Source organism: Pseudoxanthomonas sp. (assembly GCF_051953815.1).
Taxonomy (GTDB): Bacteria; Pseudomonadota; Gammaproteobacteria; order Xanthomonadales; family Xanthomonadaceae; genus Pseudoxanthomonas_A.
This window is the reverse complement of record NZ_JBQCIJ010000044.1, coordinates 55,171-103,007: the sequence shown is the minus strand read 5'-3', so window position 1 is coordinate 103,007 and position 47,837 is coordinate 55,171. Positions and strand designations below refer to the sequence as shown.

At 67.7% G+C, this 47,837-nt stretch carries 53 protein-coding genes and 1 pseudogene (1 of these 54 running past the window's edge); 27 read left to right on the top strand and 27 right to left on the bottom strand.

The window, feature by feature from the left end; translation table 11 throughout:
• The 10 genes from ccmD to ACTHN1_RS13805 form a co-directional block, all read right to left on the bottom strand.
• A partial coding sequence (ccmD, locus tag ACTHN1_RS13850) for a heme exporter protein CcmD (protein ID WP_440471521.1) occupies window positions 1–148 on the bottom strand: 148 nt, incomplete at its 3' end.
• Window positions 145–894: a heme ABC transporter permease CcmC gene (ccmC, locus tag ACTHN1_RS13845; RefSeq protein WP_440471516.1), complete on the bottom strand. Its 750-nt coding sequence runs from the start codon at window positions 892–894 to the stop codon at window positions 145–147. The genes ccmD and ccmC, both read right to left, overlap by 4 nt.
• Window positions 895–1,033: 139 nt before the next feature.
• Window positions 1,034–1,483, bottom strand: a complete 450-nt coding sequence (gene azu, locus ACTHN1_RS13840; RefSeq protein ID WP_440471515.1) for an azurin — start codon at window positions 1,481–1,483, stop codon at window positions 1,034–1,036.
• Between the two features lie 65 nt (window positions 1,484–1,548).
• A complete protein-coding gene (locus ACTHN1_RS13835; protein WP_440471514.1) occupies window positions 1,549–2,334 on the bottom strand; it encodes a c-type cytochrome in 786 nt (261 codons plus the stop codon).
• Window positions 2,331–4,865 (bottom strand): MtrB/PioB family outer membrane beta-barrel protein, encoded by a 2,535-nt coding sequence (locus ACTHN1_RS13830; RefSeq protein WP_440471513.1) that lies wholly within the window; start codon window positions 4,863–4,865, stop codon window positions 2,331–2,333. Before ACTHN1_RS13830 ends, ACTHN1_RS13835 begins: the two co-directional genes overlap by 4 nt.
• A 10-nt stretch (window positions 4,866–4,875) precedes the next feature.
• Window positions 4,876–5,934 (bottom strand): DmsE family decaheme c-type cytochrome, encoded by a 1,059-nt coding sequence (locus ACTHN1_RS13825; protein ID WP_440471512.1) that lies wholly within the window; start codon window positions 5,932–5,934, stop codon window positions 4,876–4,878.
• Window positions 5,935–6,133: 199 nt separating this feature from the next.
• Window positions 6,134–6,805, bottom strand: coding sequence for a TetR/AcrR family transcriptional regulator (locus ACTHN1_RS13820; protein ID WP_440471511.1), 672 nt, complete (start codon window positions 6,803–6,805; stop codon window positions 6,134–6,136).
• 11 nt (window positions 6,806–6,816) lie between these two features.
• Window positions 6,817–7,500, bottom strand: coding sequence for a heme exporter protein CcmB (gene ccmB, locus ACTHN1_RS13815; protein ID WP_440471510.1), 684 nt, complete (start codon window positions 7,498–7,500; stop codon window positions 6,817–6,819).
• Window positions 7,497–8,141 carry a heme ABC exporter ATP-binding protein CcmA gene (ccmA, locus tag ACTHN1_RS13810; protein WP_440471509.1) on the bottom strand — a complete coding sequence of 215 codons (645 nt, stop codon included), beginning with the start codon at window positions 8,139–8,141 and terminating at the stop codon, window positions 7,497–7,499. The genes ccmB and ccmA overlap by 4 nt, the downstream gene beginning before the upstream one ends.
• An 83-nt stretch (window positions 8,142–8,224) precedes the next feature.
• Window positions 8,225–8,710: a DUF3293 domain-containing protein gene (locus ACTHN1_RS13805; protein WP_440471508.1), complete on the bottom strand. Its 486-nt coding sequence runs from the start codon at window positions 8,708–8,710 to the stop codon at window positions 8,225–8,227.
• Window positions 8,711–8,778: 68 nt separating this feature from the next.
• Between ACTHN1_RS13805 and ACTHN1_RS13800 the strand changes: the two genes are divergently transcribed.
• From ACTHN1_RS13800 to ACTHN1_RS13790, 3 genes are read left to right on the top strand one after another with little or no spacing between them, the layout of a single operon-like run.
• Window positions 8,779–9,927, top strand: a complete 1,149-nt coding sequence (locus ACTHN1_RS13800) for a pyridoxal phosphate-dependent aminotransferase (protein WP_440471507.1) — start codon at window positions 8,779–8,781, stop codon at window positions 9,925–9,927.
• 30 nt (window positions 9,928–9,957) lie between these two features.
• Complete coding sequence (locus tag ACTHN1_RS13795; RefSeq protein ID WP_440471506.1) at window positions 9,958–10,755, top strand: amidohydrolase; 798 nt, start codon at window positions 9,958–9,960, stop codon at window positions 10,753–10,755.
• Window positions 10,748–11,302, top strand: coding sequence for a DUF488 domain-containing protein (locus ACTHN1_RS13790; RefSeq protein ID WP_440471505.1), 555 nt, complete (start codon window positions 10,748–10,750; stop codon window positions 11,300–11,302). Before ACTHN1_RS13795 ends, ACTHN1_RS13790 begins: the two co-directional genes overlap by 8 nt.
• 24 nt (window positions 11,303–11,326) lie before the next feature.
• On the opposite strand, the gene ACTHN1_RS13785 is transcribed toward ACTHN1_RS13790, so the two are convergent.
• From ACTHN1_RS13785 to ACTHN1_RS13760, 6 genes are all read right to left on the bottom strand, one after another.
• Window positions 11,327–11,773, bottom strand: a complete 447-nt coding sequence (locus ACTHN1_RS13785; protein ID WP_440471504.1) for a PaaI family thioesterase — start codon at window positions 11,771–11,773, stop codon at window positions 11,327–11,329.
• The gene (locus ACTHN1_RS13780) at window positions 11,770–12,150 is read right to left on the bottom strand and encodes a hypothetical protein (protein ID WP_440471503.1); all 381 of its coding nucleotides are present in this window, start codon (window positions 12,148–12,150) and stop codon (window positions 11,770–11,772) included. Before ACTHN1_RS13780 ends, ACTHN1_RS13785 begins: the two co-directional genes overlap by 4 nt.
• A complete protein-coding gene (locus tag ACTHN1_RS13775) occupies window positions 12,147–13,346 on the bottom strand; it encodes a PQQ-dependent sugar dehydrogenase (protein WP_440471502.1) in 1,200 nt (399 codons plus the stop codon). Before ACTHN1_RS13775 ends, ACTHN1_RS13780 begins: the two co-directional genes overlap by 4 nt.
• Before the next feature lie 21 nt (window positions 13,347–13,367).
• Window positions 13,368–15,170, bottom strand: a complete 1,803-nt coding sequence (locus tag ACTHN1_RS13770; RefSeq protein ID WP_440471520.1) for an ABC transporter ATP-binding protein — start codon at window positions 15,168–15,170, stop codon at window positions 13,368–13,370.
• A gap of 184 nt (window positions 15,171–15,354) precedes the next feature.
• On the bottom strand, window positions 15,355–15,801 hold the full coding sequence (locus ACTHN1_RS13765) for a carboxymuconolactone decarboxylase family protein (RefSeq protein WP_440471501.1): 447 nt from the start codon (window positions 15,799–15,801) through the stop codon (window positions 15,355–15,357).
• Window positions 15,802–15,839: 38 nt separating this feature from the next.
• A complete protein-coding gene (locus ACTHN1_RS13760) occupies window positions 15,840–16,736 on the bottom strand; it encodes an RNA polymerase sigma-70 factor (RefSeq protein WP_440471500.1) in 897 nt (298 codons plus the stop codon).
• Window positions 16,737–16,848: 112 nt separating this feature from the next.
• Between ACTHN1_RS13760 and ACTHN1_RS13755 the strand changes: the two genes are divergently transcribed.
• Together ACTHN1_RS13755 and ACTHN1_RS13750 are read left to right on the top strand one after the other, a co-directional pair.
• Window positions 16,849–18,366, top strand: a complete 1,518-nt coding sequence (locus tag ACTHN1_RS13755; protein ID WP_440471499.1) for a fumarate hydratase — start codon at window positions 16,849–16,851, stop codon at window positions 18,364–18,366.
• A 102-nt stretch (window positions 18,367–18,468) separates the two neighbouring features.
• Window positions 18,469–19,107 (top strand): glutathione S-transferase family protein, encoded by a 639-nt coding sequence (locus tag ACTHN1_RS13750; protein ID WP_440471498.1) that lies wholly within the window; start codon window positions 18,469–18,471, stop codon window positions 19,105–19,107.
• Window positions 19,108–19,205: 98 nt separating this feature from the next.
• Here the strand turns inward: ACTHN1_RS13750 and arsC are convergent, their stop codons facing one another.
• From arsC to ACTHN1_RS13735, 3 genes are all read right to left on the bottom strand, one after another.
• Window positions 19,206–19,631, bottom strand: coding sequence for an arsenate reductase (glutaredoxin) (arsC, locus tag ACTHN1_RS13745; RefSeq protein ID WP_440471497.1), 426 nt, complete (start codon window positions 19,629–19,631; stop codon window positions 19,206–19,208).
• Complete coding sequence (locus tag ACTHN1_RS13740; protein ID WP_440471496.1) at window positions 19,631–20,800, bottom strand: phospholipase A; 1,170 nt, start codon at window positions 20,798–20,800, stop codon at window positions 19,631–19,633. The genes arsC and ACTHN1_RS13740 overlap by 1 nt, the downstream gene beginning before the upstream one ends.
• A gap of 70 nt (window positions 20,801–20,870) precedes the next feature.
• Window positions 20,871–21,356 carry a DUF456 domain-containing protein gene (locus tag ACTHN1_RS13735; protein WP_440471495.1) on the bottom strand — a complete coding sequence of 162 codons (486 nt, stop codon included), beginning with the start codon at window positions 21,354–21,356 and terminating at the stop codon, window positions 20,871–20,873.
• A gap of 234 nt (window positions 21,357–21,590) precedes the next feature.
• Here ACTHN1_RS13735 and ACTHN1_RS13730 point away from each other — a divergent pair, with 234 nt between their 5' ends.
• Window positions 21,591–21,800 (top strand): cold-shock protein, encoded by a 210-nt coding sequence (locus ACTHN1_RS13730; RefSeq protein ID WP_141453200.1) that lies wholly within the window; start codon window positions 21,591–21,593, stop codon window positions 21,798–21,800.
• A gap of 113 nt (window positions 21,801–21,913) precedes the next feature.
• On the opposite strand, the gene ACTHN1_RS13725 is transcribed toward ACTHN1_RS13730, so the two are convergent.
• Window positions 21,914–22,393, bottom strand: coding sequence for a glycine zipper 2TM domain-containing protein (locus ACTHN1_RS13725; RefSeq protein ID WP_440471494.1), 480 nt, complete (start codon window positions 22,391–22,393; stop codon window positions 21,914–21,916).
• Between the two features lie 137 nt (window positions 22,394–22,530).
• Complete coding sequence (locus tag ACTHN1_RS13720) at window positions 22,531–22,968, bottom strand: hypothetical protein (RefSeq protein ID WP_440471493.1); 438 nt, start codon at window positions 22,966–22,968, stop codon at window positions 22,531–22,533.
• Window positions 22,969–23,044: 76 nt separating this feature from the next.
• On the opposite strand from ACTHN1_RS13720, the gene ACTHN1_RS13715 reads away from it, so the two are divergent.
• Window positions 23,045–23,845 carry a tRNA threonylcarbamoyladenosine dehydratase gene (locus tag ACTHN1_RS13715; protein WP_440471492.1) on the top strand — a complete coding sequence of 267 codons (801 nt, stop codon included), beginning with the start codon at window positions 23,045–23,047 and terminating at the stop codon, window positions 23,843–23,845.
• 5 nt (window positions 23,846–23,850) lie between these two features.
• On the opposite strand, the gene ACTHN1_RS13710 is transcribed toward ACTHN1_RS13715, so the two are convergent.
• Complete coding sequence (locus ACTHN1_RS13710; RefSeq protein ID WP_440471491.1) at window positions 23,851–24,618, bottom strand: TatD family hydrolase; 768 nt, start codon at window positions 24,616–24,618, stop codon at window positions 23,851–23,853.
• 1 nt (window position 24,619) lies between these two features.
• Entirely contained in the window at window positions 24,620–24,853 is a 234-nt protein-coding gene (locus tag ACTHN1_RS13705; protein WP_440471490.1) for a DUF6116 family protein, read from the bottom strand.
• A gap of 171 nt (window positions 24,854–25,024) precedes the next feature.
• On the opposite strand from ACTHN1_RS13705, the gene ACTHN1_RS13700 reads away from it, so the two are divergent.
• From ACTHN1_RS13700 to ACTHN1_RS13660, 9 genes are all read left to right on the top strand, one after another.
• Window positions 25,025–25,849 (top strand): glycine zipper 2TM domain-containing protein, encoded by an 825-nt coding sequence (locus tag ACTHN1_RS13700; RefSeq protein WP_440471489.1) that lies wholly within the window; start codon window positions 25,025–25,027, stop codon window positions 25,847–25,849.
• A 139-nt stretch (window positions 25,850–25,988) separates the two neighbouring features.
• Window positions 25,989–27,152 (top strand): acyl-CoA dehydrogenase family protein, encoded by a 1,164-nt coding sequence (locus ACTHN1_RS13695; protein ID WP_440471488.1) that lies wholly within the window; start codon window positions 25,989–25,991, stop codon window positions 27,150–27,152.
• Between the two features lie 22 nt (window positions 27,153–27,174).
• Entirely contained in the window at window positions 27,175–29,802 is a 2,628-nt protein-coding gene (locus ACTHN1_RS13690) for a DUF3857 domain-containing transglutaminase family protein (protein ID WP_440471487.1), read from the top strand.
• A gap of 3 nt (window positions 29,803–29,805) precedes the next feature.
• Entirely contained in the window at window positions 29,806–30,357 is a 552-nt protein-coding gene (locus tag ACTHN1_RS13685; protein WP_440471486.1) for a GNAT family N-acetyltransferase, read from the top strand.
• Window positions 30,354–30,905, top strand: a complete 552-nt coding sequence (locus ACTHN1_RS13680) for a GNAT family N-acetyltransferase (protein WP_440471485.1) — start codon at window positions 30,354–30,356, stop codon at window positions 30,903–30,905. Before ACTHN1_RS13685 ends, ACTHN1_RS13680 begins: the two co-directional genes overlap by 4 nt.
• Window positions 30,902–31,408 carry a hypothetical protein gene (locus ACTHN1_RS13675; RefSeq protein ID WP_440471484.1) on the top strand — a complete coding sequence of 169 codons (507 nt, stop codon included), beginning with the start codon at window positions 30,902–30,904 and terminating at the stop codon, window positions 31,406–31,408. The genes ACTHN1_RS13680 and ACTHN1_RS13675 overlap by 4 nt, the downstream gene beginning before the upstream one ends.
• Entirely contained in the window at window positions 31,398–32,048 is a 651-nt protein-coding gene (locus ACTHN1_RS13670; RefSeq protein ID WP_440471483.1) for a glutathione S-transferase family protein, read from the top strand. Before ACTHN1_RS13675 ends, ACTHN1_RS13670 begins: the two co-directional genes overlap by 11 nt.
• Before the next feature lie 17 nt (window positions 32,049–32,065).
• A complete protein-coding gene (locus ACTHN1_RS13665; RefSeq protein ID WP_440471482.1) occupies window positions 32,066–34,321 on the top strand; it encodes a thiamine pyrophosphate-dependent enzyme in 2,256 nt (751 codons plus the stop codon).
• A gap of 83 nt (window positions 34,322–34,404) precedes the next feature.
• Entirely contained in the window at window positions 34,405–34,947 is a 543-nt protein-coding gene (locus ACTHN1_RS13660; RefSeq protein WP_440471481.1) for an NADPH-dependent FMN reductase, read from the top strand.
• A 4-nt stretch (window positions 34,948–34,951) separates the two neighbouring features.
• Here the strand turns inward: ACTHN1_RS13660 and ubiM are convergent, their stop codons facing one another.
• Window positions 34,952–36,190 (bottom strand): 5-demethoxyubiquinol-8 5-hydroxylase UbiM, encoded by a 1,239-nt coding sequence (gene ubiM, locus ACTHN1_RS13655; RefSeq protein ID WP_440471480.1) that lies wholly within the window; start codon window positions 36,188–36,190, stop codon window positions 34,952–34,954.
• 87 nt (window positions 36,191–36,277) lie between these two features.
• Window positions 36,278–37,126 (bottom strand): CAF17-like 4Fe-4S cluster assembly/insertion protein YgfZ, encoded by an 849-nt coding sequence (ygfZ, locus tag ACTHN1_RS13650; protein WP_440471479.1) that lies wholly within the window; start codon window positions 37,124–37,126, stop codon window positions 36,278–36,280.
• A gap of 39 nt (window positions 37,127–37,165) precedes the next feature.
• On the opposite strand from ygfZ, the gene ACTHN1_RS13645 reads away from it, so the two are divergent.
• Genes ACTHN1_RS13645 through lolD form a run of 10 tightly spaced genes read left to right on the top strand, consistent with a single transcriptional unit; the run spans window position 37,166 to window position 43,834 of the window.
• Complete coding sequence (locus ACTHN1_RS13645; RefSeq protein ID WP_440471478.1) at window positions 37,166–37,354, top strand: DUF1674 domain-containing protein; 189 nt, start codon at window positions 37,166–37,168, stop codon at window positions 37,352–37,354.
• A 57-nt stretch (window positions 37,355–37,411) separates the two neighbouring features.
• A complete protein-coding gene (sdhC, locus tag ACTHN1_RS13640) occupies window positions 37,412–37,804 on the top strand; it encodes a succinate dehydrogenase, cytochrome b556 subunit (RefSeq protein ID WP_440471477.1) in 393 nt (130 codons plus the stop codon).
• On the top strand, window positions 37,801–38,184 hold the full coding sequence (sdhD, locus tag ACTHN1_RS13635) for a succinate dehydrogenase, hydrophobic membrane anchor protein (RefSeq protein WP_440471476.1): 384 nt from the start codon (window positions 37,801–37,803) through the stop codon (window positions 38,182–38,184). Before sdhC ends, sdhD begins: the two co-directional genes overlap by 4 nt.
• 4 nt (window positions 38,185–38,188) lie before the next feature.
• Window positions 38,189–39,979 carry a succinate dehydrogenase flavoprotein subunit gene (gene sdhA / locus ACTHN1_RS13630; RefSeq protein WP_440471475.1) on the top strand — a complete coding sequence of 597 codons (1,791 nt, stop codon included), beginning with the start codon at window positions 38,189–38,191 and terminating at the stop codon, window positions 39,977–39,979.
• Between the two features lie 18 nt (window positions 39,980–39,997).
• A complete protein-coding gene (locus ACTHN1_RS13625; protein WP_440471474.1) occupies window positions 39,998–40,780 on the top strand; it encodes a succinate dehydrogenase iron-sulfur subunit in 783 nt (260 codons plus the stop codon).
• A gap of 4 nt (window positions 40,781–40,784) precedes the next feature.
• Window positions 40,785–41,216 carry an MAPEG family protein gene (locus ACTHN1_RS13620; protein WP_440471473.1) on the top strand — a complete coding sequence of 144 codons (432 nt, stop codon included), beginning with the start codon at window positions 40,785–40,787 and terminating at the stop codon, window positions 41,214–41,216.
• Window positions 41,213–41,464 carry a succinate dehydrogenase assembly factor 2 gene (locus ACTHN1_RS13615; RefSeq protein WP_440471472.1) on the top strand — a complete coding sequence of 84 codons (252 nt, stop codon included), beginning with the start codon at window positions 41,213–41,215 and terminating at the stop codon, window positions 41,462–41,464. The genes ACTHN1_RS13620 and ACTHN1_RS13615 overlap by 4 nt, the downstream gene beginning before the upstream one ends.
• Window positions 41,415–41,864 (top strand): protein YgfX, encoded by a 450-nt coding sequence (locus ACTHN1_RS13610; RefSeq protein WP_440471471.1) that lies wholly within the window; start codon window positions 41,415–41,417, stop codon window positions 41,862–41,864. The genes ACTHN1_RS13615 and ACTHN1_RS13610 overlap by 50 nt, the downstream gene beginning before the upstream one ends.
• Window positions 41,865–41,868: 4 nt before the next feature.
• A complete protein-coding gene (locus ACTHN1_RS13605) occupies window positions 41,869–43,116 on the top strand; it encodes a lipoprotein-releasing ABC transporter permease subunit (RefSeq protein ID WP_440471470.1) in 1,248 nt (415 codons plus the stop codon).
• Window positions 43,109–43,834: a lipoprotein-releasing ABC transporter ATP-binding protein LolD gene (lolD, locus tag ACTHN1_RS13600; RefSeq protein WP_440471469.1), complete on the top strand. Its 726-nt coding sequence runs from the start codon at window positions 43,109–43,111 to the stop codon at window positions 43,832–43,834. The genes ACTHN1_RS13605 and lolD overlap by 8 nt, the downstream gene beginning before the upstream one ends.
• A gap of 116 nt (window positions 43,835–43,950) precedes the next feature.
• Here the strand turns inward: lolD and ACTHN1_RS13595 are convergent, their stop codons facing one another.
• Window positions 43,951–44,544 carry an HD domain-containing protein gene (locus ACTHN1_RS13595; protein WP_440471468.1) on the bottom strand — a complete coding sequence of 198 codons (594 nt, stop codon included), beginning with the start codon at window positions 44,542–44,544 and terminating at the stop codon, window positions 43,951–43,953.
• 43 nt (window positions 44,545–44,587) lie between these two features.
• Complete coding sequence (locus ACTHN1_RS13590; protein ID WP_440471467.1) at window positions 44,588–46,708, bottom strand: phosphocholine-specific phospholipase C; 2,121 nt, start codon at window positions 46,706–46,708, stop codon at window positions 44,588–44,590.
• Window positions 46,709–47,058: 350 nt separating this feature from the next.
• On the opposite strand from ACTHN1_RS13590, the pseudogene ACTHN1_RS13585 reads away from it, so the two are divergent.
• Window positions 47,059–47,837, top strand: a pseudogene (locus ACTHN1_RS13585) (DNA internalization-related competence protein ComEC/Rec2) (its annotated part continues 1,786 nt past the right edge of the window); the annotation flags it as partial.

Sequence of the window (47,837 nt, the reverse complement as noted above, 5' to 3'; positions counted from 1 at the left end):
CTTGTGCGGTTTGCGATGGGCGGCGGGCGGCGCGCAGCCGGGCAGCGCGCAGTTGCTGGCGTACCTGCAGTCGCGGCGCGACGTAGTCCCAGGCCAGGACCATGCCGAACACGGCGTACGCGGCGATCACGTAGGGCAGGTAGTTCATCGCGCCGCCCCCGCCATCTTCGCGACCCAGTCCTTGCCGGCCTCGCGGCGCAGGTTGTCGGCGCGCGCGCGCGCCAGCAGCGAGCCGACGAACCAGACGTGGGTGCCGGCGACCATCCCCCACAGCGGCGGCAGCATGCTGGCGTCCATGCTCGACTTGCCGAACAGCTTGATGGTCTGCCCCTGGTGCAGCGAGTTCCACCATTCCACCGACCAGTGGATCACCGGCAGCAGGGCGACCCCGACGATCGCCAGCAGGCCGGCCGCGCGCGCGGCGGCGCGGCGGTCGTCGATCGCGTTGTAGAGGCCGATCACGCCCAGGTACAGGAACAGCAGGATCAGCTCGGTGGTCAGGCGCGGATCCCAGTCCCACCAGGTGCCCCACAACGGCTTGCCCCAGATGGAGCCGGTCGCCAGGGTGATGACGGTGAAGCCCGCGCCGATCGGCGCACAGGCCATGGCCAGGATTTCGCACAGCTTGATCCGCCAGATCAGCGCGATGGCGGCATAGAACGCCATCAGGCCGAACACGAACAGGCTCATCCAGGCCGCCGGCACGTGGATATAGAGGATGCGGAAGCTGTCGCTCTGCTGGTAGTCGGCCGGCACCACGAACAGCGCCTGCCACAGGCCGAAGCCGAACAGCACCATCGCCGCCAGGTAGCACCAGGGCGTCCAGCGGGCGGCGAAGCGATCGAAATAGGGCGGCGAACCGAGTTGGTGGAACCAGCGGACGAGGGGATTCATGGAAGGTGTTTCATCGCTCGCGGTCGATGGAGCGCGCCACCCTGGCCCGCTCCGCAGCTCTGTTCTGTGAAATCACCCCATTTTCCCAGACTTGGGGCCGTCGCGCCAACCGCGCGGGCCCCGTCTGTCTTGACCCCGGTCAAGGCTTGAGGGTCAGGGTTCCCTTCATCAGCGCCGAATGGCCGGGAAAGCTGCAGAAGAACGAGAACGGGCCGCCGGCCAGCTTGGCGACCGGAATCTGGACCGAGGTGCTTTCGCCGCCGCCGACCACCTTGCTGTGGGCGATGACGCGGGTGTCGCCGGCCTTGATGTAGTCGGCCGCCAGGCCCGCCTTGATGCCGTCGGTGTCGATGCCGGCGATGTCGGCGGTCTTGGCGATGACCACGTTGTGGCCCATCACGTTCCTGGCCAGCTTGCCGGTGTGCTTGAGGTTGATGGTGAAGGTCTTGCAGCTCTTGCTGACGTCGATGTTGGCCAGGTTGTATTTCATGGCGTCGTTGCCTTCCAGGTCCACCGAACAGGTGGCGGCGCGGGCGGCCAGCGGCGAGGCGGACAGGGTGAGCACGGCAAGCAGGGCGAGACGGTTCATGCGGATTCTCCGGAACGTGGGGGATGAATGATGCGGGCTTGGATTGAACGGGAAGGCCGGCCGGGTCAGGGACCCTGCGCGGCCAGCCAGGCCGACAGGGCGGAGATGGCGTCGTCGTCCAGCCGCTGGCCGACGCCCGCCATCACGAAATCGTTGGTGGAATGATGAAGCTGGCCGGTGCGGAAGGCGTTAAGACGGAGTTGGAGGTAGATCGCATTCTGACCGCGCAGCGCCGGATACGCCGCCCACGGGGCATGGCCCTCCCGGTCCACCCGCGACGCCAGCGGATGGCCGCCGGCATCGGCGCCATGGCAGCCCTGGCAGGGAGGCAGTCCCTTGCCGGGTTCGCCGTCCATGAACAGTTGCCGGCCCTGCGCCAGCAAGGCGGCGTCCGGCGCCGGGGCTTCTTCCGACGCGGGGGCGCGGCCGGCGGGCAGGCTGGCGTAGTAGCGCGCCAGATCGCGCATGTCCTGATCGCTCAGGCTGGCGGCGAGCGGCGTCATCGCCGACTCGGGCATGGCGCCGCTCTGGTACTCCACCAGTTCCCAGTACAGGTATTCCGCGCGCTGTCCGGCCAGGTTGGGGAAGTTCGGCGCGATCGAGATCCCGGCGGCGCCATGGCAGGCGGCGCACAGTTCGGACTTGGCCTTGCCGGCGGCGGCGTCGCCCTGCAGGAGCGTGATCCGGCGCAGGTCCCGGTAGCCCGTCGCGGCGGGCGGCGGGGACGCGGCTTCGCCGGCGGGCTCGGGCGCGGGAGCGGCCTCCTGCGTCGGCGCGGGGTCCTGTGCGCCGGCCAGGCTCGCGCCCAGCGCCATCGCGACGGCCAATGCGAGCATGCCGAAGGTCTTCACAGCAGCACCTCCAGGCTCACGCCAATCAGGTTGACCCGGTAATCGCCGGGGCCGCCGTCGGTGTAGACGCGGTGATCGAACACGCGGGTCTCGTCGAAACCCAGGTAGTGCCAGTCGGAGAGCCGGCCACGTTCATAGGTGTCGAACACGCGCATGCGGGTGCGCGCGTTGAGCGGAAAACTCAGCCCCACCGACAGCGAATTGACCCGGTAGATCATCGGCGGATAGCGGCCGTCGGCCGACGCCGCCAGCGCCGGATTGGCAAGCGCGCCGGGCGAGGCGAACCGGTAGCGGGTGGTGCCGCGCGAGTCGGTCCAGTTCCACGCCACGTCCAGGGTCGCGCGGCCGATGGCCTGGTTGAGGTTCGCGCCGGCGTAGCGGTTGCGCTGGGTATCGTCCAGCCACCAGCGGTTGGCCTGCGGGTAGGTCGCGCCGCCGAGGGTGGGATCCGGGGTGAGGGCCGCGTCATTGACGTTGGCGATGCCCAGATCCGAGCGGTCGTAGCCGAGCCAGGCGCTGGCGACGGTGGTCGTGGCGGGTTGCCACTCCCATTGCAGGCTGGCGCCGCGGGTGTCGTAGTTCTGTCGCCCCAGTTCGGCGTCGTAATCGTTGCGTTCGCCGCGCACCGACGCGTAGAGGGTCATCTCGCGCGGCAGGATGAAGGTCGCCATCAGATCCAGCTTGTGCTGGGTGCGGCTGGCGAGATCGTACTTGCGCAAGGCCGATACCGTGTGCGCGGGCACGCCGCCGGCCGGCTCGACGAAGCCGGGCAGGTCGGTGGAGAAGGTGAATTCGTAGGGGTCGTAGAAATACCGGCTGCCGCCGCGATCCAGATAGGTGTAGTTGGCGCGCAGGGTCAGCCAGTCGCGGGCGCGGTTGTTCCAGGTCAGGCGCAGGCTGTCATCGCGGGTGGTGGCGACCTCGCGGTGGGCGCGTTCGATGGCGGTGTGGGTATAGGTCGCGCCCAGGGTGTGGCGCGCGTTCGGACGCCAATCCACTCCCATGGACACTTCCCGGGTTTCCTTGTCCAGCGGCAGATTGCGCACGCGGGTGATCACCGAGGGCGCGAGCAGCGGATCCCACACGCCCATTTCGCCGGGGACCACGCTGCCCTGCGAACCGTTCTCGGCCACGTAGCCCCACTGGCCGGTCAGCGGGTTGTAGGCCTGGTAAGTGCCGTCGTAGTCCTCGCGGTAGTACTTGGCCTGGCCGCGCAGGGTCAGGGTGGTGCGCGGCTGGAACACCGCGCGCACGTCCAGGCGCTGGGTGTCGATGCCCAGGTCCGCGGTCTTGCGCGACAGCGCATCCGTCGTGTTCCAGTCGGCGCAGTCGAACAGGAAGCCCGGTCCTATCGGCAGGCCGAACTGCCCCTGGCAGTTCATCGGCGCCAGCAGCCGTTCGTTCTGGCGCATCGTGCCCAGCGAGGTGTTGAAGGTCAGCTCGCCGTTCCACGGCAGCTTGCGGGTGAACACCGCGCGCAGCTGGTGATAGTCGTTGTCCGGCTCATAGGCGAATTCGCCGCTGGTGCGCTGCGGCGGCGTCACGCCCGGCACCACCGAATAAAGGCCGAACGGCACCTGGTAGTCGTAACCGTTGAAGCGGTTGCGGAAGAACGAGCCGGTGTAACTGACATCCATCCGCCACAGATTGCCGGTGAAGCGCACGCCGCCGTTGACGTTGACGGTGCTGTCGTCGATGGGGCGGGGGATCTCGTAGATGCCGCCGTTGGCCGGGAACGGGTAGTTGAAGAAGAACGGGCCGCCGAACGGCCGCGCGCCCTCGCGCTGTTCGTGGCTGGCGTTGAAGTACGCGGCCCAGCGTGGATTGAGGAAGTAATTGATGCCCACGCCCTGCTTGTCGCGGACCACGCGCAGGAAACGTTCCGGTTGCGCGCCGGCGACCGCGGCCACCTGCGCCGGCGTGCTGCCCGCCGGGGCCAGGCCACCGGCCAGGGTGAGGTGCTGGCCGCCGACGCCATTCCAGATCGAACGCGCATTGCCGCTGGTCACGTTGGGCTGGCTGCGCACGAACGCCTGCACGCGGAACTTGCCGGCACGGCCGAACACCGCGCGATAGAACTGGTTGTGCTCGTTGATGCGGCTGGCGCGGAAATCCAGATAGCTGCCGTCGCCGGCGCGCTGCAGGCGGAAGCGCGCATCCACTACCACCCCGTCGTCGAGATCGTTGAAGCGGCGCCACTGGGTCGCGCGTTCGTCGCCGGAGACATGCAGGTAACCCAGGCCGACGCTGCCCTCGTAGGCCCATTCGCCATGCGGTTTCAGCTCCGGCCAGGCGGGCGCGCAGGGGTACAGGAAGCCGGTCGGCGTGCGCCGCGAGCCGGCGCGCAGCCAGCTCATGCCATCCGCGTCGCAGCCGATGCCGCGCATGCCGGTCGTGTCCAGCGCGTTGCCGAAATGCAGATCCGTGCCCACGCCGCTGTCCTGGGCGTGGGCGACGCCGACGAGCGACAATGCCAGCGCCAGCGCAGCCAGCCGGGGCGGAGTGCACGTGCGGGAGGTCGAGACGATCATGTTCCCTCCGCTACTTGTGGAGACGGGGGCCGGACGGGTGGTTGGAACCGTGGATCTGCGCGTGGCAGGTCAGGCAGCCGCGTCCCATCAGGCGCTCGTCCGGCGCGGGACCGGGGCCCAGCGACGCGCTGGTCAACAGATCATTCGGATGGCGCGTGTGCGAATGGCACTGCTGGCACAGCATCGGCACCGGCGCCACCAGCAGGGCATGCTGGTTGGAGCCGTGCGGGGTGTGGCAGTTCAGGCAGCTTTCGCGCACCGGCGCGTGTTCGAACAGGAATGGCCCGCGCTTTTCCGCGTGGCACTGGTAGCAGGTTTCGTTGACCGTGTCGGTCTTGAGCAGCGAGGCGTTGAGGGTGCCATGCGGGTTGTGGCAGTCGGCGCAGGTCATCTCGCCTTCCGGCAGCGGCATGTGCGAGCGGCGGTTGAACTGCTGGCGTACGTCCTTGTGGCAGGTCGCGCAGGTTTCGCTGACCGACTGGCGCGCGGTCAGGCCTTCCGCGGACAGGCGCGCCATCGGATTGTGGCAATCACTGCACGACAGATCGTTGCGCTGGTGCACCGAGCCCAGCCAACTGTCGCGCGGTCCGCCCGCATGGCAACCCAGGCAGTTGCCGGTCTGGGCCGACACCGGGGTGCCGCCGTCATGGGTGAAGGCGATGATGCCGCCTTTCGCGGTCGGGTTCTGCGCATGCGCCGAGCCCGGCCCGTGGCAGGCCTCGCAGGTGGGGGTGTCCGGATTGGCCTGCCGCGCGACCTGCATGCCCAGCGCATGCGTGCTGTGGGCGAAGTTGTCCTGTTCCTTGGTGTGGCAGGCCGTGCAGGTGGCTTCACCTATCGGTTTGGCGGTCGGCTGCAGCGGATTGGCGGGCACGGTCGCGAAGGCGAAGCCGGGCGCGTCGGCGAAGTTGTGGGCCACGCCGTCCTGGCTGCCGAAATGGGTGCCGGGCAGTTTCGAGGGATCAAACCCGGTGGGGGCGCTCTGCGCCATCACCGGCGCCAGCCAGCTCGCTCCGAGCATGGCCGCCGCCGCGAGAACAAACATCAGACCCAACAGTGCGCGCCGCATCCTTCTCTCCCTTGCGCCTGGCTGGCCAAGGCTGGCTAGCCGCAGGGCTTGTAACGTTCATTACGATAAACGCTGAGTGAACGCGACAGGAAGATCAAGTTGCGGCGCAGCATGAAGGGTGCGGTGTGCAGCGTGGCTTGCCCGTGTTCCATAGGCGGGCCATTGCTTTTTTTCCGGAATTCCCTTGCGGCCGCGATGCTCAAGCGCGGGGCAGGACGCCTTCGAGGAAGACCGAGACCGCCTCGCGCGCCTCCACCTTCACCCGCGGCTTGTCGGCCACGCCGATGCGGCCATTGACCGAGCGCAGGATGACGCCGCCGAAGACCATCATGTAGAAGCGATCGGCCACGATGGCGGGGTGTTCCAGGATCAATCTGCCGCTCAGTTTTTCGCGTTCGAAGTACTGGGTGAGCAGGCGTTCGGCCGGAGTCACGCCGTGTTCCATGAACCAGTCGCGCAGCTCGGGAAAACACAGTCCCTCGCCGACGACGATGCGATGGGTGACGATGCGGCCCGGCGAGAGGATCTCCTCCACCATGCGCTCGGCGGCCAGCGGCAGCGCCTGCTCGGGCGGAAGATCGGAGCGATACAGCATCTCCAGGCCTTCGCCGAACGCGGCGATGCTGCGCTTCATGATCGCCAGCGCCAGGCCGTGCTTGTCGCCGAAGGCGTTGTAGAGCGTGGACAGCGAGCCACCCGAACGCGCCACCACGTCATTCAGGCGCGCGTTGCGATAACCCTTTTCGAGGAACACCTCGGTGGCGGCCTCGATGAACTTCTCGATGCGCAGTTCCACCCGACCGGACACGTCGGAGCGGGGGCGGGGGCCCTTGTCGAACGGCGGAGGCGGGGCGTCTGGGAAGTCCGTCATGGAAGGACCGGTCAGTTGAGGGCGATGCGGATCGCGGCGGCGGCGGTCAGCGGCGCCAGCACCAGCGCCAGCACCAGGCCGGCGCCGAGCAGCAGCAGCGCGCCGCTGCCGTCCAGGCCCTGCGCGCTGGCCGCGACGCTGCCCGCGCCGAAGACCAGGATGGGGACATACAACGGCAGCGCCAGCAGCGCGACCAGGATGCCGGAGCGTCGCATGCCGACCGTCAATGCCGCGACCACCGCGCCGAGCAGGCTCAGCAAAGGCGTGCCAAGCGCCAGCGAGGCCAGCAGCGCCGGCAACTGCGCACGCGGCAGGTGCAGCAGTTCGCCCAGCAGGGGCGTGACCAGGATCAGCGGCAGCGCGGTGGTGGCCCAGTGGGTCAGCACGCGCACCGCGACCAGCCACGCCAGCGGCACCGGCGCGAGGATCCATTGCTCCAGCGAGCCGTCCTCCGCGTCGCCGCGGAACAGCGTGTCCAGCGAGAGCAGGCCGGCCAGCAGCACCGCCACCCAGATCACCGCCGAGGCCACCTTGCCCAGCGCATCCGGTTCGCCGCCCAGTCCCAGCGCGAACACCACCACCACCAGCAGCGCGAACAGGGCCGGTTGCAGCGCGTCGCCGCGACGGCGCCACATCAGCCGCAGATCGCGCGCGACCAGCGCCGAAGCCGAGGCGAACAGGCCGGGCGTGCTCATGCCGCGCCTCCCAGCATCAGCATGCGGGTCTGCACGGGCGGAGCGGCGTAGGCGCCGTGGGTGGTGACCAGAGCGGCGCCGCCGCCGCGAAGGTGGGCGGAGATCATCCGGTTGACCAGGTTGATGCCTTCCAGATCGAGGTTGGCGTAGGGCTCGTCCAGCAGCCACAGCGGCGCCGGCGACAGCCACAGGCGGGCGAGCGAGAGGCGTTTCTTCTGGCCGGCGGAGAGCTGCCGCGCCAGTGCGTCCTCGTAGCCGGCCAGACCGACCATCGCCAGCGCGTTGCCAGGCATCTGGCGGGCGCGGCGGCCATGCAGGCCGCACAGGAAGTTGAGGTTCTCCAGCGTGTCCAGATCCGCCTTCAGCGCGGGCAGGTGGCCCAGATAGGCGATGGCGCGCGAACGCTGGGTGGCGTTTGCGGCGCGTCCGTCGATGGTGATCTCGCCACGGTCGGCGCGCAGCAGCCCGGCCAGCACCCGCAGCAGGGTGGTCTTGCCCGCGCCGTTGCCGCCCTGCACCAGCAGCGCCTCGCCGGCATCCACCGCGAATTCGAGCGGGCCGAACACCGGTTCGTCGTTGCGCGAAAAGGCCAGGCCATGGGCGGCCAGCAGCGGCGGATGGTTCGGCGCGGAATCGATCATCAGGCGGAAGCCTTCGCGGGAAGGCGGGTCTCGGGCGGCAATCAGCCGGCTATTGTATGCGAGCCGCCGCGCGGGCCCCTTGCTCAGCCGGCCCAATCGACCGCCGCGGTTCCGGGCAGCGGGCAGGGATCGGCCGGTGGCGGCCACATCAACCGCAGGCGCACCGGTTGTCCGCGGCGCCAGTGGAGAATGCCGCCCTGCTCGAAGGCGCGCGCCAGCGCATCCGCCTCGTCCCGGCCCAGATCCGGCACCAGCCAGCCCGGCTCGTGCCAGCCACCGGCGCCGTCGCTGGCGCGCGCGGGCACGGGAACGCGGCCACGCTCGCGCAGGTGCGCCAGCAGGCGCTGATCCGCCCGCCGGTTCAGCGCCGCGGTGCGGGCGGCGAGCGGTGGATTCCAGGCCGTGATCCACAGGTAAGCGTCGGCAGGGAGCCGCGCCTCCAGCGCCGCCGCCGACTCGCCAATCCGCAACGGCAAGGCGCCCCCGGGCAGCAGCACTTCGTAGCGGGCGGCGCACCAGGCGCGCGCCAGCCGGCATTTTTCCGGATCGGGAACGCTGTATCCGTTCACGGCCCCATCATCGCCGGACACCGTCATTGCGTACACTCCGCAGTCCCCCTGTGAGACCGGACCGGCGGATGCCTCCCGAAACCAAGCTGCCCAAGGTGGGCACCACCATTTTCACCGTCATGTCGCAGCTGGCCGCCGAGCACGGCGCGGTCAACCTGGGGCAGGGCTTTCCCGATTTCGCGGTGCCGCAACGGCTGGTCGACGAACTGGATCGCGCGATGCGCGCGGGCCACAACCAGTACGCGCCGATGACCGGCGTGGCGCCGCTGCGCCAGGCCATCGCCGACAAGGCGCTGCGCTGCTACGGCCGCCAGGTCGATCCGGATACCGAGATCACCGTCACCAGCGGCGCCACCGAGGCCCTGTTCAACGCCATCCACGCGGTGGTGCGTCCGGGCGAGGAAGTGATCGTGCTGGACCCGGCGTATGACAGCTACGAGCCGGCGATCGACCTGGCCGGCGCGCGCGCGGTGCATGTCGCGCTGGATCCGCAGACCTTCGCGGTCGACTGGGACAAGGTCCAGGCGGCGATCACGCCGCGCACCCGCCTGCTGATCATCAACAGCCCGCACAATCCATCCGGCGCGATGCTGGAGGAAGCGGATCTGCGGCGGCTGGCCGACATCCTGCGCGACACCGGCATCTTCCTGATCTCCGACGAGGTCTACGAACACATCGTGTTCGACGGCCGCCGCCACGAGTCGGTCCTGCGCTATCCGGAACTGGCGGAACGGGCGTTCGTGGTGTCCAGCTTCGGCAAGACCTACCACTGCACCGGCTGGAAGATCGGCTACGCGATCGCGCCGCCGGCACTGAGCGCGGAGTTCCGCAAGGTCCACCAGTACAACGTGTTCTGCACGTTCGCGCCGGCCCAGCACGCGTTCGCCGCGATGATCCGCGACGAGCCGGAGCACTACGAACAGCTCGGCGCGTTCTACCAGGAAAAACGCGACCACTTCCGCGCGCAGCTGCTGGAAACCCGGCTCAAGCCGCTGCCGGTGCCGGGTGGCTATTTCCAGCTGGTGGACTATTCGGCGGTGAGCGATCTGCCGGATACCGAGTTCGTGCGCTGGCTGACCATCGAGCACGGCGTCACCGCGATCCCGCTGTCGCCGTTCTACGAGGCGCCGCCGGCCGGCCAGCGCCTGGCGCGGCTGTGCTTCGCCAAGAACCCGGCCACCCTGGATGCCGCCATCGAGCGGCTGAAGAAGCTCTAGTTTTCCCCTCACCGAAGGATTCCGACCGACATGCAGGACCTGCGTCTCTCCCTCGTACAGGGCGCCACCCGCTGGCATGATCCCGCCGGCAACCGCGCGTACTACGGTGATCTGATCGCGCCGCTGGCCGGCCGCACGGATCTGGTGATCCTGCCGGAGACCTTCACCAGCGGCTTCAGCAACGACGCCATCGATCGCGCCGAGGGCATGGACGGCGAGACCGTGGCGTGGATCCGCGAGCAGGCCCGCGGACTCGACGCGGCGGTCACCGGCAGCGTCCAGCTGCGCACGGACGAAGGCGTGTTCAATCGCCTGCTGTGGGCGACGCCCGACGGGACGCTGCAGAGCTACGACAAGCGCCATCTGTTCCGCTACGCCAACGAGCACAAGCGCTACGCCGCCGGCCGGGAACGCCTGACCGTGGAATGGAAGGGCTGGCGGATCAATCCGCAGGTCTGCTACGACCTGCGTTTCCCGGTGTTCTGCCGCAACCGCTACGACGTGGAGCGGCCGGGGCAACTGGATTTCGATCTGCAGATCTTCGTCGCCAACTGGCCGGCCGCGCGCGCGTACGCCTGGCGCACCCTGCTGCGCGCACGCGCCATCGAGAACCTGTGCTATGTCGCCGCGGTCAACCGCGCCGGTACCGACGGCAACAATCTCGACTACTCCGGCGACAGTGCGGTGATCGATTTCCTCGGCCAGCCGCTGGTCGAACTGGCGGAGGGCGAGGGCGTCACCACGACCACCATCTCGGCCGAGGCGCTGGCGGCGCATCGCGAACGCTTCCCGGCGATGCTCGACGCGGATCGCTTCGAGCTTGCCTGACGCGCCTCGCCGGATCTGGACGGTCGGTCATTCCAGCCGCGACTGGGAAACCTTCGCGGCGATCCTGACCGGCGCGGGCATCGAGGTGGTCGCCGACGTGCGCCGCTACGCCGCCTCGCAGCGGTCTCCGCAATTTGCCGGCGCGGCGCTGTTGCGTGGCCTGTCCGGGCGGGACATCGATTACCGACCGATGCCTTCGCTGGGCGGACGCCGCGAGCCGCGCCCGGATTCGGTCAACACCGCGTGGAAGCAGCCCGGATTCCGCGGCTACGCGGACTACATGCAGACACCGGCCTTCATCGACGCCCGCGCCGCGCTGGCCGAGGTCGCGGCGCGCCGCCCGACCGCGTTCCTGTGCGCGGAAGCCGACTGGCGCAACTGTCACCGTGGCCTGATCGCCGACGCCTTCGCCGCCGATGGCTGGGAGGTGGTCCATCTGCTTGACGACGGTCGCCACGAAATCCACCCGCTGACCCGCGCCGCGCGCCTGGTCGACGGGCACCTGGACTACTCCCTGCCGATGCCGCCACAAGGCGAATTGTTCTGATCCGTGTCGCTCCTGCACTCGTTTTCAGGGCGTGGCACGCGTCGGCAGGATCTGGCACACCGCCTGGCACAGCGCCAGCACCTTATCGTCGGGCCCCCGCGCCTCGCCGGCCAGGTGCAACTGGCCACGGGTGCGTTCGACCAGCCGCGCGACGCAGACGATATGGTCCAGCTCCGGCGTCACCGGGCGCAGGTACTGGGTATTGAGCGAGGTGGTCGCGCTGGGCGGAGCGATCAGGTAGGAGAACGGCCCCAGCGTGTTGTCCAGCGCCGCGACGATGAAGCCGCCCTGCATGTGGCCGATGGGATTCTGGTAGCGCGGCAGCACCGGAAAGCGCATGCGCAGCGATTGGCCCTCGATGTACTCGACGACCTCCCCCTGCATGTCGATCAGGCACGGCGGCGGGATCTGCAAAGGCACGCCCCCGGGCAGCCGCGAGCGCAACAGCGCGTTGATGTCGGTCGACGTCATGGCGTGAAGCTCAGTTCGAACGCGGCCAGGAAGGGCGCGCGCGGGGGCGGTTCCAGGAAGCGTCCGTTGAGTTCCTTCTCCACGCAGATCGCCAGCGCGGTGTCGCCCTGGCGCCAGGTGCGGACGATCCGCCCGCGCGCGTCGAGTTCGGCCACGATGGCGAACGCGGCGGTGTCGTGGCGCGGATTGGCGCAGTTGGCGACGCTGGATTCCAACTGCCGCGACTGCGATTGCAGGAACGCCGCCTGCGCGGTGGCGGTGAGCGAGGCTTCGTCCCGATCCGCCCGCGCCTTGGCTTCGGCGAAATTGGCCGGCGTCTGCGCGAGACCGGCGAGCGGCAGCAGGGCGAAACCGAACAGCAGCGCCGGGCGGGTCATGGCCGCGCCTCCGGCGGAGCGATCCGCAGCAGCTTGCCGTCGTTCTCGTCGGTCAGCACGTAGACGTTGCCGTCCGTGCCGACCCGCACGTCGCGCACGCGCTCGCCGATTTCATCGAGCAGGCGTTCCTCCGACACGATGCCGTCGCCCTTCAGGCTCAACCGGATCAGGTTGCGCTCGGCCAGCGAGCCCAGGAACAGGCTGTCGTTCCAGGCCGAACCCGCGTGTCCGGTGTAGAACGCCATGCCGCTCAGGCCGGGCGATTTCTCCCACACGTGGTAGGGCTGTTCCATGCCGGCCTTTTCCCGGCCTTGCGCTTCAGGAATCGGCAGGCCGGAGTAGTTGATGCCGTGGGTGATGATCGGCCAGCCGTAGTTGCGACCGGGTTGCGGCAGGTTGATCTCGTCGCCGCCGCGCGGTCCGTGTTCGGATTCCCACAGCTTGCCGGTGCGCGGATCGATGGCCAGGCCCTGCATGTTGCGATGGCCGTAGCTCCAGATTTCCGGACGCGCGCCGGTCTTGCCGACGAAGGGGTTGTCCTGCGGCACGCTGCCGTCCAGGTTCAACCGCACCAGCTTGCCCTGCAGTTTGTCCAGCTCCTGCGAGGTCGGGCGGTGGTTGCGTTCGCCCTGGCTGATGAATACATGGCCCTGATCGTCGAAAGCCAGCCGTGAGCCGAAATGGTTGGGGCCGTCGAGCTTGGGCTGCTGGCGATAGATGACTTTCACGTCGGCCAGTCCGTTGGTTCCCAGCGTGGCGAGCGCCACCGCGGTGCCGGCGGTGTCGTTCTCGCCGGGTTCGGCATAACTCAGGTAGATGCGCCGGCTGCCGGCGAAGTCGGGGGCAAGCGCCACGTCCAGCAGGCCGCCCTGGCCCTCGGCGAACACCTTGGGCACGCCGGCCAGCGGCGCCGAAATCGCGCCGTCCGCGTCGATCCGCCGCAGCTGTCCGGAACGTTCGGTGACCAGGAAGCCGCCTTCCGGGAGCAGCGCCACGCTCCATGGATGGTCCAGGCCGCGCGCCAGTTCGGTGACCTGGATCGGGCCCAACGCGCTGGACAGCGCGCGCGCGGCGGGTGCCGTCGCGGGAGCGGGCGTGCCCGCGGCGGGGGCGGTGGCATCACCGTCGCGGGCCTGGCAGGCGGACAGCGCGGTGGCCGCCAACAGGGCGAGGACAAGCGCGGAGCGATGGGGCATCGGGAATCTCCTGTGGGATGGCTAGCGGTAACCGGCGGCCTGCAGCTCGAACAATTCGGCGTAGCGGCCACCTGCGGCCATGAGTTGTTCGTGGGTGCCGCTGGCTTCGAGCCGGCCTTCATTGAGGACGAGGATACGATCCGCCATGCGCACACTGGAGAACCGGTGCGAGATCAGCACCGCGGTGCGTTCGCTGGACAGTTCCTTGAAGCGCTGGAAGACCTCGAATTCCGCGCGGGCATCCAGCGCGGCGGTGGGTTCGTCCAGGATCATGACCTGCGCGTCGCGCATGTAGGCGCGGGCGATGGCGATTTTCTGCCATTGCCCGCCGGACAGGTCCACGCCGGTCTTGAAGCGCCGGCCGATCAACTGGTCGTACTGGTCGGGCAGCGCCGCGATCACCTCGTCGGCCATCGAGCGGTGCGCGGCGTCGCGGATCCGCGCGAGGTCGTCCATGGCGTCGACCTGGCCCACGCCGATGTTCTCGCCCGCGGTCAGGTGATAGCGCACGAAGTCCTGGAAGATGACGCCGATGCTGGCGCGCAGATCGTCGATGTCGTACTCGCGCAGGTCGCGCCCGTCCAGCAGGATGCGGCCCTCGTCCGGGTCGTACAGCCGCGCCAGCAGCTTGACCAGGGTGGTCTTGCCGGCGCCGTTCTCGCCGACCAGCGCCAGCACCTCGCCGGCGCGCAACTGGAAGTCGAGCCCGCGCACCGCCCAGCGCTCGGCGCCGGGATAGCGGAAGCCGACATTCTCGAACCGGAAGCCTTCGCGGATCGGTCGCGGCACCGTGGCGGCGCCGGGCGGCGAGGTGATCTCCGCCTGGATCTCGAAGAAGGAGAACAGGTCATCCAGGTACAGCGCCTGCCCGGCGACCTGCGAGAAACCGATCAGCAGGCCTTCCAGCAACTGGCGCAGGCGCAGGAAACTGCCGGCCAGGAAGGTCAGATCGCCGATGCTGAAATCGCCGCGCACGGTGCGCCAGGCGATGTAGCCATAGGCCACGTAGTAACCCAGCGTGCCCAAGCCGGCCAGCAGGGTGCCCCACAACGCGCGACGGCGCGCCAATTCGCGGTTCGCGCGATAGAAGCCCTCGGCCAACTGCCGGTAGCGATCGATCAGGAACCGGTGGAGGTTGAAGATCTTCACCTCCTTCGCCGTTTCCACGCTGGCGCCGGTCTGGCGGATGTATTCCAGTTGCCGGCGTTCCGGCGTCCACTGGAAGTTGAGCGAATAGCCCAATGCGTTGAAATGCGCCTCGCCGACGAACGCCGGCACCAGCGCCACCACCAGCAGCAGGATCAGCCAGGGCGCGTACACCAGCAGGCCGGCGGCGAAACTGATCACGGTGATCGCGTCCTGCGCCTGGCCGAACAACTGGCTCATCAGGTTCATCCGGCCCATGGTCTGGCGGCGCGCGCGATCCAGCTTGTCCTGCAGATCCGGATCCTCGAAGTCCTCCAGGTCCAGCCGCGCCGCGTGTTCCATCAGGCGGATGCTGGTGGCGTTGGTGAACAGCTCCGACAGCAGCGAGTCCGCATAGCTGACGAACCGGCCCAGCAGATCCGACAGGATCGCCAGGCCGAACTCCAGCGCCAGCAGGCCGAGCAGCGGATCGAGCTGGCCGCTGTGCCAGATCTCCGCCAGGCCGGCCTGCGGCAGGCCCAGCCCGACCAGGCGGATGGCCTCGTCGATGATCAGCTTGCCGACATACAGGGTGGCGACCGGCAGCAGGGCGCGGATCAACCGCAGGCCGAGGCTGGCCAGGGTCAGGCCCGGGCTGGTCGCCCAGATCTGTTTCAGGAAAGGCGGCAGGTTGCGCATCGCATTGAAGCGATCGCGCAGGCTGGGGCCGGACTTTTCACCGCGCCGGGGCTTGGCGCCTGCGGCGGTGGGGGGAACGGGGGCGGAAGCCATGCGGGCATTGTGCCTGCTCGGCTTCGCTTGCGGGAAATGGAGGACGTGACCACGGGCGGCCACGTCGCGCTCATGCATCGCGGCCGGGGCTTTAGCCCGGCGGCAGCGGCGAGCGCAACCCCACGCCCATCCGGTTCCAGGCGTTGATGATGGCGATGACGAAGGTCAGTTCGGCGATCTGGGTTTCATCGAAGTGCGGCAGCAATCCGGCATAGGCCTCGTCGGGGGCGTGGGTTTCGCCGACCCGTGTCAGCGCCTCGGTCCAGGCCAGCGCGGCGCGTTCGCGTGGATCGTAGAACGGGCTTTCGTGCCAGGCGGCGAGGGTGTCGAGCTTGCGTGGATCGACGCCGGCTTCGCGCAGGGCCTTGCCGTGCATGTCCAGGCAGAAGGTGCAGCCGTTGATCTGCGACGCGCGCTGTTTGACCAGGCCGAGCAGGACGGAGTCCAGCGAACCGCGGTGGAGACCGTGGCTGACTTTCAGCAGGCCCTTGTAGGCTTCGCTGGCGAGGGAGGTGTAGTCGACGCGGGGGAGGGACATCGGGACTTCTTCGGGATGCGCGGACGGAATGTCGCGCTTCATCCCAGGGACGGCGGCGTGTCCGGCCGCGTGACACGTTCCCGCGGCGGCAACTTGTCCGGATTCATCACCGTCAGCAGTTCGACGATGCGTTCGCCGTCGCTGATCGCCACCATCACCGAGACCAGCCGGCCATCGCGATAGCGCAGCACCGCCGGCTCGCCGTTGACCCGGCCCATGCGCCATTCGGTTTCCGGCTGCGGGCGCCGGTACGCGGCCCAGAACAGCCGCGCGATGCGCTCGCCGCCCAGCAGCGGGCGGATCGCGGCGGTGGCCTTGCCGCCGCCGTCGGAGACCAGCCGCGCATCCTCGTGCAGCAGTGCCTGGATGGCGTCCCGGTTGCCCACGCGTGCCGCGTGCATGAACCGTTCCAGCAGGCGGCGATGCTGTTCCGGCGCCACCTCGAAGCGTGGCCGGTCGGCCTGCAGCCGCGCGCGCGCGCGATGGACCATCTGCCGGCAGTTCGCCTCGCTGTGGCCGATCAATTCGCCGATGTGGGCATAGTCGTAGTCGAACGCCTCCTTCAGCAGAAAGGCGGCGCGTTCCTCCGGGCCCAGCCGCTCCAGCACCGCCAGGAAGGCCAGCGAGACCTGTTCGGCCAGTTCGGCGCCATGCTCGGGGCCGGGACTGTCGTCGATCTCGGCCGGCTCCGGCAGCCAGGGACCGGGATAGCGCTCGCGTTGCAGGCGGGCCGCGCGCAGGCGGTCGATGCCCAGCCGGCTGGCCGCGGTCACCAGCCAGGCCTCCGGATCCCGGATGGCGGCGGTGTCGGCCTGACGCCAGCGCAGCCAGGTGTCCTGGACCACGTCCTCGGCGTCGCTGCGGCTGCCCAGCAGCCGGTAGGCCAGCGAAAACAGGCGGGAACGGTGGGTCTGGAAGGTGATTTCGGCGTTCATGCGGGCCAGGACGGAGCAGGGCGGCGTGGCGTGACACCCGGTCGGGCCGCCACTTTGGCCTAAAATGGCAGGCTCCGCCCGCTACCCACCGGCAGCCCCGGCTCCAAGCTCCATGACCTCGATCAAGCAAGAAGACCTCATCCAGTCCATCGCCGACGCGCTGCAGTACATCAGCTACTACCACCCGGTCGATTACATCAAGAGCCTCGCCGCCGCCTATGAGCGCGAGGAATCGCCGGCCGCGCGCGACGCCATCGCCCAGATCCTGATCAACTCGCGCATGTGCGCCGAGGGCCACCGGCCGATCTGTCAGGACACCGGCATCGTCACCGTGTTCCTGGAAATCGGCATGAACGTGCGCTGGGACGACGCCACGATGGGCGTGGAGGACATGGTCCACGAGGGCGTGCGCCGCGCCTACAACCACCCGGACAACAAGCTGCGCGCCTCGGTGCTGGCGGATCCGGCCGGCAAGCGCACCAACACGAAGGACAACACGCCGGGCGTGGTCAACGTCAAGGTGGTGCCGGGCGACACCGTCGAGGTGATCGTCGCGGCCAAGGGCGGCGGCTCGGAGGCGAAGTCGAAGTTCGCCATGCTCAATCCGTCCGATTCCATCGTCGACTGGGTGCTCAAGACCGTGCCGACCATGGGCGCCGGCTGGTGCCCGCCGGGCATGCTCGGCATCGGCATCGGCGGCACCGCCGAGAAGGCGATGCTGCTGGCCAAGGAAGCGCTGATGGAGCCGATCGACATCACCGAACTGCAGGCCCGCGGCGCCTCCAGCCGCGCCGAGGAACTGCGCCTGGAACTGTACGAGAAGGTCAACGCACTGGGCATCGGCGCGCAGGGCCTGGGCGGCCTGACCACCGTGCTGGACATCAAGGTCAAGGACTATCCGACCCATGCCGCCAACCTGCCGGTGGCGATGATTCCGAACTGCGCGGCCACCCGCCACGCCCACTTCACCCTCGACGGCAGCGGCCCGGTGATGCTGGATCCGCCGTCGCTGGCGGACTGGCCGGAACTGACCTACGACGCCTCCAAGGGCCGTCGCGTCGATCTCGACACGATCACCCGCGAGGACGTCGCCAGCTGGAAGCCCGGCGAAGTGCTGCTGCTCAACGGCAAGCTGCTGACCGGTCGCGACGCCGCGCACAAGCGCATGGTCGACATGCTCAACAAGGGCGAACCGCTGCCGGTGGATCTGAAGGGGCGCTTCATCTACTACGTCGGGCCGGTCGATCCGGTGCGCGACGAAGTCGTCGGCCCGGCCGGTCCGACCACCGCCACCCGCATGGACAAGTTCACCGAACAGGTGTTGGCACAGACCGGCCTGCTGGGCATGGTCGGCAAGGCCGAGCGTGGCCCGGCCGCGATCGAGGCGATCAAGCAGCACCGGTCGGCCTACCTGATGGCGGTCGGTGGCGCCGCCTACCTGGTGTCCAAGGCGATCAAGGCCGCGCGCGTGGTCGGCTTCGCCGATCTCGGCATGGAAGCGATCTACGAATTCGAGGTCCAGGACATGCCGGTCACGGTCGCCGTCGATTCGCAGGGCACCTCGGTGCACACCACCGGCCCGAAGGAATGGCAGGCCCGCATCGGCAAGATTCCGGTGGTGGTGGCCTGACCACCAACGCTCCCCACGCCCGGGAAGCCGGCTTGCTTCTGACGCATGCAACACGGAATCCACGACGCTGGATTCCGTCCTGACAACGCACGGGGAAATCAGATGAGCACGACGACGCTGTATTACTCGCCCAGCACCGCCAGCCTGGTCGTGCATTGGCTGTTGATCGAACTGGACATTCCGCACCGCTTGCACGAACTCGATTTCGACAAGCGCGATCAGAAGTCGCCCGAGTACCTGAAGGTCAACCCGGCGGGCGTGGTGCCGGCGCTGGATCTGGATGGGCAGGTGATCACCGAGTCGGCGGCGATCCTGCTGCACCTGGCCGTTCGACATCCGCGGGCGAATCTCGCGCCGCCGGTGGGATCGCCCGAGCGGGCGCGCTACTACCAGTGGATGCTGTTCATGGCCAACACGCTGCTGCCGGCCTATCGCGCCTGGTTCTATTCGGACGAAATCGCCGGCGCGGAGAACGCCGACGCGGTGCGCGCGCACGCGCGCCAGCGCATCGAGGCGGCGTGGCAGCGCGTCTCCGACCACCTTGAAGCGAATGGTCCGTGGATGCTGGGCGAACAGCTCACCGTGGTCGATTTCATGACCACCATGCTGATGCGCTGGTCGCGCAACATGCCCAGGCCATCGGATAGCTGGCCCGTGCTGGAAGCCTACGCCGGACGCATGAAGGCGCGCCCGGCGTTCAAGGAAGTCTATGCCCGCGAAGGCCTGACCGACTGGACCTGATCATCGATCGGGTCGACCTGGTCGACCGGTTGCGGCGGCGTTTCCCCGGAGCCGGACGAACCCGGCTCATCGGGGCAATGGCTGCATCACCGAACCGGTCAGGCGATGCGCTGGCCGGCGGCATCCACCACCGGTTCGCCATCTTCCTTGCTGAAGGCGCCACGCTGCGGCTGCGGCAGGATATCCAGCACGGTCTCCGAAGGGCGGCACAGTTTCACCGCATCCGCGGTCACCACGATAGGACGATTGATCAGCACCGGGTGCTCGAGCATGGCTTCGATCAGGGCGTCGTCGCCCACGCCCGGGCGATCCAGTCCCAGTTCGGCGTGGATCGCTTCCTTTTCCCGCACCACGTCGCGCACCGGCACGCCCATGCGCGCGATGAGCGCGGTAAGGGTGCCGCGATCCGGCGGCGTCTTCAGGTACTCGATCACGCGCGGCTCGATGCCGGCGTTGCGGATCAGGCCCAGCACGTTGCGCGACGTGCCGCAGGCGGGGTTGTGGTAAATCGTCACCTCGCTCATCAGTACCACTCCAGCAGGGAGATGCCCAGGCCGATGTAGGTGGCCTTGTGGTTGTAGTCGATCAGGCTTTCCCCGTAACCGTGGAAGGCCTGGATGTGGCCGCGGAAGCTGCGATGGATCGGGAAGCCCCAGTCCAGTTGCAGCGCGCCGTGCGACTTGTCGCCGGTGCGCAGCGAATGGCGTGCCAGCACGGTGAACTCGTGGCCGCCCTTGCTGTAGGTGAGCATGGCGTCGCCGCGGCCGATGTAATCCTCGATGTCCGGATTGTCGTCGTCGTTGCCGTCCGGCACGCGCCACCAGGGACGCAGCACCAGCGCCCAGTTCTCGCGGTCCAGGCCGACCGTGAAGATCACCCGGTTCCAGCTGCGCGAAAGCGGATCGCTGCGGCCGTTGGACTGGTGATTGATGCCCACCCCGGCCATGCGGCCCTTCCAGCCGCCCAGGCTGTAGTTGTTGCGGAATACCAGCATCACCTCCGGTTCGTAGTTGGTTTCGCGGAACGGGCGCGACTCCTCGCCGTTGTAGACCTGCCAGCGCGAACTCTGGGTATAACCGCCCCACAGATCGCCGTTGTCGCCGAACAGGTTCTCGGCGAACTTGGTCTTGAAGCTCAACTGGAACTTGGCCTCGGTGTTGTCCAGCGGTTGCGGCTCGGTCACCGTGTTGCGCGGGTTGGGCGAATGCGGGGTCTCGTTCTTGTCGCTGGTCCAGAACAACGGCATCAGGTACAGCGGCTTGTAGCCGCGCAACTGGAACACCCCCAGCTTGGAGTCCTTGGCCAGTTCCCAGCGGCTGTCCAGCAGCGAACCCTTGCCGGCGTTGGCCAGGGCTTCCTGCAGCATCGGATCGTCGGCGCGGAACCATGCGCCCAGGCGGCGGCGCTCGCGGGTTTCCGTGCCGGCTTCGGGAGCCTGCTGGGCCTGGGCCGCCTGCTGCTGGTCCAGGCTGCTGCGGGCGGCGCTGGCCTCCGCGTCCGCGGCGCGGGTATCGGAGGGGCTGCGCCCGAACACGGCGTCATAGCAGGCCAGTCGGGAAGCATCGGTTTCGATGGCGCGGCAGGCCTCCGGCGTCACCGCATTGGGTTGGGGTTCCTGGGCCAGGGCGGGCGTGGCGGCCAGGGTCATGGCGATCAGCGACGGCAGCAGCTGCCGGGTGGGGGGGAGTGTCATCAGTTGCAACCAGAAGGGGAAAAGATGGCCGGGCGATTTTGCCCGACCGCGGGTGACGAGGCGGGCGGAGTCAGAACACCCATGCGAACAGGAACAGGCCCAGCATCGCGAAGGCCAGTCCCAGCTTCAGCACCACGCCCAGCACGATGCCCAGCCAGGTGCCGAGGCCGACCTTGGTGGCCTGGCCGATCTCCCGGCTGTGCCAGAGCTCGCCGAGCAGCGCGCCCACGAATGGTCCAGCGAACAGACCAATGGGACCGAAGAACAGACCGGCGAACGTGCCCACCGCTGCGCCGAAGAGCGCCTTGCCGCTGGCACCCACGCGTTTGGCGCCGACCACCGTGGCGAAGAAATCCACCGCCACCGAGAGCGCCGTCAGCAAGCCGAGCAGAACCAGGGTGACCCAGCCGATCTGCTGGAAATCTCCCGCCCAGGCGGCCAGCAGCATGCCCGCGAACACCAGCGGCACGCCCGGCAGCGCCGGCAGGATGACCCCGGCTAACCCGACCAGGATGAGCAGCACGGCCAGCACGTAGTACAGGGTGGTCAGGTCCAAGCGAAATTCTCCTTGTCGAATCAACGGGTTGGGGGCGGTTTCGGGTGCCCGCGGACGGTTTGCATTTTCACAAATTGCGGGTTAGTGTGCGCTCGCTGTGTTTGCCAAGGTCACCGTGAATCGTGGCCTAGATGCGGTAGATCCATGATCCGCTACATCGTTGTACCTCGCTTCCTCCTTGCAACCAGCCGCCGAGAGGCGTTTCCACCACCCAGAGTTCCAAGGAGCAAGTAGATGTCCGACCGTGAAACCGGAACCGTGAAATGGTTCAACGATGCCAAGGGCTTCGGCTTTATCAGCCGTGAGAACGGTGAAGACGTGTTTGTGCATTTCCGCGCCATCCAGACCCAGGGCTTCAAGAGCCTGAAGGAAGGCCAGAAGGTCAGCTTCACCGTCGTGCAGGGCCAGAAGGGCCTGCAGGCGGACGCCGTGCAGCCGCTGTAAGGTTTCGACAAGATTCGCGCCGGTTTTCACGACCGGCCACGAAGAAAAAGCCCGACTCAGGTCGGGCTTTTTCTTTGCGCGGCGGGAACGCGTCCCGCCGCATGACAGGCTTGTTATCGCAGGACCACGCGGCCGTTCTGCACGCGCACGTAGGTGTTCTCGCGGATGCCGCCAAGATCGTGCTGGGTGATGGTCAGGCGACGGCCATCGTCCATGCGCACGGTGATGTTGTAGTTGTCGCCGGTGGTGCGGTTCTGGATGGCGTTGCCCGCCATCGCGCCGGCCGCGGCGCCAGCCACGGTGGAGATGTTCTTGTTGCCCTTGCTGCCGCCGGTGTGTTCGGAGATCTGGCGGCCGGCGACCGCGCCGACGATGCCGCCCAGGATCGCGCCGGTGGCGCCCGGCGCGGAACGGCCGGAGGAAACGACATCGATGCGCTCGACGATGCCGCAGTCGGCGCAATAGTTGTTCGACGGCGCGGGGCGATAGCCACCGCTGTTGTATCCGCCGCCGCCGTAACCCGGCGAGCTGGTGGCGCAACCGGCCAGTGCCAGCGCGGCAATGGCGCCCACGGCAAACATACGAAGATTCATGGCTCCTCCTGGTTCACTGGTCCGGTGCGGCGCGAGGATGCGGCCCGGTCGCACGCATCCTCGCGTTCTGCGTGTGAACCCCGTGACAACTAAGCCGCTTCCGGCGGTCGTCGCGGCGGCATGGCGTCAGCCGCAATTCAGCCGCGGAAATCCTGATGGCAGCCCTTGCAGCTTTCCTTGACCTGTTCGGTGAGCGCCTTGGCCGCGGTGCAGTCGGTCGGCGGCGTGGCCAGGCTGGCGTCGAGCTTGGCGCGGAAATCGCTCGCGTGGGTCACGAACCGCTGATCCTCGGCCAGGCCGGGCAGGGCCAGCTCCAGATCGTTGGCCATCGTGCGCAGGGCGCGCACATGCGGCACCGTGTCCGTGGCCGCGCAACGGTTCTGCGCCACCTTGTCGCCCAGCAGGCCGGCATGCTTCTGCATGACGTGCATGACGCTGTCGGGGAACGGGTCCTGGCGCGCCTGGATCGCGCGCATCGCCATCACCGTGGCCACGGCACCGATCACCAGGCCGATCAGGAAGAGGAACAGATAGCGGGAAGCGTTGGACGACTTGGCAGTCGGTTGGCTGGCCATGCGGCGGGCTCCTTTGGAAAAGTCCGTGCCATGGTACGACGCACGTCACACCGCGCGCCATGACTACAATTGCCGGATGAAGAAAACCCTCAAGGATCGCTTCGCCGGCATCGACCGGCTATACGGGCAGGGCGCGGTGAACCGTTACGCCGGCCGGCGCGTGGCCGTGGTCGGGCTGGGCGGCGTCGGCTCGTGGGTGGTGGAGGCGCTGGCGCGTTCCGGCGTCGGTCATCTGACCCTGATCGATGCCGACGACATCTGCATGTCCAACACCAACCGCCAGTTGCCGGCGCTGGAAGGCCAGTACGGACGCAACAAGGCCGAAGCGATGGCCGAGCGCTGCCGCGCGATCAACCCGGACATCGAGGTCGAAGTGGTGCCGGCCTTCCTGACCGGAAGCAATCTGCAGGAACTGCTCGATCGCGGCTTCGATCTGGTCCTGGATGCTTGCGACAGCTTCCGCACCAAGGTCGAGATGATCGCCTGGTGCCGGCGCCGCAAGCTGCCGATCATCGTCTCCGGCTCGGCGGGCGGTCGCACCGATCCCACCCAGATCCGCCTGCGTGATCTTTCCCGCACCGAACACGACGCATTGCTGGCGCTGGTCCGCAAGAAGCTGCGCGGCGAGTTCAATTTTCCGAAGAATCCGGATCGCTACTTCGGCGTCACCGCGGTCTACTCGCTGGAGAACGTCAAGTACCCGCAGGCCGACGGCAGCGTCTGTGGCCTGCGCCCGCAACTGGGCGCGGATGCGGCCCTGAAACTCGACTGCGGCGTCGGGCTGGGCGCGGCGACCCACATCACCGGCGCCTTCGCCTTCGCCATGGTGGGCAAGGCGCTGGAATTGCTGTTGAAGGAGAAGAAACCCGCGGCCTGACGCGATCAGGCGGGCAGCCCGAACAGGCGCGCGGCGTTCCCGCGGGTGACGGCGGCGATGTCGTCTTCGCTGTCGCCGCGCAGCTGCGCGATGGTCCGGCACACGAAGGACACCCGTGCCGGCTCGTTGCGCTGGCCGCGGATCGCCGCATCCGGCTGATCCGGCGCGTCGGTTTCCAGCAGCAGGTATTCCAGCGGCATCGTCCTGGCCAGGCCACGCAACCGCTGCGCGCGCTCGTACGTCACCGGTCCACCCAGACCGATCAGGAAACCGGCGTTCCACAGCTGGCGCGCCTGTTCCGGGCTGCCGGAAAAGCTGTGCACCACGCCGCGCAGGCCACCGATCCGGCGAATGGCGGTGACCACCGCATCCACCGCGCGTCGCGCGTGGACGATCACCGGCAGGTCGAAGTCGCGCGCCAGTCGCAGCTGTCCGTCGAAGTAGTGGTGCTGGCTGGCGGGATCCAGACCTTCGACGAAGTAATCCAGCCCGCATTCCCCGATTGCCACCGGACGCTCCCGTTCCAGCCATTCACGCAGCAGCGGCAGATGCGCTTCGCGGTGGCTGGCCAGGTACATCGGATGCAGGCCATAGGCCGGATGCAGATCGGCCTGATCCCGGCACAGCGCGCGCAGTCCGGGCCAGCCGGCGGCGTCGACCGCCGGAATGACCTGGTGGACAACGCCGGCATCGCGCGCGCGGGCGATCACCGCTTCGCGGTCGGCGTCGAATTCCGCGGCGTCCAGATGGCAATGGCTGTCGATCAACCGCACGTCAGCGCGACGGCCGGCCGGGCTCCAGCGGCGGCGCCGGGTCCTTGCGCCGCTTCCAGTTCGCCAGCAGCAGCGTGCCGAGGCCGAACACCAGCTCGTCCAGGAACGGAATCGGATCGATGCCCGGCGGCAGCAGCACGCTCAGGACGAACAATCCGGCGGTGATCTTGAACAGGGTCGGATAACGCAGTTTCCGTGCCCATTCCAGCACGGGCAACAGGAGGGGATTGGCCACGGCGCGGGTCTCCGGAGGACGATGGGGCGACACGCTAGCACGTCGCGCGGGGCTGCGCCGCCGTTCACGAAAAGTACGATTTCGTCTGCAGGAAACGGGACTTGGTTCAGGTTCGTAGTGGTGGAATGATGCCGTAATGTGACTCGGGCGACGCCCGCAATGGAGGCTGCGATGAAGAACAACACCACAATGATTCTGGTCGCCGCTGGCGCGCTGCTGGTGGGCGGCGTGGCGACTGCCGCTTTCATGAAGGGCGGCGACAAGGCCCCCGCGGGCACGCCGACGGCGGAGACGGCGCCGCTGACCGATCCGGCGCTGGCCACGGACGACGCGGCGGCGACCGACAACGTGATCCCGGCCGACACGCTGCAATACGCGGACGTGCTCAACGTCAAGCCGGTGACCACCAGCGAAAAACTCTACGCCACCGTGATCGGCACCGAGCCGGTGCGCGAAACCACCACCACCAGCACGCCGCACGAGGTGTGCCAGGACGTGGTCGTGCAGGAGCGCCTGCCGGAGCGTGACGGCAACACCGGCGGCACCGTGGCCGGCGCGGTCATCGGCGGCCTGCTCGGCAACCAGGTCGGCAAGGGCAGCGGACGCAAGGCCGCGACCGTGGCCGGCGCGGTGGCCGGCGGCGTGATCGGCAACCAGGTCGACAAGCGCCACGTCGGCGGCCGGGTGGTCGAGCGTACCGAGCGCCAGTGCCATACCGAGAACGCGACCTCCGAGTCGTCGCGGGTGACCGGTTACAACGTCACCTACCGCAACCCGGACGGCACCACCGGCACCATGCGGATGGACAGCAAGCCGGGCAGCCGCATCGCGATGGGCAACGGCCAGAAGGTGGTGGGCTATGACGTGACCTATCGTCTGGACGGCCGGGAAAACACCGTGCGCATGGACGACAAGCCCGACAGTGATCGCCTGCCGGTGATAGACGGCAAGGTGGTCACCCAGACCGCCTCGGCGGCCACCCCCGGCAAGGGCTGAGCCCGGCGTCCGACGTTTCCACGAAACACCCCCCGAAAGGCCGGCGAAATGCCGGCCTTTCCTTTACGACCTGAAGGCTTACCGCCCGCACGGAGCAGCCCATACAATGCGGGATTGTCCGAACCGGCGCGAATCCCGCATGGCCCTGAATCCGTACGACCTGTTTGATGTCCGTTCCCTGCTGTCCGAAGAAGAGCGCGCGGTGCAGGACACCGTGGCCCGCTTCACCGACGAGCGCGTGCGTCCCATCATCGGCGAGGCGTTCGACCAGGGCCGGTTCCCGAAGGAACTGGTGCCCGAGATCGCCGACCTCGGCCTGCTCGGCTCCTCGCTGCCGGAAAAGTACGGCTGCGCCGGCCTGAACGGGGTCAGCTACGGTCTGATCTGCCAGGAACTGGAACGTGGCGACAGCGGCATCCGCAGCTTCGTCAGCGTGCAGTCCTCGCTGTGCATGTATCCGATCTACGCCTACGGCAGTGAAGAGCAGCGCCAGCGCTGGCTGCCGGACATGGCCGCCGGCAGGGTGATCGGCTGCTTCGGCCTGACCGAGCCGCACGGCGGTTCCGATCCGGCCAACATGAAGACCAACGCGCGCCGCGACGGTGACGACTGGGTGATCAACGGCTCCAAGATGTGGATCACCAACGGCAACCTGGCCGACATCGCCATCGTCTGGGCGCAGACCGACGAGGGCATCCAGGGCTTCGTGCTGGAGAAGGGCATGCCGGGTTTCACCGCCCAGGAAATCAAGCACAAGATGAGCCTGCGCGCCTCGGTCACCAGCGCGCTGTTCTTCGACAACGTGCGGGTGCCCGATTCAAGCCGCCTGCCGAACGTGAAGGGCCTCAAGGGGCCGCTCGGCTGCCTGACCCAGGCCCGCTATGGCATCACCTGGGGGCCGATTGGCGCGGCCATCGCCTGCCTGGACGAGGCGCTGAACTATTCCAAGGAACGCATCCTGTTCAACCGCCCGGTGGCGGCCACCCAGAGCGCGCAGATCAAGCTGGCCGAGATGGCCCGCCGGATCACCCTGGCGCAGCTGCTGTCGCTGCAGCTCGGCCGCCTCAAGGACGCCGGCACTCTGCAGCCGCAACAGGTGTCGCTGGCCAAGTGGAACAACTGCCGCATGGCCATCGACATCGCGCGCGAATGCCGCGACCTGCTCGGCGGCGCCGGCATCACCACCGAGCACGCCGCGATCCGGCACGCGCTCAACCTGGAATCGGTCATCACCTACGAAGGCACGGAAACCGTGCACCAGTTGGTGATCGGCCGTGAACTGACCGGGATCAGCGCGTTCTGATCCAACCTGGGACGGGGGATGCTTGAAAGCAACGCTGGGGAAACGTCGCTATAGCGGAGTGGCAGGATGTCTTGCCTTGCTTGCATGGGCAATAGGCTTGCCTGCGGCCTTCGCGCAGGGTTATCGCTTCGCTCCAGATCCCCCGGGCGTGGTGTCCGCATTCCAGGTCGAATCCGACCAGCCGGCGACGGCATCGGATGGAATCAAATATCTGGTGGCGGCCGATCAGGTCCTGCTGACGGGAGCTCGCCCGGTCTGGCATCGAACCATCAGCTATCGTGTGGTGGACGAACGGGGGCTGGAAGAAGGCGGCCAGTTCAGCCTCACCTATCAGCCGACGTACCAGCAGGTGGAGATCCATGCGATTGACGTCGTCCGGGACGGACAACGCCTGGACCGTCGCCAGGCGTCCCGCATAGATGAACTCAGGCGCGAATCGGACCTGGAATCGCGATTGCTGGATGGCAGGTTGACCGTCACCGTGACGATACCTGACCTTCGCGTCGGTGATACGGTCACGTACCGATACAGCGTGATTGGTGACAACCCGGTGTTCAAGGGTGGATATCACGACAGTTATTCCGCTCGATTCGGCGTACCCCTGGGCCATCGCCTGGTCAGTTTTCGTTATCCGCAAACCTTGTCACTGCAATCGCGCGTCGCGGATGGCTTCGAGACGACGCAGCGCGACGAAGGGAATACGAGGACGCTGGAAGCGAGCATGAGGAATCTTGCTGCCGTGTCCGAGGAAGAGAACACGCCTTCGTCATACAACCCATATGGTCGCATCGAAGTATCCACTGCTACCGATTGGCGCGATGTCGTGGGCTGGGCGCTGCCGCTGTACCCCAGAACCTTCGTGGACCGGAGCGAACTGATGGCCGCGTCCTCGCGGCTGCGACTGGACCGTGCGGACCCCATGGGATCCGCGCTGCGCGCGGTGGCCTTCGTGCAGGGCGAAGTCCGCTACACCGGCCTGGACATGGGCACGAATTCACATGCGCCGAATCGGCCGGAATTGGTGCTCGCACGGCGCTTCGGCGACTGCAAGGACAAGGCGACTCTGCTCATTGCCTTGCTTTCCGAAGTGGGAATTCCCGCGGACCCTGTTCTGGTGAATACGGAGCAGAAGGCGGCCGTGGCCGGGCGCCTGCCCAGCCCTCTGGCGTTCAATCACGTGATCGTCAGGGCTAGATTGCAGGGCAGGGATATATGGATAGATCCGACGCTGGAGCGGGAGCGTGGCGATTTCCAAAGCCGGCGTTCGCTGCCGTTTGGCTATGGCTTGCCAATCCAGGCGGGAGCGACCGCGCTGGTCCGGATACCGGACTTGCTGCCAGATGCTCCCCAGGTCGATGTACATCAATCGATCAAGCTGGGAGTCAATGGAGAGCAGTTGTCGGCGGATTTCGCGGTGGCAACGGATTACCGGCAGGGATTCGCCGATGATGTCCGCAAGGCGTTTTCCATGGATGGCCCGGAGAAAGTCGGGAAGAACTACCTGAACTACATGCAGGGATACTATGAAGGATTGCGCGCGCCGGCGATGCCAAATGCAGGCGAGCGCGAAGCGTCCTTCAATGTCCAGGAGCAATACCGGCTGGATTGGAAGAAGAGCGAAGCCACGGTCTTCGGCATCGTATTCTTCCAGATACTTGACTGGTTGCCGAAGATCGCCGACCAGGAGCGTCATTCGCCATTGGCGCTGGGAGGCCCCCGATACGGGCGCCAGACCATCCGCACGACGCTTGCGGATGGGTGGTCGATCGATCCGCAGCAGGACAGGATTGCGACGGCATTCTTCAGATTCGAGCGTTCTGTTTCGGTTGACGGAAGCGAACTCGTCATCGTATCCACCTGGCAGCGCTACGCCGACGAGATTCCTGCCGCGGAGGTGGCGAAGATTCGACATGAAGTGGCCCGCATACGCGAGTTGCTGCAGTACGATGTCGATCTGGAGCCGGAATCGCCGTGGCTTTCCAGCAAACCGAGGGACTGGCTGTGGCCGCTGGCCGTGCTGCCTTTGACCATCCTGCTGCTGGGCGTCGCATGGTTGCTGAGGCGGCGCTTCGCGCTGGCCGGCATGCTTTATAGGCCGCGCGTCACGGTGCAAGGCTTCATGGCGCGAGGCGGAATCGGCGCGCTTGGGGCCATCTTGGTGTGGTGCGCGATCGCCATGGACGCATCGTTTGAACTGGGCTCGCGCGCAACGAACGAGAGCAGGCCAGAGCTCCTGGCAGGCCTGGCGCTCGTCTTGCTTGTTGGCTTGGGCGTGCGCTGGTTCATCTGGGTTGGCGCGACGCAATTGGCGTTCCGCCTGCTGGGGCAGCGGCTGGCTTTCGGCAGTTTGTGGCGTGTTTCCGGCTGGGCATCGGTCCCGATGATCGCGCTCAGTCTCGCGGCCGCTGCGGCGCTCAAATTCGATTTCTCGTCGCTGGCCGACAAGGGAGTTCCTACGCCCGCACAGTTGCCGGGTTTGATCATCGCCGTGGCCCTGATGGCGGCAGGAATTGCCTGGACACTGGTGGCGATGATCAACGGCTACGCCGCGTTGGCAGGCATCCGCCGCCGCCGTGCGCTGGCCGCCTGGGCCATCGCGAGCGCTTTTCTTTTGCCTTTCGCGATTCTGTTCTTCGTTCTGAAAGCCTGAACCATGAGCATCTTCGATCTGCAACTGGAAACCGAGCGTCTGTGGCTGCGGCCGCAGCGGCGCGAGGATTACGAACCGTGGGCGGCGTTCGTCGCCGACGAGGAAGCGACCCGCTACATCGGTGGCGTGCAGGTGCGCCCGATGGCCTACCGCAGCCTGGCGGCGATGGTTGGCTGCTGGCAGATGGAAGGCTTTGCCATGTTCTCGGTGATCGAGAAGGCCAGCGGCCGCTGGGTGGGACGGGTCGGGCCCTGGTGCCCGCTGGGCTGGCCCGGCACCGAGATCGGCTGGAGCATCGCGCGCGAAGCGTGGGGTCGCGGATATGCGCCGGAAGCGGCACGCGCGGCCGCCGACTGGGCGTTCGCCGAGCTGGGCTGGGACGAGATGATCCACACGATCGATCCGGACAACCGGAACTCCAAGGTGGTCGCGGCCAAACTCGGCTCGCGCTTCCTGCGCATGGGCGAACTGCCGGCGCCGCACGAGGGCAAACCGGTCGAGATCTGGGGACAGTCACGCCAGCAGTGGCTCGCGCAGGGAGGAAAGGCCGCATGAGCCGGGGCATCGACGAACTGCAACTGGAAACCGAACGCCTGATCCTGCGTCCGCCGCGCCGCGAGGATTTCGATGGCTTCGCCGAACTCCAGGCCGACGAGGAAGCTGCGCGCTTCATCGGCGGCGCGGTCACCCGTCCGGAAGCCTGGCGCCGGTTCCTGTGGCAGCCGGGTTCCTGGTGGCTCGATGGGTTCGGCATGTTCGCGGTGGTCGAACGCGCCACCGGCGAATGGCTGGGCCAGTTGGGGCCGTGGAAACCGGAGGGCTGGCCGGGCAATGAAGTGGGCTGGGCATTCCGGCGGGCAGCGCAGGGCAAGGGCTACGCGCTGGAGGCGGCCAGGCCCGCCATCGACTGGGCGTTCGACAATCTGGGCTGGACCGACATCATTCACTGCATCGACGGGGAAAACGTGCCGTCGCAGAAGCTGGCCGAACGCCTGGGTTCGCGCAAGTTGCGCCGGACCCGGCTGCCGCCGCCGTTCGAGTCGATCGAACTGGATGTCTGGAGCCAGAGCCGCGACGCGTGGCGGGCGGGGCGGGGCGCTTGAGCGCAACCCCGCTCATCGATGCCCGCCTGATGGGCGCATTGGCCGGCCTGATGCCGATTGCGCGCGCCTGTTTCCGGGATCCCTGGTGGATCATCGGCAGCGCCGCGATGCGCCTGGCGGGTGTGGGTGGCCCGGAGCCGAACGATGTCGATCTTCTGTGCAGCGGACGGGATGCCGATGCCCTGGCCGAGGCATGGGCGGCGCATCGCGACGAGGGCTATCGTCCCGCCGACGATGGCCGTTTCCGCTCCCGTTTCGCACGCTTCGCGCACCTGCCGATGCCGCTGGAAGTGATGGGCGATCTGGAAGTCCGGGGGGCGGGTGGCTGGCAACCCGTGCAGGTAATGTCGGAATGGCGGGTGGAGGTGAATGGTCAAGCCATCCCCGTGCCGACGCTGTCCGAACAGCGGCGCATCCTGGCGCTGTTCGGCCGCGAGAAGGATCTGGCCAAGGCCGCGCGCATCGACGAATTCACTGCCGCCCGGGAATCCCATGCCCACTGAAATCCTCACCGTCCACGGCTATTCCGTCTCCGGCAACTGCCACAAGGTGCGCCTGCTGCTGGAACAACTGGGGCGTCCCTACCAGTGGATGGAGGTCGATAGCCCGAACGGCGCCACCCGCACGCCGGGCTATCTGGCGAAGAATCCCAATGGCAAGGTGCCGATGCTGGAGCGTGCCGACGGGCGCATCCTGACCGAATCCAATGCCATCCTGTGCTGGCTGGCCGAAGGCAGCGCCTACCTGCCGACCGATGCCTGGCAGCGCGCGCAGGCGATGAGCTGGCTGTTCTTCGAGCAGTACAGCCACGAGCCCTACGTGGCGGTGGCCCGTTTCATCCGTGGGTGGACGCCGCCGGATTCACCGCGTCGCGCCGATCTGCCGCGCCTGCTCGAACGCGGCGAGCAGGCGCTGGCGGTGATGGAGCGCCACCTGCGGGAGGCCGACTGGTTCACCGGCGAGGCTTACGGCATCGCCGACATCGCGCTGTTCGCCTACACGCATTGCGCCGCCGATGGCGGTTTCGACCTGTCGAAGTTTCCCCGCATCACCGCCTGGCTCGCGCGCGTCAGCGCGACGCCGGGTTTCGCCCCCATGCCTGCGCTCGCCGACGATGTCGCCGGGCGTCTTGCGAATTCCTGAATCCAGCCACGAGTGCCATGACCGTCCAGACCATTCCCGCCCGCATGAAGGGCCTCAACCGCGCCGAAATCTGCGACCAGAACTTCATCGAGTTCGTGAAGATCTGGAATGGCCGCTCCGACGGCGGCAGCGCCGGCGCGATCCTCCCGGGCAGCGCGCTGGATCGGCAGGGATTCGCGGAGTTGCTGGAATCGCAGCTGATCTCGCGCCACCTTGACCTGATGGCGCGGGTGCTGCGCGTGCAGAACAAGGTCTTCTACACCATCGGCAGCTCCGGCCACGAAGGCAACGCGATGGTCGCGCGGCTGACCCGGCATACCGATCCGGCGTTCCTGCATTACCGCAGCGGCGGCTTCATGGCCGAGCGCTTCCGCAAGCTGCCCGGCATGGATCCGGTGATGGACTCGGCGCTGTCGTTCGCCGCCAGCGCCGAGGATCCGGCCTCCGGCGGCCGCCACAAGGTCTGGGGCAGCAAGCCGTTGTGGGTATTGCCGCAGACCTCGACGATCGCCTCGCACCTGCCCAAGGCGCTGGGCACCGCGATCGCCATCGAACAGGCGCGGCGCATCGGCCACGCCTCGCCGATTCCGGAAGACAGCATCGCCATCTGCTCGTTCGGTGATGCCTCCAGCAATCACGCCACCGCGCAGACCGCGTTCAACGCGGCCGCTTGGACGGCCTACCAGAAGCTGCCGGCACCGGTCCTGTTCGTCTGCGAGGACAACGGCATCGGCATCTCGGTGAAGACGCCGGATGGCTGGGTGGGCCGCAATTTCCGCGACCGCGCGGATCTGGATTATTTCTACGCCGACGGCCTGGATCTGGCCACCGGCTATGGCCAGGTGCAGGCGGCGGTCGAGCATTGCCGCAATACCCGCCGGCCGACCTTCCTGCACCTGCGCACCACCCGCATCATGGGCCATGCCGGTACCGACTTCGAAATCGAATGGCGGCCGATCGAGGAACTGGTCGCGGTGGAAGCCACCGATCCGCTGCTGCGTTCGGCGGCGATCGCGCTGGAGTCCGGCCTGATGAGCCGCGACGAGCTGCTGTCGTTCTACGAGAACATCCGCACGCGCTGCTTCGCCGCCGCCGAGGAAGCCGATCGCCGGCCCAAGATCACCACCCTGGAGGAAGTGATCGCGCCGCTGGCGCCGTACACGCCGGACGCGGTGGCCGCCGAAGCCGCGCGCACCGCGCCGCACGACAAGCGCGTGGCCGCGTTCGGCAGCGAAGAGAAGCTGCCGGAGAAACTGCCGCCGCGCCATCTGGCGATCCAGATCAACAACGCGCTGCACGATCTGTTCTGCAAGTATCCCGAGACCCTGCTGTTCGGCGAGGACGTGGCGCAGAAGGGCGGCGTGTACACCGTCACCAAGGGGCTGCACAAGGCGTTCAAGGGCAGCCGCGTGTTCAACACGCTGCTCGACGAGACCATGATCCTCGGCCTGGCCCAGGGCTACGCCAACCTGGGCATGCTGCCGTTGCCGGAAATCCAGTACCTGGCCTATTTCCACAACGCCTGCGACCAGATTCGCGGCGAGGCGGCCAGCCTGCAGTTCTTCAGCAACAACCAGTACCGCAATCCGATGGTGGTGCGCATCGCCGGCCTGGGTTATCAGCGCGGTTTCGGCGGGCATTTCCACAACGACAACTCGATCACCGCGCTGCGCGACATCCCCGGCCTGGTCGTGGGCTGTCCTTCGCGCGGCGACGACGCGGCGATGATGCTGCGCACGCTCGCCGCGCTGGCCAAGGTCGACGGACGCGTCACCGCGTTCCTGGAACCGATCGCGCTGTACATGACCAAGGATCTGTACGAGCCGGGCGACGGCCAATGGCTGTTCCCGTATCCGGCGCAGGATCAGGCGATGCCGCTGGGCGAAGGCCGCGTGTATGAGGCCGACGCCGATGATCTGGTCATCTTCAGCTACGGCAACGGCGTGCCGATGAGCCTGCGTGCCGCGCGCAGCATCGAGGCGAAGCACGGCTGGAAGGTCCGGGTGGTGGATCTGCGCTGGCTGGTGCCGCTCAACGAGGCGTTCATCGTCGAACAGGCCGCGACCGCCAAGCGCATCCTGGTGGTCGACGAAGGCCGGCATTCGGCCGGCGTGGGCGAGGGCATCATCACCGCGATTGCCGAAGGCGGCTATCGCGCGCGTCCGTTCCAGCGCGTGGTCGGCACCGATACCTATACGCCGCTGGCCGGCGCCGCGTTCCTGGTGCTGCCGGGCGACGAGGACATCGTGGCGGCGGCGGATCGGCTGGCCTGAGCCGCGCGTGGCATCGCGACGGGCACGGGTCCCGTCGCGGTGCTGCTATGCTCGTGACCCGTTCATCGTCGCAGGAGATTCCCATGCCAGTTCCCGCCGTGGCCATCATCATCGGCAGCCTGCGTAAGGATTCCTTCAACCGCCAACTGGCCGGCGCGGTGCAACGGCTGGCCGGGGAGCGCTTTGCGTTCCGGATTCTGGAAATCGGCGACCTGCCGCTCTACAACCAGGACGATGACGCGGATTTCCCGGCGGCGGGCCTGCGTTTCAAACAGGGCATCGAGCAGGCCGACGCGTTGCTGTTCGTGACTCCCGAGTACAACCGCTCCATGCCGGGCGTGTTGAAGAACGCGATCGACGTGGCGAGCCGTCCCGCCGGCAGCACCACCTTCTCGGGCAAGCGCGCCGCCATCATCGGCACCTCGCCGGGCATGCATGGCACGGTGTCCTCGCAGCAGCATCTGCGCAACGTGCTGGCGGCGGTGGACGTGGCGGTGCTGCCGCAGCCGGAGATCGCCCTCCAGTTCAAGGAAGGCTTGCTCGACGCCGACGGAAACGTGGCCGACGAGCGCGCCCGGCGACGCCTGCTGTCCTTCCTGGACCGTTTCGAAGCCTGGCTGCGCTGAGCGCTCAGGCCCGGCGCGGCAGCAACTGCGCCAATCCTTGCCGCAGCCGCACCGGCAACGGTGCATCCAGCGGCGCCTCATCCACCAGTTGCGCGGCCAGCAGGCGCCGGAACGGCAGCACCCGCTGGCCGGCGCGCAGGATGGTTTCCCGCAGCCTGCGCACCGGCGCGCGGTCGTCGGTGAACACGCGCACCACGGTGGCGGTGGCCAGATAGAACGGCAGGGTGCCGGCGCGATGGCGCCGCTGGTAGCGCGCCAGCAGGGCGTCACTGCCCAGGTCGCGGCCCTGCGCACCGGCGATGCGGGCCAGGTCGGCCAGGCGTTCCACGCTGGCCAGGCCGAGATTGAACCCGTGCGCGGTCACCGGATGCATGCCCACCGCGGCATCGCCGGCGACGGCGAAGCGCCGGCCGACGAAACGGCGCGCGTAGACGCCAACCAGCGGATAGACGTGGCGGCTGCTTTCCAGCGTCATCGCACCCAGGCGGTCGCCATAGCGCTCTCGCATCCGCGCGGCGAAATCGTCGGCGGGCAGATCCTGCAGGCGACATGCCTCGGCGTGCGGCACGGTCAGCACCGCGGAGGACAGATGTTCGCGCAGCGGCAGCATCGCCAGGGTCTGGCCGTGGCCGAACCATTCCCAGGCCACGCCGTGATGGGGAAGTTCGTGGCGCATCCGGCAGACCAGCATGCTCTTGCCGAAGTCGTATTGGCTCGCGCCGATGCCGAGCGCGCGGCGGGTTTCGGAGAAACGGCTGTCGGCGGCGATCAGCAGCGATGCCTGCAGGCGTCGCCCGTCCTGCAGCACGACTTCCGCTTCGGCGGGTGTGGTCCGCACCGATTCGACCCGCGTGCCAGGGAGCCAATCCAGCGTCGGCAGGTCCTGGATGGCGCGCCACGCCGCTTCGCGGATGCGATGGTTCGGCACCAGGCAGCCCAGTTGCGTCTTCCCGACCAGTTCGCCTTCCACGGTCATCCAGTGCGGCGATTCGCCGTCCATCACGCGCGCCGCGCGCAGGGGGGCGATGTCGTCGCGCGGAATGTGTTCCCATGCGCCGAGGTCGCGCAGCAGGCGGATCGAGGCGTGGGTGAGCGCGATCTCGCGGCCGTCGAAAGCCGGTTCGGCGATGGCCGTTTCCGGTTGCCGTTCGATCAGCGCGACCTTCAGCGATTGCCGGCACAGCGCTTTGGCCAGGCACAGGCCGGCGGGGCCGGCGCCGATGATGATCACGTCGTGACGCATGCAACGTCCTCGCGGAAGGGAGCTTTCCGCAGTGTAGGCATCCGCCGGCGCGCGTAATTGACCTGGATCAAGCTGGCGCGGACACGATCAGTCCAGCAGGGGAATTTCCTTCAAGGCTATGCCGTCCGCGACCAGGGGAAGCGGTTCCCGCTCCAGCGGCATCACCGCCAGCGCGAGCGCGGGAACGCCCGCCTGCGCGCAGAGGATCCCGCCGACGTCGCGGACGCCGTCGGTCACCGCGCTGCCCGGCGTCGGCGGCGCGTCGCTTTCGAACAGCACCAGCGAACGCTTGGCCTTGCCGAGGAAATGGGTGCGGGCGACGATTTCCTGGCCCGGATAGCAGCCTTTCTTGACGCTGTAGGCGTTCAGCCGATCGAGCGAGAGCTGCTGCGGCGTCCATTGTTCGCGCTGGCTTTCGGGCAGGCGGGGCAGGCCATGGCGCAGATCGTGCCTTCGCCAATCGGCGACATCGGCGGCGCCGGCGACCGGTTCGCCACCGATTTGCCAGTAGCGCGCGCCGCCGGCATCGCTCCGATCCAGTTCCAGGCCCTTGCCGGACTCGCCAAGCAATGCGCCGCCGGCGCGCGCGGGCGGCGCCATCACGCCCTGCACCGGCAGATCCGGGCGCAGGCTGATCTTCAACTTTCGTCTGAAGACATAGCGCTGCAGGGCCGCGGCCAGCACGTCCGCCGGATAATCCGGCAGCACCAGCAGCAACTGCTGCTCACTGGGGCGGGCCAGGGCAAACAGCGCGATCACGCGCCCTTTGGGCGTCAGCCAGGCGCTCCATTGCCATTGCCCCACCGCCAGCGAGGCCACTTCGCTGCTGAACTGGGCATGCGCGAAAGCCACGGCATCCGGGCCTTCCAGGCTCAGGACCGCATGGTCGGACAGCGCTGTCGCGGGTGTTTCCGGAGGGGGCAGGTTGTCAGCCAAGGGGGTGGGGATTAAAATTTTGTGCACTGCGAGACCCCTATGATAGGCGAAACAGCTCCCATCCCTGACGCCGACGCCGGAACACTGCCGTCCGAAAACGCGCCTGTCGCCCCTTCCGGCGAACGCGCGCCACCGGCGCCAGCGCAGAAGGAAATAGGGGGGCGTGACGGCCCGGAACCGACGCGCTACGGGGATTGGGAAAAAAACGGGCGCTGCATCGATTTCTGATCCGCAGCATTGAGCCAACGCGGTCGCGTGACCGCCCAGCCGAGAAAGAGTCAGCGAATGGCGACACACCAACGTCCGCTTTCCCCCCATCTGCAGGTCTACCGCTGGCAGATCCAGATGGCGACCTCCATCCTGCACCGGGGGACCGGCATCTTCCTGGCCCTGGGCGCACTGGTGATTGCCGCCGGCCTGATGGCGCTGATGCTGGGACCGGAATCCTGGAACTGCTTCACCGACATCGCCGGCGCCTGGTATGGCAAGGCGTTCCTGTTCGTCTGGACCTGGGCGTTCGCCTACCACCTGTGCAACGGCATCCGCCATGTGGTGCAGGATTTCGCCATCGGCTTCAGCATTCCCGCCTTCATCCGCAGCAGCTGGCTGTCGGTGCTGGGCAGCCTGCTGATCACCGCCCTGGTCTGGGTCTGCGCGCTGTCGGGAGGTGCCGCATGAGCCGCTTCCGTACTCCGCTGAAGAACGTGCGCGGGCTGGGTTCGGCGAAGACCGGCACCGCCCATTTCGTCAACCAGCGCCTGACCGCCACCGCGCTGGTCCTGCTGGGCATCTGGTTCCTGGTGTTCGTGGTCAGCCTGCTCGGCGCCGACTACGTCACCGCCACCGAGGCCGTGTCGCGTCCCTGGAACGCGGTGCTGCTGGTGGGTTTCCTGATCGCCATGTTCTGGCACGCGCAGCTCGGCCTGCAGGTCGTGCTGGAAGACTACGTCCACCACTCGCTGCTGGCCCTGGTGGTCCAGACCGCGGTGCGCTTCATCGCCGTGCTCGGCGCCATCATCAGTGTTTTCGCGGTGGCCCGCATCGCGCTGGGGAATTGACCAAATGTCCGCTTACAAGATCACCGAACACAAGTACGACATGGTCGTGGTGGGCGCCGGCGGCGCCGGCCTGCGCGCGACCTTCGGCCTGGCGGCCAAGGGCCTGCAGACGGTCTGCCTGACCAAGGTCTTCCCGACCCGTTCGCATACCGTGGCCGCGCAGGGCGGCATTTCCGCCGCGCTCGGCAATATGGGCGAGGACGACTGGCGCTATCACTTCTACGACACCATCAAGGGCTCGGACTGGCTGGGCGATCAGGACGCCATCGAGTACATGTGCCGCGAGGCGATTCCGGCCATCATCGAGCTGGAGCACTACGGCGTTCCGTTCAGCCGCACCGAAGAGGGCAAGATCTACCAGCGCCCGTTCGGCGGCATGACCACCCGCTACGGCGAGGGCCCGCCGGCCCAGCGCACCTGCGCCGCGGCCGACCGCACCGGCCATGCGATGCTGCATACCCTGTACCAGCAGTCGCTGAAGCATGACGCGCGCTTCATGATCGAGTACTTCGCGCTGGACCTGATCTTCGACGAGGAAGGCGCCTGCCGCGGCGTGCTCGCGCTGGACATGGCCGAAGGTTCGCTGCACCTGTTCCGCGCCCATGGCGTGGTGCTGGCCACCGGCGGCTACGGCCGCGCCTACTTCAGCGCGACCTCCGCCCACACCTGCACGGGTGACGGCGGCGGCCTGGTGATGCGCGCCGGCCTGCCGATGCAGGACATGGAGTTCGTGCAGTTCCACCCGACCGGCATCTACGGCGCCGGCTGCCTGATCACCGAGGGCGTGCGCGGCGAAGGCGGAATCCTGCGCAACAGCAACGGTGAGCGCTTCATGGAGCGCTACGCGCCGCACTACAAGGATCTGGCTTCGCGCGACGTGGTGTCGCGTTCGATGACCATCGAAATCCGCGAAGGCCGCGGCGTCGGCGAGCACAAGGATCACATCCTGCTCGACCTGACCCACCTCGGCCCGGAAGTGATCAACGAGAAGCTGCCCGGCATCGCCGAGAGCGCCCACATCTTCGCCGGCGTGGACGTGACCAAGCAGCCGATCCCGGTCATCCCGACCGTGCACTACAACATGGGCGGCATCCCGACCAACTACCACGGCGAAGTGGTACGCAAGGTCGGCGACAACCCCGATGCGGTGGTCCCCGGCCTGTACGCCATCGGCGAAGCGGCCTGCGTGTCGGTGCACGGCGCCAACCGCCTGGGTTCGAACTCGCTGCTGGATCTGGTGGTGTTCGGTCGCGCGGTGGCCAACCGCTGCGCCGAGACGATCAAGCCGGGCGCCTCGCACAAGCCGCTGGCCGGCGACGCCTGCGACAAGGCGCTCTCGCACCTGGACAAGCTGCGCAACGCCAACGGCGACACCCCGACCGCGGTCATCCGCGATCGCATGCAGCGCACCATGCAGGCCGATGCGGCGGTGTTCCGCACCAGCAAGACGCTGAAGGAGGGCTGCGACAAGATGACCGACATCTTCAAGTCCTTCGAGGACGTGAAGGTGAGCGATCGCTCGCTGGTCTGGAACTCGGACCTGATCGAGACCTACGAGCTGCACAACCTGCTGCTCAACGCGGTCGCGACCATCAACTCGGCCGAGCAGCGCCACGAGAGCCGCGGCGCGCACGCGCACGAGGACTATCCCGAGCGCGACGACGTCAACTGGCAGAAGCACACCCTGGTCAGCGTCGACGAGCAGGGCAAGTGCAGTTTCGATTTCCGCCCGGTGCACATGTACACGTTGACCGATGATGTCGACGTCGTGCCGCCGAAGCCGCGCGTTTACTGATCGGGAGAGAACTGACTCATGGCCGAATTCGCACTCCCGAAGAACTCGCGCGTCCAGAAGGGCAAGCATTTCCCCGCCCAGGGCGCCAAGAACCCGCGTACCTTCAAGGTCTACCGCTGGAATCCGGAAGACGGGCAGAACCCGCGCCTGGATACCTATGAGGTGGATCTGGCGGCCTGCGGCCCGATGGTCCTGGACGCGCTGATCAAGATCAAGAACGAGATCGATCCCACGCTGACCTTCCGCCGCTCCTGCCGCGAAGGCATCTGCGGTTCGTGCGCGATGAACATCGACGGCACCAACACGCTGGCCTGCACGCGCGCCATCAGCGACTGCAAGAAGGCCGAGGTGCCGATCTACCCGCTGCCGCACATGGACGTGGTCAAGGATCTGGTTCCGGATCTGACCCACTTCTACGCGCAGTACGCCTCGATCAAGCCGTGGATCCGCACCCAGACCCCGGCGCCGCCGGATCGCGAGCGCCTGCAGTCGCCGGAAGATCGCAAGAAGCTGGACGGCCTCTACGAGTGCATCCTGTGCGCATGCTGCTCGACCAGCTGCCCGAGCTACTGGTGGAATGGCGAGCGCTACCTGGGTCCGGCGATCCTGCTGCAGGCTTACCGCTGGATCATCGACTCGCGCGACGAGGACACCGGTGCGCGCCTGGACGATCTGGAAGATCCGTTCAAGCTGTATCGCTGCCACACCATCATGAACTGCGCGCGGACCTGCCCGAAGGGCCTGAATCCGGCGCTGGCGATCGCGGAAATCAAGAAGCTGATGATGGAACGGCGCGCCTGACGCAATGGCCAGCCTGCCCGCCACGGCGATCCTCTGGCCCGCGGTGGCGATGGCGGGCCTGACTTTCCTGGTCTGGATCCGGCTGTATCACCTGCGGCTGGGTGAAATGGCGCGCAAGCGCATCGACGCCCAGGCGCTGGCCAGCTCCGCCGAAGCGGCCAGGCTGCTGGACGATACCCGCGCTTCGGACAACTTCCGCAATCTGTTCGAAGTGCCGGTGCTGTTCTACGCGGGCGTGTTGCTGGCCGCGCAGGCCGGCTTCGATGATCGCGCGTTGCTGGCGCTGGCCTGGCTGTTCGTCGGCCTGCGCGCGGTGCATAGCGCCGTGCAGTGCACGGTCAACCACGTGATGACCCGCTTCGTCGCATACGCCCTGGCGACGCTGGTCCTGATGGCGTTCTGGGCGCGTACGGCCTGGCTGCTCTGGTTGGCATGAATCCACAAGACGTTGAACTCAAGCGCATCCGCTGGCGCTGCCGGCGCGGCATGCGTGAACTGGACCAGCTGTTCGAGCGATACCTCGACCGCCTCTGGCCGGCGTCCCCTGACGCCGAGCGCGGGGTTTTCCTACGGCTGCTCGATTGCGAGGACGATAAGCTCTGGCGCTGGTTCATGGGCTACGAGCAGTGTCCGGATGGCGAACTCGCCGAACTCATCCAACGCATCCGCGCCTTGCCGGCTTGAATGGCGTCCCTCGCGCCTGCTGGGCGGCGCGTTGACAGGGCTGGGCGTGGCCGCCGCGCTGGCGGTGCTGGCGAGCGAGATGCCGCGCGGGCTGGCCTGGCCGCTGGCCACGGTCGCTGCGCTGCGGGGCTTCCATCTGGCCTGGCACGAGGTCCGCAAGCCGCCCCGGGAGTGGGTGTTTCCCGCCGATGGACGGGTGACGGTGGACGGCCAGCGGGTGCACGAACCGACGCTGATCTGGCGCGGGCCGCTTGCCCTGCTGCGCTGGCGGGACCGTCGGGGGCGCCGCCACAGCCTGGGCTGGTGGCCCGATACCCTGCCGGCGGCGGCCCGGCGTGAACTGCGGCTGGCCGCGGGCCTGGCCGACGCTTCGCGCGACCGCCGGCCGATGGCACCATAGGCCGATGTTCAAACCCGTCCCCGTCGCCATCGGCCTGCGCTACCTCCGCGCCAAGCGCCGCAACGGTTTCATCTCCTTCATCTCGCTGGCCTCCATCATCGGCATCGCGCTGGGCGTGGCGGTGCTCATCACCACGCTGTCGGTGATGAACGGCTTCCAACGGGAAATCCGCGATCGACTGCTGCAGGCGACCGCGCACGCGACCGTCGCCGGCGCGGGCGAGGACATGCAGGACTGGCCGCACGCGGTGAAGGTGGCCATGCAGGATCCGCGCGTGGCCGGCGCCGCGCCCTATGTCGACGTGCAGGCCATGCTGTCCGGCAATGCCGACCCGCAGGGCGCGCTGGTGCAGGGCATCGTGCCCTCGGAGGAGCGCAAGGTTTCGGTGCTGGGCGACAAGATGAAGACCGGCCGGCTGGAATCGCTGCAACCAGGCGAGTTCAACATCCTGCTGGGGCAGGAACTGGCGGCCTGGCTGCGGGTGGGGGTGGGCGACAGCGTGGTCGTCACCGCCGGCAATTTCCAGGGCACGCCGATGGGGGCGATGCCGAAAATCAAGCGCTTCACCGTGTCCGGCACGTTCGCGGTGGGCCACAACGACATCGACCGCAACCTCGCGGTGGTGCACATGGCCGACCTGCAGCGGGTGCTGCGGATGGGGGATGGCGTGACCGGCGTGCGCCTGAAGCTGCATGACATGGATCAGGCGATGACGGTCGCGCGTGATCTGGTCTATCGGCTGGGACACGTCTATCGGGTCAGCGACTGGATGAGCCAGAACGCCAATCTCTACCATTCGTTGAAGATGGAAAAGACGGTGATGGGCATCCTGTTGTCGCTGATCATCCTGATGGGCGCGTTCTCGCTGGTGAACTCGCAGGTGATGCTGGTGACCGACAAGCAGGCCGACATCGCCATCCTGCGTACCCTGGGCCTGACGCCGGGCGGGGTGATGCAGGTCTTCATGGTGCAGGGTTCGCTGATCGGCATCATCGGCACGGTGGCCGGCGTGATCGGCGGTATCACCCTGACCATGAATCTGGAAAGCATCCTCGATCTCATCGAGAAAATCTTCAACGTGACCCTGTTGCCCCCGGACGTGTACTACATCACCGGCCTGCCATACGACCTGCGACCGGACGATGTGACGATCATCGCCTGCGTGGCGCTGGCGATGAGCTTCCTGGCCACGCTGTACCCAGCGTGGCGCGCGGCCCGGACCCAGCCGGCGGAGGCCCTGCGCTATGAGTGAGAAGATCACGGCCGCGACGGGCTCGGACGGCACGGTCATCCGCGCGGACGGCCTGGGCAAGACCTACGCCGAGGGCAAGATGCGCACGCCGGTGTTCGATGGCCTGGAACTGGCGGTCCATCCGGGCGAGACGGTCGCCATCGTCGGCGCTTCCGGCGCCGGCAAGAGCACCTTGCTGCATCTGCTCGGTGGCCTGGACACCCCGACCACCGGAGAGGTCTATGTGGCCGGCCAGAAAATGTCGGCGCTGTCGGACGCGGCGCGAGGTCAACTGCGCAACCACGCGCTTGGTTTCGTCTACCAGTTCCACCATCTGCTGCCCGAGTTCACCGCGCTGGAGAACGTGATGATGCCGGTGATGCTGGGTGGCACCGACGCCGCGTCCGCGAGGCAGCGGGCGCGGGAGCTGCTGGAAGCGGTCGGCCTGGGGCACCGCATCGAACACAAGCCGGGCGAGTTGTCAGGCGGCGAACGCCAGCGCGCGGCCGTCGCCCGCGCGCTGGTCAATCAACCCGCCTGCGTGCTGGGCGACGAACCCACCGGCAACCTGGACGAAAAGACCGCCGCCACCGTGTTCGATCTGATGCTCGGCCTCAACCGCGCGCAGAAGACCAGCCTGGTGCTGGTGACCCACGACCGCCGGTTGGCGCGTCGCCTGGATCGGGTGCTGGAACTGCACGAAGGCAAGCTGCGCCAGCTCGCCCACGCCGACGTCTGAGCGACCGGAGCAAGGCCCGCGGCGGCAACGACGTTTGATTCATCCGGGGCGGGCGGACATTCGTCGCGGGGCGCGGCGGTGGTGCGGATGGCCAGGGCGAATCGAAGCGGTTCCGCTCAGCCGGGCGCGGCGCCCTCGCCGAAATATCCCAGATGGCGCGCATCTTCCAGCCGCGCTTCGAGAAATTCCCACAGTGGCGGGCAGCCTGCCTGGATGGGCGGACCGACGCGCCGCACCACGCGTTCATGGCTGATGCCGTTCTCGCGCCAGCTCTGACCCTGGTTGGCGAGGTTCAGCAGCACCGGCATGGCCCGGTCCACCGCGTTGGCGAACACGGCTTCCGGCGTCAGTGCTTCATCGAATTCCCGCCACAGCGCGAGCAGTTGTTCGCCTTCGGATGCGGGCAGCAGGCCGAAAATGCGCCGGACCGCCGCCAGTTCGGCGGCCTTGCGCTCCTCCCAGCCACCCTCCACGAAGGCCATGGTGTCGCCGGTATCAATCTCGCCGATGTCGTGCACCAGCAGCATGCGGATGACGCGGTCCATGTCGATGTCCGTCGGCGCGTGCGGCGCCAGCGAGCTCGCCAACAGGGCGAGCTGCCAACTGTGCTCGGCGGAATTCTCGTAGCGTTCGATGTCGCGCAGGCGGATCTTGCGGGTGACCGCCTTGAGCTTGTCCACTTCCAGGATGAAATCAACGATGGCTTGCATGGCGGGTCGCGATGAGGTGAGGAACGGAGGACACGCGGCGACGTCAGGCGGCGCCCATGGCCGGATCCGAGATGCCGTCGGCTCCTGTCTCCAGGCGCCCGGCCAAGCGGTACAGCAAACCGGGCGCGGCCGTCACGCTGAAATCGTACCAGTGGCCCTGCCCGGAAAGCGTCCAACGCCATTGCCCGCACTGGCCGGGTGCCAGTTCGGCGGCCCAGGGGCCGTCATGGCGGTACGCATTGGCGATGATCGACAGGGAGCGGGAGCGGTCGCCCTCGTTGGTCACCTCCACCCACAGCGCGGCGGCGGCGACGTCGTAGCCGCTGCGCACGCCGAGCGTCGAATCCGCGCGGACATCGCCCTGGAAATGGCGATGGAATCCATTGGGTCCGAGCACCCATAGATCGTATCGGCCATCGTCGGCCGCCGTGTCCCAGGCGCCGCCCAGTTGCCGGCCGGCCTCGACCGCGTAGCGGCGCGGAATCCGATCCAGGTGCAGGCGGTCGTAGACGTGGAAGACCGCGCCGGCTCGCCCGGTGTTGAGGAACGTCAGCATCATCGCGCCATCGGCCGCGGCTCGCGCATGTACCTGTAGTTCGTAGGGCAGGGCACGCGAAGGCCGGGTGCCGGTTGATTGCCGCGGAGGCCGCTGGCTGTCCTCGGAGGGCGGCGTCAGCGCGGGCAGGGCTTCCTGCGCGGTGCGCACCGCGTCCGCGGCCGACTTGCGCTGTCGTGGCAGCCGCGGCGGCGCGGCGCCGTTGGGGGTGGCGAAATTGAACGCGCTGGTGAGATCGCCGGTCATCGCGCGGCGATAGGCGCTGATGTTCGGTTCCGGCACGCCGAAGCGGGCTTCGAGAAAACGCAGCACCGAAGTGTGATCGAACACCTGCGAGTTGACCCAGCCGCCGCGGCTCCAAGGGGACACCACGTACATCGGCACGCGCGGACCCGGACCGTAGGGACGTCCGTCGGTGTGGTACTCGCCGGTGGTGGCGACCGTGGAAGCGCCCGCGAGCGAGCCGTCGGCCTCGCGCGCCGGCGCGCAGGGCGGCGGCAGGTGATCGAAGAACCCGTCGTTCTCGTCGAAGTTCACCAGCAGTACCGTCTGGCTCCAGACCGCCGGATCCGCGGTCAGCGCCTCCAGCACCGCCTGCGTATACCAGCCACCCTGCACCGGGCTGGAGGGATCCGGATGCTCCGAATACGCCGCCGGCGCCACGATCCAGGACACCTGTGGAAGCGCGCCGGCGGCGATGTCTTCCTTCAGCGCCCGCAGGAATCCACCGTCGGGCAGGGTGTTGCCGATGCCCTTGAGCAGGGGGCTGATGGCTTCGTCGGTTGCCTGGTATGGCGGAAAATCGCGGGCCTTGGGCGGATTGCCGCGCGCGCGGTTCGCCGCCCGGTACTGGCGGAAGCCGGCCAGCGGATTGTCAGTGAAATTGTCGGGAAGGTTCTGATACACCTTCCAGCTCACGCCCGCGGCCTGCAGGCGCTCGGGATAGGTGGTCCAGCGGTAGTCTCCGCCTTCGGCATCGAACGAATCGCCGCTGTTGTCGATGACCGGGCCGCCCGCCAGACCGGCGGGATCGTTCGTGCCGCTCCAGTGGAACAGGCGGTTGGTGTTGGTACCGCCATGGAACGCGCAGTGGTAGGCGTCGCACAGGGTGAAGGCGTTGGCGAGGGCGAACTGGAATTCCAGTTCGGCCCCGGCGTAGTGGCCCATCGAGTGCAACTGCTTGTGGGTGGGCCAGGCCTGCATGCGCCCCAGATCCCAGGCGGCCTGCGCGTCGGGATAGCTGTGGGGCGTGCCGGCGACGCGTTGCGCATTGCCGGCGCGGGCGTCCAGGTGAAAGGGCTGCACGATGCGCGAAATCCGATCTTTCGTGTACCGCTGTTGCCATACGGTGCGATTGCCGGGCACGGGTATCGGGAAGCGATCCCCGAATCCGCGCACGCCATGCAAGGTACCGAAATAGTGATCGAACGAGCGGTTTTCCTGCATCAGGATCACCACATGCCGTACGTCCTTGATCGTGCCGGTGGTGTGGTGCGCGGGAATCGCCAGCGCGCGGCGGATGGCCGGCGGAAACGTAGCCAGCGTCATCGAGGCGGCGGCGCCGGCACCGGCCCGCTTGAAGAACTCGCGTCGGCTGTGCGGGCTCATGGCGTGAACAGAATGAAACGGGACGATCGGACGGGACGAACGAGCGTGCATGGCGAGGATGGACGGGACATGGCGGCATCGCTCCCAGGGAAGGCCACGCAGTCTCGCGGGATGAGTGGAACCGGGTCAATGACGCGACTGCGCGCAGCGGGAATCGAAAGAACGCGGCGCGTGTTCTTGCGAACGATTCCGAGCGGCGTCGGAGTTGCCTGACGGTCCTGCGCGGATTGCGCTGATTTCCCCTGGAACGGTCGTCGTCTAGTGTTGCGTGCTGTTCGGAAAGGACGTCCGTTGCAGTGCGAAGCAAAGAGAAGGCGACGCGGGCCGAAGCGCCGGATGGCACCAAGGGTCTGGTGACAAGGAGCGCACGCGGGACGGCAGGGGCGACGCCCGCCGCATTCGGTGCGGGCGCCGCCGTGGCGCTGCTGGCGGGGGCCGGCGTCTGTCTCTCGATGCCGACCTTGCCCCCTGTCCTTCTGCTGTGGGGACTGGGCATCACCGGCGCGGCGGGCTGGTTGTGGCGCTGGCGCGGACGCTGGCTGGGCGCGCTGCTGTTCGGTTTCGCCTGGGCCGGCGTGCAGGCCGGGGCGGCATTGGCGGTGCGCGTTCCGCCCGAACTGGAACGGCGGCCGCTGGCGGTGACGGGAACGATCGCGGAGTTGCCGCAACATGAAGCGCGACGGACCCGGTTCCTGTTCGTGGTGGATGAAGGCGAGGGGAGCGCGGCCATGCTGGCGGGACGGCGGATCATGCTGTCCTGGCATGACGACTACGGCGCCAGCGAACCCGGTGCGCGACTGAAACTGCGCGCGGGTGAACGCTGGCGGTTCGAGGCCAGGCTGCGTGCCCCGCGTGGCCTGCGCAATCCCGGGGGCTTCGACAGCGAGAAACACGCGCTGCTGCAGCGGATCGGCGCGACCGGCAGCCTGCATCAGCCGGAGCGTGCCCGGCGGCTGTCTCCGGCCGCCGGCGTCGACGCCTGGCGTGAAGTGATGTCGGCGCGCATCGGGCAGACGGTGGCCGCGCCATCCTCGCGCTTCGTGCGCGCGCTGGCGCTGGGCGATACCCGCGGGTTGACCCCGGAGGACTGGCATGTCCTGCGTGCGGCGGGCCTGACCCATCTGATCGC

What these genes read in the sequence shown, in the direction of transcription:
- ccmC (WP_440471516.1), bottom strand. Translation starts at nt 894, where the DNA reads ATGAATCCCCTCGTCCGCTGGTTCCACCAACTCGGTTCGCCGCCCTAT.
- azu (WP_440471515.1), bottom strand. Translation starts at nt 1,483, where the DNA reads ATGAACCGTCTCGCCCTGCTTGCCGTGCTCACCCTGTCCGCCTCGCCG.
- ACTHN1_RS13830 (WP_440471513.1), bottom strand. Translation starts at nt 4,865, where the DNA reads ATGATCGTCTCGACCTCCCGCACGTGCACTCCGCCCCGGCTGGCTGCG.
- ACTHN1_RS13825 (WP_440471512.1), bottom strand. Translation starts at nt 5,934, where the DNA reads ATGCGGCGCGCACTGTTGGGTCTGATGTTTGTTCTCGCGGCGGCGGCC.
- ACTHN1_RS13820 (WP_440471511.1), bottom strand. Translation starts at nt 6,805, where the DNA reads ATGACGGACTTCCCAGACGCCCCGCCTCCGCCGTTCGACAAGGGCCCC.
- ccmB (WP_440471510.1), bottom strand. Translation starts at nt 7,500, where the DNA reads ATGAGCACGCCCGGCCTGTTCGCCTCGGCTTCGGCGCTGGTCGCGCGC.
- ccmA (WP_440471509.1), bottom strand. Translation starts at nt 8,141, where the DNA reads ATGATCGATTCCGCGCCGAACCATCCGCCGCTGCTGGCCGCCCATGGC.
- ACTHN1_RS13800 (WP_440471507.1), top strand. Translation starts at nt 8,779, where the DNA reads ATGCCTCCCGAAACCAAGCTGCCCAAGGTGGGCACCACCATTTTCACC.
- ACTHN1_RS13795 (WP_440471506.1), top strand. Translation starts at nt 9,958, where the DNA reads ATGCAGGACCTGCGTCTCTCCCTCGTACAGGGCGCCACCCGCTGGCAT.
- ACTHN1_RS13785 (WP_440471504.1), bottom strand. Translation starts at nt 11,773, where the DNA reads ATGACGTCGACCGACATCAACGCGCTGTTGCGCTCGCGGCTGCCCGGG.
- ACTHN1_RS13780 (WP_440471503.1), bottom strand. Translation starts at nt 12,150, where the DNA reads ATGACCCGCCCGGCGCTGCTGTTCGGTTTCGCCCTGCTGCCGCTCGCC.
- ACTHN1_RS13775 (WP_440471502.1), bottom strand. Translation starts at nt 13,346, where the DNA reads ATGCCCCATCGCTCCGCGCTTGTCCTCGCCCTGTTGGCGGCCACCGCG.
- ACTHN1_RS13770 (WP_440471520.1), bottom strand. Translation starts at nt 15,170, where the DNA reads ATGCGCAACCTGCCGCCTTTCCTGAAACAGATCTGGGCGACCAGCCCG.
- ACTHN1_RS13765 (WP_440471501.1), bottom strand. Translation starts at nt 15,801, where the DNA reads ATGTCCCTCCCCCGCGTCGACTACACCTCCCTCGCCAGCGAAGCCTAC.
- ACTHN1_RS13760 (WP_440471500.1), bottom strand. Translation starts at nt 16,736, where the DNA reads ATGAACGCCGAAATCACCTTCCAGACCCACCGTTCCCGCCTGTTTTCG.
- ACTHN1_RS13755 (WP_440471499.1), top strand. Translation starts at nt 16,849, where the DNA reads ATGACCTCGATCAAGCAAGAAGACCTCATCCAGTCCATCGCCGACGCG.
- ACTHN1_RS13750 (WP_440471498.1), top strand. Translation starts at nt 18,469, where the DNA reads ATGAGCACGACGACGCTGTATTACTCGCCCAGCACCGCCAGCCTGGTC.
- arsC (WP_440471497.1), bottom strand. Translation starts at nt 19,631, where the DNA reads ATGAGCGAGGTGACGATTTACCACAACCCCGCCTGCGGCACGTCGCGC.
- ACTHN1_RS13740 (WP_440471496.1), bottom strand. Translation starts at nt 20,800, where the DNA reads ATGACACTCCCCCCCACCCGGCAGCTGCTGCCGTCGCTGATCGCCATG.
- ACTHN1_RS13730 (WP_141453200.1), top strand. Translation starts at nt 21,591, where the DNA reads ATGTCCGACCGTGAAACCGGAACCGTGAAATGGTTCAACGATGCCAAG.
- ACTHN1_RS13725 (WP_440471494.1), bottom strand. Translation starts at nt 22,393, where the DNA reads ATGAATCTTCGTATGTTTGCCGTGGGCGCCATTGCCGCGCTGGCACTG.
- ACTHN1_RS13720 (WP_440471493.1), bottom strand. Translation starts at nt 22,968, where the DNA reads ATGGCCAGCCAACCGACTGCCAAGTCGTCCAACGCTTCCCGCTATCTG.
- ACTHN1_RS13715 (WP_440471492.1), top strand. Translation starts at nt 23,045, where the DNA reads ATGAAGAAAACCCTCAAGGATCGCTTCGCCGGCATCGACCGGCTATAC.
- ACTHN1_RS13700 (WP_440471489.1), top strand. Translation starts at nt 25,025, where the DNA reads ATGAAGAACAACACCACAATGATTCTGGTCGCCGCTGGCGCGCTGCTG.
- ACTHN1_RS13695 (WP_440471488.1), top strand. Translation starts at nt 25,989, where the DNA reads ATGGCCCTGAATCCGTACGACCTGTTTGATGTCCGTTCCCTGCTGTCC.
- ACTHN1_RS13685 (WP_440471486.1), top strand. Translation starts at nt 29,806, where the DNA reads ATGAGCATCTTCGATCTGCAACTGGAAACCGAGCGTCTGTGGCTGCGG.
- ACTHN1_RS13680 (WP_440471485.1), top strand. Translation starts at nt 30,354, where the DNA reads ATGAGCCGGGGCATCGACGAACTGCAACTGGAAACCGAACGCCTGATC.
- ACTHN1_RS13670 (WP_440471483.1), top strand. Translation starts at nt 31,398, where the DNA reads ATGCCCACTGAAATCCTCACCGTCCACGGCTATTCCGTCTCCGGCAAC.
- ACTHN1_RS13665 (WP_440471482.1), top strand. Translation starts at nt 32,066, where the DNA reads ATGACCGTCCAGACCATTCCCGCCCGCATGAAGGGCCTCAACCGCGCC.
- ACTHN1_RS13660 (WP_440471481.1), top strand. Translation starts at nt 34,405, where the DNA reads ATGCCAGTTCCCGCCGTGGCCATCATCATCGGCAGCCTGCGTAAGGAT.
- ubiM (WP_440471480.1), bottom strand. Translation starts at nt 36,190, where the DNA reads ATGCGTCACGACGTGATCATCATCGGCGCCGGCCCCGCCGGCCTGTGC.
- ACTHN1_RS13645 (WP_440471478.1), top strand. Translation starts at nt 37,166, where the DNA reads ATGATAGGCGAAACAGCTCCCATCCCTGACGCCGACGCCGGAACACTG.
- sdhC (WP_440471477.1), top strand. Translation starts at nt 37,412, where the DNA reads ATGGCGACACACCAACGTCCGCTTTCCCCCCATCTGCAGGTCTACCGC.
- sdhD (WP_440471476.1), top strand. Translation starts at nt 37,801, where the DNA reads ATGAGCCGCTTCCGTACTCCGCTGAAGAACGTGCGCGGGCTGGGTTCG.
- sdhA (WP_440471475.1), top strand. Translation starts at nt 38,189, where the DNA reads ATGTCCGCTTACAAGATCACCGAACACAAGTACGACATGGTCGTGGTG.
- ACTHN1_RS13625 (WP_440471474.1), top strand. Translation starts at nt 39,998, where the DNA reads ATGGCCGAATTCGCACTCCCGAAGAACTCGCGCGTCCAGAAGGGCAAG.
- ACTHN1_RS13620 (WP_440471473.1), top strand. Translation starts at nt 40,785, where the DNA reads ATGGCCAGCCTGCCCGCCACGGCGATCCTCTGGCCCGCGGTGGCGATG.
- ACTHN1_RS13615 (WP_440471472.1), top strand. Translation starts at nt 41,213, where the DNA reads ATGAATCCACAAGACGTTGAACTCAAGCGCATCCGCTGGCGCTGCCGG.
- ACTHN1_RS13610 (WP_440471471.1), top strand. Translation starts at nt 41,415, where the DNA reads ATGGCGAACTCGCCGAACTCATCCAACGCATCCGCGCCTTGCCGGCTT.
- ACTHN1_RS13605 (WP_440471470.1), top strand. Translation starts at nt 41,869, where the DNA reads ATGTTCAAACCCGTCCCCGTCGCCATCGGCCTGCGCTACCTCCGCGCC.
- lolD (WP_440471469.1), top strand. Translation starts at nt 43,109, where the DNA reads ATGAGTGAGAAGATCACGGCCGCGACGGGCTCGGACGGCACGGTCATC.
- ACTHN1_RS13595 (WP_440471468.1), bottom strand. Translation starts at nt 44,544, where the DNA reads ATGCAAGCCATCGTTGATTTCATCCTGGAAGTGGACAAGCTCAAGGCG.
- ACTHN1_RS13590 (WP_440471467.1), bottom strand. Translation starts at nt 46,708, where the DNA reads ATGAGCCCGCACAGCCGACGCGAGTTCTTCAAGCGGGCCGGTGCCGGC.